The following is a 57,671-nucleotide window of genomic DNA, read 5'->3' on the forward strand; positions in this document are numbered from 1 at the left end:
TTCATTTATCCTATTGTTGATCATTCATAGCTTTCAAGAGAATTGTTCTATTGGCGACAGCATAGATTGATTCTACTCTTCATATAAGCGGTTTGCCTCGACTCCGTGAAGGGCTAGTTCTGATTCGATTTCCGTAGGGTTGAGTCGGATACCTTCTATGGTTAATAGATTATAAATAGAATCCAAGTCGATTTTCCATTCGTGGATGCCATTCAATTTTTCAATAGCGTCTTTGATTTTGTCTACAAGACTGGGATGTTGAGCATTAGTTTCGAAAATGAGCTTTTCCATAGTGTTCCATATTAGGCCCGATAAAAAATCAGGCGTGTTTAACCAAAATAGTATAGACAATCATTTGATCGGCTAATTACGATAGTATCAATATACGCATAATAATGTTAAATTAATGGTTTAAAATGATTAAATTGTAATGAAGCTGTTAATTTTTGTAATAAATATGAGAATAAAAGGGCTGTGTTTCGATACTTGAATACATGACTTTTTTAATACACTATTTTTATGGGTACTGAAATTTTGGTAAGTTTGGATTAATAATGACTATTGAAATCTCTTATATCATCATCTTATCACTGCTCGCTATTGTTGTAGTACTATGGCTCTTATATTTTGTTTTGAGAAAGAAATATAGGAAGTTGCTGCTAGAGAACACGCGCCAAAAGGAGCTTTTTAATCGCATGGATAACCAAAAAATCGAGCATTTTCACCGCGCACAGTTAAATCCTCATTTGCTAAAAAATTCGTTGAACGGAATGCTCTCTCATGCTTATCAGACCTATTATACCATGGACAAATTGGCCATGGTATTGGATTATGTATTGTATGAGAGCGAAGATGAACTCGTTTCTCCTAAAGCCGAGATTGAATTTGCGCGCAATCTCATTGAGATTAACAAAGTGAAACTGAGCCCGTTATTTGATATACGTGTTAGGTTTGACATTGATGAGGTAAATAGTTCGATGTTGAATACACCGTCGTTGATTCCTTTGGTGTCTGTTGATTTAATTGAAAATGCGTTTAAGCATGCTGATTTTCACGGTTCTGATTCATTTATTTCCATCGTATTAATATTTAGGAATGGTTGGCTGGACCTTATGGTGAGCAATAGAATATCAAAACGCTCCCCTTTGCAAAAGTCAAAAAGTGGAATTGGTAGCAAAACTTTGGAGGAGCGCCTGATGTTGTATTATCCAAGTAGGCATCAGCTGCGCAGATTTGTAGAAAATGATGTGTATAATGCCCACCTTCAAATCAAATTATATGCGGAGTGAAAGAAACCTAAAATGTATTCTTTTGGATGATGAAATACCAAGTTTGAGATTCTTAAAAATGCTCTGTGAGCAAATTCCTGGTTTGGAGGTAGTCAAAACTTTTAATGATCCGGCTATACTATTGAGAGAATATGGTACGTTAAGTTTTGATTTTTGTATTCTGGATATTGAAATGCCAGGGTTCAATGGATTTGATGTCGCTAGGGAGCTGAAAGACTTTCCAATTGTTTTTTCTACCGCATATAAACAATATGCGAGTGATGCATACGATATCAACGCAGTAGATTACATGCGTAAACCAATATCATTGCAACGTCTTCAGCAAGCTATTATGAAGGTAGCGCAAATAATCGACAATCAGCCCGAAATAGTATCTTTTGGACAGTTCAATACCAATAAAGGAAAAACGATCTTGTATTTCGACCAGATCAACTATGTTCAGATCGCTGAGGTGGACAGCCGCGATAAAAAAGTCTATTTGGCAGATGGTTCGATCATTTTATTGAAAAATATAAGTTTTGATAAGTTGCTGGAGATTTTGCCTGTTCAGGACTTTATACGCATTAATAAAAAAGAGCTGATTGCGGCCAAGATCGTTAAATTTTTCTCTGCGGATGAAATTACAAGCAACCTGCTGGATCCACAAGCTATGCCCATTCTTTTCAATTTAGGCGAATCGTACAAGAGAATGTTTTTCGAGAAATTCAGCTGATTACAAAATTCCGTTGTTTCATTACATATTTTCTTAAACTGCGTTAGCGAAAAGCATTAAAACTCTCCGAGAATTATATTTTTGTTGTGACCGCATCTAAAAAGTACCGTGTTTGGTGCCTATCAGCCGGGATTTGGTATGCTGTTATAAGGATGTTTATTTAATTGCTATGGAAGATGAGAAAATATAGAAACACGATTTTCTATGTGGTTTTGATCGGTACATTACTCGCTGTAATGTATTGGGTTATTCGTATGGGAACACAGCTAGAATCTCCCGAACTTCTTCGGGGAGAAAAAACAAATAATGGCGCTTGGAAGGATTTTATAACCACGTTATGCGATAGTCTGCAGCATCCATTGGCGATATTGTTGGCTCAAATTGTAACGATTATTATCGCGGCGCGTATCATGGGCTGGATTTGTATTAAGATTAAACAGCCCGTCGTTATAGGCGAGATGCTCGCAGGGATTATATTGGGACCTTCGTTATTAGGTATTTATTTCCCAGCATTCTCACATATGCTATTTCCAATAGAATCGCTGAGTAATTTACAGTTTTTAAGTCAAATCGGACTGATCTTATTTATGTTTATCATTGGTATGGAGTTAGATTTGAATGTGCTACGGAATAAAGCGCACGACGCTGTGGTCATTTCTCATGCTAGTATTGTGATTCCATTTACCTTGGGCATCTCATTGGCTTATTTTTTATATCTGTTCCATCCGCCGAAAAATGTAGAGTTTTTATCCTATAGCTTGTTTATTGGTATTTCAATGAGTATCACCGCATTTCCTGTTCTTGCTCGAATTATACAAGAGCGGGGTTTGCAGAAAAGTAAGTTAGGTGCAATGGCGATTACCTGCGCTGCGGCAGATGATATTACAGCTTGGTGTATTCTGGCTGTGGTAATTGCCATTGTAAAGGCAGGTGATTTTGCCAGTGCCTTGTATACAATCGGCTTGGCTATTGGTTATTTGTTCGTTATGATCAAAATCATTAGACCATTTTTAAAGCGCGTAGGAGAGGTGAAGGGAAGTAAAGAGGCTTTAAGTAAACCTGTTGTAGCGATTTTCTTTATCGTGTTGTTGTTATCTTCTTATGCGACCGAAGTGATCGGTATCCACGCACTTTTTGGCGCATTTATGGCGGGCGCCATTATGCCTGAAGGAAGTCGATTTCGAACAGCATTTATTGAAAAAATCGAAGATGTAGCGACCTTGTTGCTATTACCATTATTCTTCGTCTATACAGGGCTGCGCACACAGATCGGTTTGCTTAATGACCCTAATTTGTGGATGATCACCGTTGGTATTATTTTGGTAGCGGTGATTGGTAAATTTATGGGGAGTACATTAGCCGCACGTTTTGTCGGTCAAAGTTGGAAAGATAGCTTAAGTATTGGTGCATTAATGAACACGCGGGGTCTGATGGAGCTTATTGTACTCAATATTGGATATGATCTTGGTGTGTTAAGTGCAGAATTATTTTCGATGATGGTCGTTATGGCCTTAGTAACCACGTTTATGACAGGACCATCCTTAGATCTGATCAATTTTCTTTATAGACCCCGAAAAACGCTCATGCGGGAAGATCTGCAGGATAAATCAAAATTTAAGATTCTATTGTCTTTTGCAAAAAGTAATACTGGGATTTCACTTTTATATCTTGCTAATGCTATAACATTGAAATCAAAAAAAAATGCTGAAATTACGGCGCTGCATATTGAACCTTCCAATGAGTTACATCACTATGAAGTTGAAACCCAAGAGTTAGATAGTTTTCGTGAAATAAAGCAGGTTGCTCAGCAACTTGATCAACCGATTAAGACCGTATTTAAGATTTCGAGTGATATTGATAGTGGAATTGTTCAGACGTCCAATGAAGGCGATCATGATCTGCTCCTCTTGGGTGTAAGCGAATCTATTTATGAGGGTAGTTTATTGGGAAGGTTTTTAGACTTTACGACGCGAATTATAAACCCCGAGAAGTTATTCCATACAGTTACAAATGCCGAATCACCCTTTACAACATTTGACAGAAATCAACAGATCAATGCTAAAGTGAGTGCCATGGTGGGCGTTTTGATTGACAAAAACTTTGTGAAAGCAAGGCGAGTGACCGTTCCTATTGTCTTGGAGAATGATGAATTTCTCTACGAAATGATACAGCGCTTTATCCATCATTCAGATGCTCAAGTTATTGTTTGGGACGCAAATCAAGTCTTGAGAACCAATGCGGGTTTTAAAGAGAAACTTCGGCAATTGGAACAACTTGTACCAAATCATCTGACAATAACTGAAAAAGGGTTAGACAGTGATACCTGGCAGGAGCAAGACCTCATGTTGATCAGCTTGCCCAGCTGGAACAAGATGATCAATAAGAAAGTACATTGGCTTTCCGCTACGCCATCCACGTTGTTGATGGCTGACCGTAAACCCTAAAAAAGTAGCCTTAAACAAAAAGCCCTTAATCCATTTGATTTAAGGGCTTTTTGTTTAAGGTTATGAATGCTTATTTACTTGTTTTTTCTATTTTGATCTTTAATCCGATCAGTTTTTCAATATCAGCCAGATAAGGTCTTTCTTCCACATCACAGAATGAGATTGCTTTTCCTTCGAGTCCGGCCCTTCCTGTTCTTCCGATGCGATGAACATAGGTTTCAGGTACATTCGGGAGGTCATAATTGATAACGAGGGGAAGTTGTTCGATATCAATTCCTCTTGCAGCAATATCGGTGGCAATCAATATTTTTAGATGATTGTCTTTAAATTCACCCAGCGCTTTTTGCCTGGCGTTTTGAGATTTATTTCCGTGAATGGCAGCTGCTCTCAAACCATTTTTTGCAAGTAGCTTAACAATTTTATCAGCTCCGTGTTTTGTTCTGGAGAATACGATCGTACGTTCCTGCTTAAGTTTTTTTAATAGGACCGTAAGCAATTTAATTTTCTCCTTCTTATCAACGAAAAATACCGATTGATTTACTTTTTCTGCTGTTGAGCTTACCGGAGTAACGTCAACTTCCATAGGTTTATTCAATATTCCATGGGCAAACTTACGGATGTTGGGAGGCATTGTTGCCGAGAAAAATAGTGTTTGTCTCTTTGACGGAATCTTAGCTAGGATCTTTTTTATGTCGTGTATGAAGCCCATGTCCAGCATGTTGTCGGCTTCATCCAGTATAAGCATTTCGATCTTATCTAGAAACACGATCTTCTGATTTATTAGATCCAGTAAGCGCCCTGGGGTAGCTACCAAGATGTCAACACCCTTTTTTATTTCTTTGACCTGTTTTTCTTGGCTTACTCCGCCGAAAATAGTGCAATAGTTTACTTTTAGATATTTTCGGTACAAATTTATATTATCTCCGATTTGAATAGCCAACTCACGCGTTGGGGTAAGAATCAGCGCCCTAATCGGAACAAATTTACCGGATGTCTTGGTTTCTTCAAGACGTTGTAAAAGGGGAAGTGCAAAAGCGGCAGTTTTCCCTGTGCCTGTTTGTGCACACCCAATCAGATCGTTACCTTTGAGTACAACTGGAATAGCCTTTTGTTGAATTGCTGTGGGATGTGTATAGCCTGTTTCTGTTATTGCTTTTAAAAGCGGATCGATTAAACTGAGTTGTTTAAATTCCATGCGTAGTATGTTCGAATTTGTCTTAAATAAAACCTTTTCAAATCATTTTATGCTTTTTATTTGAATGCCAAAAGTCTACAAATAAAAAGGATAGGATTAATGAAAGTTTAAAGGAAGAATAGGAAAAAGAAATGGGATAAGTCATTGTGAATTACCCCATTTAACAAGAAAGTGTATTTTTTGGATTACGCCAATTTTACATTTGTAGCGCTGATCCCCTTTGGAGTTCTTTCTACATCATAAGTAACAACGTCGCCTTCAGATACTTGATTTTTAAGCGCAGAAACGTGTACGAAAACATCTGCACTACCATCCTCTGGTGTAATAAAACCAAAACCTTTAGTTTCATTGAAAAATTTAATTTTACCTGTATTCATTATTTTTAATTAAGTGCGGCAAGTTAGGTATAAAAAACCATTAATCTTTCATTTTTTTTAATGAATTATAAAATGTGTTGTTCAGTTGGCTAATTTTCATCGTAAATGGAGACTTTCGCTGGGTTTGTCTATATATATTTTACAATGCGTATTGCAGGCACCTAAATTCATTTTTGTAATTTCATCGAAGCAATTTGCTTTTGATAAAAAAGGGAGCATTTCTCAATAAGGTATTCATCGAGGCGTATGTATTCATATCGATAACTTCGGCGATGCTTAAATAACAATTTTTAAACCAATATCTAATGAATAGAAAAGATTTTATCAAATCGTCCACTGTTTTGGCTGCATCATCATTTTTCTTAAATGTCCAGGGTTCCAGTTTATTAGATCAGTCTATTCGAGTTGGGCTGATTGGTGTAAATGGCATGGGCTGGTCAGATTTGAATTCATTATTAAAGAATGACGGTATTGTGTGTACAGCTCTTTGTGACGTAGATGATAATATTCTTAAAAAAAGAGCGGAAGAGCTGCGAAAAAGGAGCATACACGTCGAAACTTTTTTGGATTATAAAAAGATGCTCGATAGCTCACTCGTAGATGCCGTGATCATTGCAACGCCAGACCATTGGCATTGCCTTCAAATGGTAGACGCTGTCAATGCAGGAAAGCATGTATATGTAGAGAAGCCCATTGGAAACTCTATTCTTGAATGTCAATTAATGGTTCAGGCTGCGAAAAAGAATAAGGCTATTGTTCAGGTTGGCCAATGGCAAAGGAGTCAGCAACATTTTCAAGATGCTATTGATTTTGTTCATTCTGGTAAATTGGGCAAAATAAGATTAGTAAAGGCCTGGTCCTATCAAGGGTGGAAAAGTGCCATTCCCGTTGTACCTGACGAACCCGTTCCGGCAGGTGTTCATTATACGGAATGGCTTGGACCCGCGCAAAAAAGGCCATTTAATCTGAATCGATTTCATTTTAATTTTCGATGGTTTTGGGACTATGCGGGTGGCTTGATGACTGATTGGGGGGTCCATATGTTGGACTATGCTTTACTTGGCATGAACGTTTCCGATCCAAAGTCTATTATGGCCTCAGGAGGCAAATTTGCTTTTCCGGATGACGCTGGACAAACGCCGGATACGATGACGGCCGTGTACGAGTTTGAGGGTTTTAATATTCAATGGGAGCATGCCAAAGGAATTGATCTTGGTCCATATAAACGTAACCACGGTGTCGCATTTATTGGTAACAATGGTACGCTGGTTTTAAACCGGTCTGGATGGGAGGTGATTCCAGAAAAGGGGCGGATGGAAGCGGTCGCTATGCAACCTTCTTTAGACGATGGACTAGATAAGCACATGGAAAATTTTGTGGCCGCCATTCGTCAACGTAATCCGCTATTACTTCATGCACCAATCGAAGTTGGCGCCCATATCGCCATCTTTTCTCAGCTAGGAAATATAGCATTCAGGACAGGTCAAAAGCTCTATTGGAATAAAGAACAACAGAATTTTACGGATCAGAAGGCGAATGCGTACTTAGCATCGGTTTATCATAACGGATATAAATATCCAAAGGTATAATGCATTGCGACGGGTTGTTGATTAAAATAAATAATCAACAACCAATGGGTTATTGCTGTACATCTTTGAGCACAAATTCATTTGCAAGATCGATCTCCTCGCGATTGATGGTATGACCTCCGTTTGAATATATAGCGAGCTGTACGTTTGCATTCATTTTTTGTAAAATGGATGCTGTTGTTTTGACCCGTTCTAATGGAACGTGGAAATCGGGATCGCTAGTGCCGAGGAGAATTGGAGTCTGTGCAAAATCTCCGCTGTAATTTTGGTGGTTAATTTCTTCACCTATTACGCCGCCGATAATTGCGACTGCCCCTCCGTAATGCTGCGCATGCCGCGCAAGGTATTCGAGCGTTAAGCAGGCTCCTTGAGAGAACCCGAAAAAATAAATGTCTTTGGCAGGGATTCCCTGCGCTAAAGCGAGTTGAACCGTATGGTCGATTAAGTCCAGTGCTGAACTCAACCACGGTTCGTTCTGTTGAACAGGAGCTATAAAGGAAAAAGGATACCAACTGTGGTTTTCGGCTTGTGGTGCCAGCAGTGCAAAATTATCGACCTGAAGGTACGATGACAGGCTAAGTATATCTTCGGCACTTCCGCCCCGGCCATGGATCATGATGATGGCTTTTTTCGCTTGTTCCAAATTGTGACCGGCTCTCTTGATGTTTAGTGGATGACTCATGTTGCTTTTTCTTTTTTGATAATTATGTTGTTCTTCTAAACCAAATATCTTGATAGCGCTCGGGATGGCGATGAAATTGTGCATTTACATAAGGACATAATGGAACAATTTTCATGTTATTTTCGCGGGCATAAGATACGAGCTTTTCGAGAAGTATTTTTGCAAATCCTCTGCCTTCATATACATCATCTACCTCGGTGTGGTAAACAACAAGGTTGCGGTCGATGATCGCAATGCTCATTAAGCCGGCTTTATGATTATCGGAGAATAACTGCAGTTCGCCGCGTTGACTTTTGTCGAGGATAATTTCAGTTCTTTCCATAGCTCTTTTTTTTTGCAGGTGAAATTAATGTGATTTATTGATCTAATCTATTTTCGGTAATGCTTTTTCAATTTGTAATCGGTGGCTTTCATACTGCTTTGGTAATTTGAGGGCAGAACCTAAACTCGATAGCTGTTCATCCACTGTAAAACCGGGGTTATCGGTCGCGATTTCAAAAAGTACGCCTCCTGGTTCACGAAAGTATAACGAGAAAAAATAGTCTCTATTTATTTTAGGCGTGATATCTAATCCTGCTGAAAGTATTTTTTCGCGGTACTCCATCAAGACGTTATCGTTTTTCACGCGAAATGCAATATGATGGTTTGTACCGGCTGCATTTTTGCCGTAGTTCAGATTTTCATCTGCGATGATGTCGACCATGTTGGCTGTGGCTATACTGTCCGTCGTCAATCGATAACGATTGTCAATCTGTTGGCTAAGCGTATAGCCTAAAATATCGGTCAGTATTTTTAAGGTTGGTTCTGCCTTTCTTAACGAGAGTGTTACATTATGGAAGCCTTTTAAGGCATTTTCTGCTTGGATATCGGTGGTTGTCCAAGGAAGTCTTGGATCAGTTGTTTCAATAAACTGAAGCTGTAAGCCGTCGGGATCACGAAATGATATTAATTTCTCTCCAAAAATCTCATCTTCTATCCACTGGATGCGATATTGTGTTAAGCGATTTTTCCAAAAATCTAGACTACCTTTCGGTACCGAGTACCCTATGTGGGTAGCCATTCCTGCACCTGGGGCTCCTTTTCCGATACCTTCCCAAGGGAAAAAAGTAAGGATAGTCCCAGGTTCTCCCATTTCATTGCCGAAGTAGAAGTGGTAAGTGCCGGGATCGTCAAAGTTTACCGTTTTCTTTACAAGACGGACACCCAGTACTTGCGTATAAAAATCGAGATTTCGTTTTGCATTATCGGCTATCGCAGTAATGTGATGCAATCCTAATATTTTATTTTCCATATTAACGTATTATGTTTTCTTGACTAATGTAAAGTTACGCCAACCCAAAGGAAGTTTTATTGAACTAGATTAATAAAATCAATTGTGTATCAGTAACGGTATCTCTGTAAATTAGAATTGGAAAATAACTTATTTATTAGGAATATAGGCGATGAATTTTTGCCATACGACAACTATTCATCGCATTGTTTGTTCTTAATAAAACATTATTTGATCAATTTCCTTATTAATTAGGCGGTGTTCAGTAATGTTTTTGTTAACTTCACGGTGATAATAAACCTGATCTAAATACTGGAAATAAATGGTAAATAATGTTTTTCCTGAAAATGAGTTAAGAAGGATAGAAAAACTAAAGTCTTATGAGTTAATGGGACTTGGGAAAGACCCTGAATTAGATGTTTTTGCGCAGGCGGCCTGTTTGATTACAGATTGTCCTGCTGCTCTAATTGCCATGATGGAACAAGAAACGCAACGTATTCAGAGTTGCGTTGGGATAGCGTTGGACACTGTGGACAGGAAGAATACCGTCTGTCAGTATACGATCATGAGTAAAGAAGTGCTCATCATTGAAGACACTTTTAACGATGTTCGCTCTTCTTCCAATCCCCTGATTCGCGAGGGAAATATCCGTTTCTACGCGGGGGTCCCGCTTTTGGACGATGATGGAGATGCGCTTGGAACAATCTGCGTGATTGATTTTCAGCCAAAAAAACTTTCTGAAAAACAAGTAAATTCTTTAGCTGAACTCGGTAAGGCGGTGACCAAGATCTTATTGGGCAAGCATCGAAAAATACAGGCCGGTTATTTCGCTGAGATTTTTCATCTCACCAACAATATTATTTGTGTTTTGGATGATATGCGCCATGTCAAAGAAGTTAATCCTGCATTTAGTAAAGTTTTGGGATTGTCCCGCTCGAACAGCTTAGGCAAATCTATTTTCACTTTACTGGGTGACACTAAAGAAAAATTAGTATCCGACTTGAACCGGGTAGAGGATGCAAAATACGGTATCCAAAGCAGTAGTACGATTCGAATGGAGAACGGCCAAATGGTGGAGATTGAATGGCATTTTAAATTTGATGCAGTCAACCGTGATATTTTGGCTTTTGGCAGAAATGTGACAGCAGAACGGGAAGAAAAGCTGAAACTGGAAAATTCGGAGCGTAGATTCCGTAGTTTTTTTGAAAATGCCATTGGCCTGATGAGCATGCATGATATGGAAGGTAATATTTTATCAGTTAATGAAAAAGGAAGAGAGTTATTAGGTTATTCCAAAGAGGAGGTCAAAGGGCTTAATCTAAGAAACTTGGTCCCGGCTCATCATGTTGGTCTAGTTGCGGAATATCTTCAACGTATTGCGAGCAACAGAGAGGATTCAGGAATGATGGTTTTGCAAACAAAAGATGGTGAAGATATCTCATGGCTTTATCATAACATGCTAGAAACTGATGAAAATGGAAAGTTTTACGTTGTCAGCACCGCGTTGAATATGACGGACCGGCTACGGCTTGAAAATGATCTTTTGCATACCAAGCAGATCTTAGAACAGACAAATGCTGTAGCTCAAGTTGGTGGATGGGAGGTAGACCTGGTTAACAATAAGGTCTATTGGTCGGATTCTACAAAGCTTATCCATGGTGTACCTCTTGATTTTACGCCGGATTTTGAGCATGCTATCGGATTTTATGAACAGGAGAGTCAGGGCACATTGCGACGAGTATTTGAAGAGGCAATTGCTTCCAGGACACCTTATGATACGGAATTACGTCTACTAAAGCAAAGCGGCGAGTCGATTTGGGTACGCGTAAAGGGTATTCCCGAATTTGAAAATGATGTATGCAGACGTGTATATGGAATTATACAGGATATCGATCATAGTAAATCGCTATTTCTGGAATTGGAACGCAAAGAATCGATGTTACGCGCCTTTGTAGATTACGTTCCGGCTTCTGTTGCCATGTTTGACCGTGATTTTAACTATATTTCGGTTAGTAATCAATGGTTGGAAGACTTTCATGATGGGGCGAGTTTACCTTCTAATAGTAATTTTTTCGATCTTTTTCCTCATATTCCGGAAAATAGAAAAAAAATATACCGCGATGCTTTGGGTGGTATACCTTATAAGAATAGGGATGAGATTATTCAGGCTGGTGGATTTGCCGAAGCGCAGCATTTCAATTGGGAAGTTAGACCATGGCATCTTGCTGATGGAAGTATCGGCGGGATCATTATTTTTACGCAGAACATTACGGAGTCAGTAAAAATAAATGATGAATTGAAATTAGCAAAAGAGCTAGCCGTGCTAGCCAGTAAAGCAAAGTCCGAATTCCTGGCCAATATGAGCCACGAAATTCGAACACCTTTAAACGGGGTGATCGGATTTTCGGACCTATTGTTGAAAACGCCATTAAATGATACGCAGTTGCAGTATCTTGGCTATATCAATGAATCGGGGAATAGCTTGCTCAATATTATTAATGACATTTTGGATTTTTCAAAAATTGAATCCGGAAAACTTGAATTATTTGTTGATAAATATAATCTATATGATGTAGCTAATCAGGTTATTAATGTTGTTCTCTATCAAGCCCAGCGAAAGGATGTCGAACTGCTTCTGAATATTGAGCAGGGGCTACCCGCTTTTGTTTGGATTGATGAATCACGTATCAAGCAAGTATTGGTGAATCTGTTGGGCAATGCTGTGAAGTTCACAGAAAAAGGCGAGATCGAATTTAAGATCAGTAAGCGCTATAATAGCGAGGATAAATTAGCGCTACGTTTTGAAGTCAGAGATACTGGTATTGGAATTCCGCCCGACAAGCAACAACGAATATTTGATGCTTTCACCCAAGAAGATAGTTCCGTAAGTAAACGTTATGGTGGTACCGGACTTGGTTTGACGATCTCTAACAACCTGTTGAAATATATGGGAAGCAAACTGAATTTGGTTAGCAAAATGGGCGTCGGGTCCACATTCTTCTTTGATATTGAGGTCCGATTTGAAGAACAGGAGGATATAGATACAGAACTGCCTTTAAATCGTGTCCTTGTTGTTGATGATAACGCTAATAATCGGATCATTCTTCAACATATGCTATCGTATAAGAACGTCGACTCTGTACTCGCGGCTAATGGTATGGAAGCTTTACAGTTATTGATGAAAGGTGAAAGGTTCGATGTTATTTTAATGGACTATCATATGCCGATATTATCGGGCCTGGAAACGATCGGTAAAATTAAAGAACTCTTTCTAAAGCAAGAGGAAGGTATTCCATTGATTGTGTTGCATACCTCATCGGAAGAGCATGAGGTGATTTCGGCATTCCGACAGGAAGAGCATTCTTTCTGCTTGCTTAAACCTATTAAATCAGAAGAGTTGTATTCAACACTTCGCCGAGCGATCCAGCAAAATAGGCAGGAAGCCGTCCAAGCAAAAGCTAATGAAAATTTACCTGTGTCGTCAGATTTTTATGATAAGGAAATTCAGGTGCTATTGGCAGACGATAATGCAGTCAATATGGCGCTCAATTTGCGCATTATGGCCAGTATCATGCCGAGTGCACGACTGACTGAAGTGTCTGACGGGGCTCAAGCCATTGAGGCCTGTATGAAAAAAACATTTGATTTTATTTTAATGGATGTTCAGATGCCTGAGATCGATGGTATCGAAGCCACCAAACAGATTCGCCAGATTGAAGGTTATGCCGACACACCTATAATTGGTGTTACAGCCGGTAATATTTCGGGTGAAAAAGAACGTTGTCTAGCTGCGGGAATGTCCGATTTTTTAGCTAAGCCTATTCGACAACAAGATTTGTACACAGCGTTAGATAAAGCTATATCTGGTAATCCGATTGTTGACGAAGGGTCCGAATTAGCGCACGACGATCAACATTTAGACATGCGTCGCTTGGATGAACAGGCCGGTGATGATCCTGCATTTCTAGCGTTTTTTCTGGATTTGGTCGTACGGGAGATAACAGGGGCTAGGAAGCAGCTTCAGGTGGCAATCCATGCCAGTGATATTGTCCATGTCAAGGAGCTGCTGCATAAATTGCGGGGCACTGCTTCAACAGCAGGGCTAGTCAAATTGGCCGAGATGACAAAAGAATTGGAAACAAGTTTCACTATTGAAACTGATCTTGCGACTGCTTTCAGAGCAATTGAACAAGAAATGGATATAGGTTTGGAACTCATTACAAAAATTTTAAATAAATAACGCTATGTTGATTTTAATAGCTGAAGACGACGAATTGATATTACGTACTGTTGAACACAAATTAGTGAAAGAAGGACACGAAGTGGTGCTGACCAGAAATGGCCGTGAAGCCATCGAGAAAATTAATGAACTGAATTTGGATTTAGTTGTGACGGACATTATGATGCCTTTTGCTTCTGGTATTGAAATTCTTTCGGCAATAAAGAGTATCGGAAAGAAAATCCCGGTTATTGTATTATCGAGTATGGGCCAAGAGGAGGTTGTGGTCGATGCGTTCGATTTAGGAGCATCAGATTTTATGGTTAAGCCGTTTAGTCCAAACGAGCTCATTCTCAGAATAAAACGCCTAAAAAATAAATAAACAATATGTATCACCATATCGCACTACATGAACTTATTCTTGCGATAGTTATCGTGTTGATCTTAGTACTGTTGTTGATTATTACAGTATTGGGTTACAGCTTCTATAGTTATCGAATACTTCATAATAAGCAATCTTGGAGAGAAATTATCGAGTATAAGATTATGGAGACAATCGTAGGGAATGATGACCGTAGTGATAGCGATAAGGAATTTGCGGAACATTTAAAGGAGCCTTCATTTCGGGCACTTTTTTTAGATGTACTGGTTGATTCGGATAGAAAATTTTCTGGTGGTGCTAAACAATCGATTAATAGGCTGTTTCGTGATTTTGAACTCGAGGATGAAGCCTGGCGGAAACTCAGGCATCGCAGCGGCTATTTGGTAGCCGGCGGTGTTCAGGAGCTTGCAGCGATGAATGTTGAAGCTGCAATACCTGAAATCATGGCGAAGTTGAACGATCCCCGAACTGCCGTTTATCAGGAGGCCCAATATGCAATTGTCAGTTTTAAGGGATACGAAGGCCTTGGCTTTTTGGATCATTTCAACAAGCCGTTATCGGACTGGCAACAGCTCCGCTTATTGTATTCAATTCATGATATACCAGAACAGGCTGATTTACAGGTAAAGGATTGGATCCATAGTAAAAATGATTCGGTTGTTGTATTCACTTTACGTCTAATCCGAAAATTCAGATTAATGACATTCTATACGGCGGTTCATAACCTGTTGGCTCACCCATCGACGATGGTTCGTGTACAAGCTGTAAGAACTTTACAGGCCATCGAGCATCGTGGGACCATTCAGCAATTTATACAAAGTTTCGATCTGCAGCCACTCGCAGTGCAGAATGAGATGCTGAAAGCGATGAAGATAGCCAAGAGTAAAGAAAGCGAGCATTTTCTTAAAGAACTACTGTGGAATCATCCCCAAGTATCAATTAAAATTTCTGCCGCCGAAGTACTTGTCGTTCTTGGAGAAGAACACTATTTGCAGGAGGTCTCACAAGCTGGAGATACTTACGACGAACTTAGACGAATTATTAAACACGCTTTGCAAGAGAAAAAATGTTAGAGTTTTCCCATATCGTATATGAAATTATAGTTTGGTTATTTTTGCTTTATTCCGGGGCGGTATTTCTTATTTATACTTGGATAGGATTATATGCTTATGGAGCTGTGTTTCGTTACAAACATGATAATACGTTTACGGACTATAGCATTATTGCCACCAATCCCAATGCACCTACATTCAGTCTGATTGCACCAGCCTATAACGAGGGCATGACCATCGTTGAGAATGTGCGGTCCTTATTGTCGTTGTATTACCATAATCTAGAAATTATTATCGTAAATGATGGGAGTAAGGATGATTCTATATCAAAATTGATCACGTCTTATGAACTTGAACCGACGTCTTTCTTTGTTCAAGGAAATATTGAGACGAAGGAGATACGGGGAATCTATAAAAGTAAAAACCCGGCTTTTAAGAAGCTGATTGTTGTAGACAAAGAGAATGGCGGCAAGGCGGACGCGCTTAACGTTGGGGTGAATATCTCTTCTGGAGATTATATCGTTTGTATTGATGTGGATTGTATTTTAGAACAGGATGCGATTTTAAAATTAGCGAAGCCATTTCTAGAACAAACTGACAAACGCGTTATCGCTTGCGGTGGCGTTATCCGTTTAGCCAACAACTGTAACGTCGTGAATGGGTCTGTTGTGGATGTTAATTTGCCAAAGTCTTGGTTGGGGCGCACGCAAGCTTTAGAATATATCCGTGCTTTCATTTTAGGGCGAATGGCTTGGTCTAGAGCTTCGGGATTAATTCTGATTTCAGGTGCATTTGGCGCTTTTGACCGGGAGATTGTGTTGGCTTGTGGAGGCTACGACCGAAATACGGTTGGGGAGGACATGGAACTTGTTGTTCGTATGCGTCGCTATATGGAAGATCAAAAGCAGGCTTATGAGGTCGTTAATATTCCTGATCCCTTATGCTGGACGGAGGTGCCAGAATCTAAGGAGGTGCTGCGCAAGCAGCGTAATCGTTGGATGCGCGGCACGATGGAAACCTTATGGAAGCATCGCAAACTCATGTTCAATCCGAAGTATGGCCGTTTCGGTATGGTTAGCATGCCTTATTGGTTTTTCTTTGAATTTTTGGGCCCTATTGTCGAATTTACAGGTTACATTGTCTTTCTGATCTTTTTTATACTCGGAATCATCAACTGGCCATTTTTCTTTGCACTTTTTGGACTGGTTATTGCTTCGGGAATTTTGTATTCAATCTATGCCATCCTGGTTGACCTTGTTAGCCACCAGGTCTATTCAAAGAAGCGCGACCTTTCGACGTTAATAACTACCGCTATCCTAGAACCACTTTACTTTCACCCCATTGTTGTTAAAGCTGGCGTACAAGGGGTGGTTGACTATTTTCGAAAGCAGCATGGCTGGGGAGAAATGACTCGACAAGGCTTTCAACAAAAAGATGCCAATGAGTCGGTTTGGAAATACCTCGGTCACCGATTAAATCTGTCGTTAAAAAGCTTAGGACCTGTGATGTTGGTTGTCTTTGCCTTGTATATGTTATCCGTTGGTGTAGAATGGTGGTGGTACGGTCGTCGATTTTTCTCAGCTTTCGGAGGTCCACGCAGGCAAATACCTATTTTTGGATAACATCCTGTTTATCTTTCAAGCCTTAGCGTGTTTGGGAATAGGCTATTTATTGCTACAATTCTTAAGCAGATTTTGGGCGAGGCTTCTTTTGATCATTTCGTTCTCGCTTATTGTTGTTATGCAGTTCATCTTGTTTCTGTATTTTGGCGAATCGAGAAATTTGCTTGGGGCTGATATGTTCTATTACAGTTCGGAAGAGATGAAGCAAATTTTGGAGGCTAGCGGTATGTTGAGTTTTACCAATATTGCTTTACTTTTATTATTGATCGCAATTTCTTGGGTTCCGCTTTGGATTGCGAATAAAAAGACATTCAAAAAAAACTATGTTAGTATTGCACTCTTATCTTTGGGGATCATATCGTTTTTCATTAGTTCGGCTTCGCTTTTAGGGGGTCGCTCCGATAACGATGAATTCGTAGCCAATGCAAGCCGGAGTAAATGGCGTTATTTCTTCAATTCCAATTTATCAAATTATGTGGATGAACACCCGGGTATGCTCGCAATGTTCCATAAAGAGGAGGATACAAAGGTGTTGGATACTAAATTTCCTTTTTTGAAAAAAGAAGATACCAAAGATTTTCTAGGAACACACCTTCAGAAAACGACGAAAGTGCCCAATTTAGTTATTCTCGTCATTGAGGGGCTAGGGCATGCCTATAGCGCTGAAAATGGCTATATCGGTAACTTCACGCCATTTATCGGTAAACTGAAGCAGCAATCGCTGTATTGGGGCAATAACATGAGTTCTTCAGGACGGACATTTTCTGTTCTGCCTACGATAACAGGCTCACTACCTTTTGCTATGCACGGTTTTTTAGAGCAAGATACCTTACCAGACAATTTCAATCTATTTAATATTCTAAAGAGCAACGGATTTAATACTGGTTTTTTCTATGGCGGTCATTCAAATTTTGACTTCATGAAGAAGTTCATGGATTATAATAAAATTGATATGCTCATCGATCAGGAAGCATTTGGTCCTCCATATAAGAAATTGCCTGAAAAAGGAGGGGAGAGTTGGGGATATGAAGACCAAGCTGTATTTAGTAAGCTTCTTGAGGTACAGAAAGTGCAGCAACAGCCCTATTTCCATGTGCTTTTGACCTTATCTACACATAATCCATTTTTGATTAATAACGCGGCACATTATGAGCAATTATTTGATCAACGTATGGCGACGTTGAACCTTTCGGCAGAACAAAAAAAGTGGGCTTTAGAAAACCGTACGCAGCTGGTCTCGGTGTTGAATTTGGATGATGCGATGGAACAATTTTTTGAATCTTACAAAAAGAGAGCAGATTTTGCAAATACGATTTTTGTCATAACTGGAGACCACGCAATGCCTGAGATACCGTTACAAAGCAAAATCGATCGTTATCATGTTCCTTTGTTGATTTATTCACCACTTTTAAAAGGGCCAAAGACTTTTCATCATTTTGTTAGCCATTTTGATGTCGCGCCATCTATATTGGCCTACTATCGAGAAAATTTTGGAGTTAAAACTCCCGGTCAAGTTACTTGGATAGGTGCGGGCCTTGACAAAGGGGCATCTGCACAAGGTGATGGCATCGGTATGATGCAGAGTAAAAATCAGTTGATTGATTTTGTAAGGGGTAATTACCATCTTTCTGATGGACAACTGTATCAGTTGGATGGTGTGTTCAATGAAGACGTGGCCTCGGATAATGCGAAACAGGAGGTTACAAAGCGCTTTGAATTATTTAAGCGCAAAAATAAGCTATTCTATACAGAGAAGCGGCTCATTCCGGATAGCGTCTATACCAACTATTTCAAACGGACAGGAAACCGCTAGAATTTTCGAATATAACCAAGGATGATGTCCAATTGATTTCCTTTCTCTTTTGGCCTGAATTCTTGGTTATAATAGGTGCCCGAAATTGAAAATAGGTTACTTTGTTTCACCGAGAAGTTATACTCGGCACCTACTTTGAATGTCTTTAATTTATAGGAAGCGTTGTCCAATAGATTATTTCGGTTTTCCTCAGGGCTCAGACCCGTTCCGGCGCTAAATCCGAAGTAATCGTTTGCTCCTTTTGTATAATAGCGGACTGTTCCGGTATACGATTGGGAAATATTCTTTTCGCCTGGAGTAAGGTAAGTCCTTAGATTGAACCACAAGTTTTGGTAATATTTTCCGACTGAAGCTGTGTACATCCAGATGTTGTCACTAAAATAGAGCTGACGATATCCGATTTCCCCCTCAAAGCTGTTCGGAAGATTGGCATAGAGAGACACACCAGTTCTATATTTCGCAAAAATCCCCACATTATTGGAATAGCCTGCTCCGACATAGAGGTAAAATATCTTTGAAAGCCGTGGGTAAGCCTCCATCTCAAATTGGACGCCATTTTCTGCAAATTTATTCGCATAGTTAGTTCTGAAAATTACGGATCCTATTGCTGTTGCCCGTTTATAACTTAATCCAACAATGTGCCAATTGTGATCAAACTGTTTGTCAAAATAGACAAAATTGTACGTCAGACCGATTGCATTTTTAGCGGTATACTCTTCAATATTTTTTGCCAATGCTCTGGCCTCCGTATTTTTTGGATTAATTTCCAACAAACTATGAATTGCCTTTTCGGCAGTTTCGTATTGATCGTTGCCATAGCTTATTTTGCCTTTTAGCAATAGTAAATCCTGAGACTGCGGATGTATGCGTAGCCCTTTATCAGTAATTGCAATTGCTCTTTCAGCCTGATCGTTCCAATACTCAAGCGAAGCGTAGGCCAAAAAGAAATCTTCATCAGTGGTATTTTTTCTATCCAGTTCCGTAAAGATGGCCCTTGCCGAATCTATCTTATCCGACCAGGTATAAATGCGCGCTAAAAAAATGTTGATATCCGTGTAGTCCGGTGCTTGAAGTAGCGCCTGCTTGGACAATTGAATCGCTTGTGGATAATCTTTTGAATCAAAAGCAACCTTTCGCGCTTTAGCAAAGAGATCATCGGCAGTGAGTTTTGTCTCTTGCGCCATGGAGAATAAAGGTATTAGTGATAGTAATGGATAAATTACTTTTTTCATTCCGGATTGTATAGTTGACATTTAAGCTTGCTAATATATAAACTAAAATTAGCAAAATTTGTTTGTGCACTGTGGTTTTAAATAAATTTTGCGCGCTCATGAATCCTTCTGAACCATTTATGGGATACCATTTGAGACGACATTTAGAATGAGAGTTTAGAAAACTGCCAATTTAAGGTATCGATAATGGTTAACTGGTTGCTGTCTACAGGTAAACCGGTTATGATCTTAAGTACCTGCATAGCCATCATGCTACCTATGATCCCTGGCAGGGGGCCTAGTACTCCATTTTTATCGCAATTTGGAACCTGATCGGGGTTTGGGGGAGTGGGAAAGATGTCCAGAAGGTGTTTACTGCCTTCAAAGTTAAAAACTGCCAGCTGTCCTTCAAAGCCGTGGATGCTCCACATATACCAAGGGTTTATCGAGTTGCAAGCAAATTTGATTCAGTAAGTAACGTGTCGAGAAGTTATCCGAGCAATCTACTACTATTTGATAGGGAGCAAGAATTGCAGCCGCGTTGTTCGGTTCTATCTTCACCTGAACCGTATGAAAATCAATTGTACTATTATGCTGTCGAATATAGTCTTGGGCACTTTCGGTTTTAGTTTTGTGAATGTTGTTTTCGGAGTGTATGATCTGTCTATTTAGATTGTGGATTTCAACGTGGTCAAAATCAGCCAGGCCAAGTTTACCTATACCTGCAGCGGCTAAATATTGAAGGACGGGACTTCCGAGTCCCCCTGCGCCAACAATCAATACCTTGGCATCCATGATTTTTCTTTGTCCTGAGACGCCAATTTCATCGATAAAAATCTGCCGGCTATAGCGCTCAAAAATATTGTCTTTTTTCATTTATTTAACGTACTATGCCAGCGAAATTGGTTTCCCAGTCCTTCATCACCGGCGAGTATCCCATTTTTCGGATTTGACTTTTTATGGTTTCCATATCCCTTTCATCGCTTACTTCAAATTGTTCTAACGCTTGTGGATCGACCACATAGCCCCCCGGATTGGTTTTTGAGGCAGCGCTCATTGTTGTTACACCGATCGGTATAATATGATCTCTAAACGTTTCGTTTTCCCTAGTGGAGATAGAGATTTCCAAATTTTCATTCCACAGACGATAAGCACAGATTAGCTGCAGTAGATCGCGGTCGGCCAAATGAAAATTTGGTTCCACAGAGCCAGCAGCTGGGCGTAGGCGTGGAAAGGAAATGGAATAACGAGTCTGCCAATAGTGTTTTTGTAGATAGGCAATGTGTGCTGCGGTAAAGAAACTGTCCACCCGCCAGTCTTCGAGCCCCAATAACACACCTAGTCCGATTTTATGGATACCAGCCCGGCCGATACGATCAGGTGTATCCAAGCGATAATCAAAATTTGACTTCTTTCCTTTGGGATGATTATTGCCTATAAACTTCCCGGTGATAAGTCTCCTGATAAACCAAAATGGCATATACGCCAGCGGCCTGCAATAATTCGTACTCGGATTGTTCCAACGGTTGTACCTCAATGGATATCTGCGAAAAATGGGACTTTAGAAGTTGGATAGCATGGAGGAAATAATTGATTTCAACAGTTTTGTTGGCTTCTCCGCTAACGAGGAGGATATGGTTAACTCCCATAGCTTTAAGTGCCATCGCTTCCAGCAACAACTCGGTATCGCTAAGTGTTTTTCGTCTGATTTTGTTGTCCATGCTGAAACCGCAATAGGTGCAAATATTTTGGCACTCATTGCTCAGGTAAAGGGGGGCATAGAGCTGTATGGTTTTACCGAAGCGGCGTTGCGTGATTTGTTGTGTCTTTTGTGCCATTTGTTCCAGATACGGTGCTGCAGCCGGTGATATGAGCGCCCTAAAATCGGAGAGCGATAATTGGTCTTTTTCTAACGCATGCAGTACATCCTGATTGGTAGCGTCATAAATCTGCGTGTGGACGTCATTCCAAGCATATGTATCGAGTATCGTTTTGAAATCTGTCATAAGTGAATTATCAATCAAATAAAAATGAAGTTAAGGGGCTCGAAGCGATGGCTTGTGCGCCGACCTTTCCTAAACCGGCCTCATAAGCCTTTCGTCCGGCGATAACAGCCTCTTTGAATGCTTCGGCCATACGTATCGGATTATTTGAGACTGCAATTGCCGTATTGACCAAGACTGCATCCGCTCCGATTTCCATGGCTTTGGCAGCATCGGAAGGCGCTCCGATGCCAGCGTCTACAACAACGGGTACATTACTTTGTTCGATGATAATTTCAAGAAAATCCATGGTACGAAGTCCCTTATTACTCCCAATTGGGGCACCTAAAGGCATAACGACAGCTGTGCCTGCATTTTCCAATCTTTTGCAAAGCACTGGATCTGCATGGATATAGGGCATGACGACGAATCCCAATTTGGCCAACGATTCAGTTGCGCGTAAGGTTTCAATGGGGTCAGGAAGTAGATAGCGGGGATCGGGATGAATTTCCAATTTCACCCAGTTTGTTTCCAGTGCTTCGCGAGCAAGTTGAGCTGCGAGCACAGCTTCTTCAGCAGTTCGTGCTCCCGAAGTATTGGGAAGCAAATGGATTGCCGCCAGATCGAGCGCACTGATGAGACTGTCGTCTGAGCTGGTCTGGTCGATTCGTTTGAGGGCAACGGTGACCAATTGGGAGGCCGAAGCCACAATGGCATCGCTCATTTCCGTGAGATTACCGAATTTGCCCGTACCGAGAAATAATCTGGATTCAAATACGCGATCGGCTATATGTAGGTTGCTCATAGTAAAATTTTATTGATGGATGAAACAATGTTTGGAGTCTTGGTTACGATTCGCGAGAGTGCTACACCGTAGACGCCAATTTCTAATAGACGTTGGATATCTTCAAGTTGACTTATACCGCCAATTGCAAATATTGGAATAGGGGTTAGGCCTTCTCGGCGGACTTGTTGGATGATGTTTTCATATCCTGTAATCCCCAGTAGGGGACTTAGTTTTTGTTTTGTTGTGGTATAGTTGAATGGCCCGAGCCCGATATAGTCACAATGTTCACTTATTCTTTGCTTTACATTGGCAAAGCTATTTGCAGTACCGCCGATTATTTTTCCGGGCCCCAATAGCTTCCTTGCAGCCGCTATACTGCCATCCTCCAGTCCGAGATGTACGCCGTCAGCATCGATAGCCGCTGCAAACGCAGGATGATCATTAATGATACAGGTGGCACCATATCGCAAACACACGTTTTTGACCTGTTCTGCCAATCTGTAAACATACGCTTGGTGAGCTCCCTTCCATCTCACTTGTATCCATTTGACACCAGCATCAAGGGCCTTTAAAATATTATCTTTTTGTGCTGCTAATGTTTGTCCTTGTGATATGTATTGAAGTTTTTCCATAGTTTTTGTTGACATGCAATGAAATTTTGAATTGGGTCGGGATGCTGCCATAAAGCGCCGTACAAGGCTATTCCGTCTGCCCCTTCCTGCAACGGGAGGAGACAGTTAGCTTGGTTTATTCCGCCAAGTGCTATCAGACGAACAGTAAAATTAACGCGTTTTGGAAGCTGATTCAGTTGGGCATTATACCTTCCGTATTCTTTTTTCGAAATACTTGGAAATATCGGACTGAGAAAAGCATAAGCCCAGCATTCATCCAGTTTGTTGAATGCCGCAATATCATGTACAGATGTTGAGCAAATAATTGTAGCGTTCATCTGATTGGAGGGGCTATGCTGTCTGCTCCATTCATTTCTATGAATGCGTGTGATCCCGAGTTCCGCCGATAGGTGGGGATGAGAATGAAGAACCAACTTTTCAAGATATGCAGGATCTATTGATTCTACATATCTTGCCATTTGTAAGTCTGTAAAATGATATTTGCGTAAGTGCAGGATATCGAGCCCCTTCTCAAGAAGGGTATGGATAGCCGCTTTTTCAGCATGTATGGTCTCTTCTGGTGTTAGTGCAATGATCATAAATAGAGTTCTTTACCCTGTGCGATAAATTCTTGCGATTTTTCAAGCATACCCTGCGCTGCACTATCCCGTATTTCCTGGGTAATCTTCATGGAGCAAAATTTGGGGCCACACATGGAACAGAAATGAGCTACTTTAGCTGCATCTGCAGGCAAGGTTTCGTCATGATACTCACGAGCGGTATCCGGATCTAGGGAAAGATTGAATTGATCTTCCCATCTAAATTCAAATCTCGCTTTACTTAAAGCATTGTCACGATACTGCGCTCCAGGGTGTCCTTTGGCCAAATCAGCAGCATGTGCGGCTAGTTTGTACGTGATGACACCATCTTTAACATCTTTTTTATTTGGTAATCCGAGATGTTCTTTTGGGGTAACATAACAAAGCATGGCACAACCGTACCAACCGATCATTGCAGCTCCAATCGCCGAAGTAATATGGTCATACCCCGGAGCGATATCGGTAGTAAGCGGGCCTAAGGTATAAAATGGGGCTTCATTACAACATTCCAGTTGTTTGTCCATATTTTCTTTGATCAGTTGCATGGGCACGTGGCCGGGGCCCTCTATCATTACCTGAACATCGTGTTTCCAGGCGATCTTGGTGAGTTCGCCCAGTGTTTCGAGCTCAGCAAATTGAGCCGCATCGTTGGCGTCCGCAATAGCTCCTGGACGGAGACCATCGCCAAGTGAAAAAGCAACATCATATCGTTTCATGATCTCACAAATCTCCTCAAAATGGGTATAGAGAAAGTTTTCTTTGTGGTGAAAAAGACACCATTTGGCCATGATAGAACCACCCCTTGAGACGATACCAGTTACTCGTGTTGCTGTAAGATGAATGTAGCGAAGCAATACACCGGCGTGTATAGTAAAGTATGAAACACCTTGTTCCGCCTGTTCGATCAAAGTGTCTTTAAAAATCTCCCAAGTAAGGTCTTCGGCCACACCTTTTACTTTTTCTAATGCCTGATAGATTGGAACGGTACCGATTGGAACTGGTGAATTGCGGATGATCCACTCGCGGGTTTCATGGATATTTTTACCGGTGGATAGATCCATGATCGTGTCGGCTCCCCAACGACAGGCCCATACCGCTTTCTCAACTTCTTCCTCTATACTTGAACTTACAGCGCTATTGCCAATATTGGCATTAATTTTAACAAGAAAGTTGCGCCCGATAATCATGGGTTCACTTTCAGGGTGATTGATGTTATTGGGAATGATCGCTCTCCCGGCAGCGATCTCTTCGCGGACAAACTCGGGAGTAATCGTTTTTCTAGGGGTTCTGGCACCAAAGTTTTGGCCTGTATGCTGATGATCCATTCCGGGTGTGGTGGCTACTAGCTGCTCGATACGTTGATTTTCACGGATAGCTACGTACTCCATTTCAGGCGTAATGATACCTTGCTTTGCATAATGTAACTGGGTGACATTACTCCCGGCAGAGGCTACTTTTGGTTTATGACTATAGGCAAATCGGAGTTCATCCAACGTTGGATCAGAAAGGCGTTTTTGTCCATATTCAGAGCTGATGCCCGCCAGCTGTATGACATCCTGGCGATTCAATATCCATTGTTCGCGAAGCCGGGGGAGACCTTTTCGGATATCGATCTGAAAATTCTCATCGGTATATGGACCAGAGGTGTCGTAGATTGTAATAGGGGGATTAATTTCTACTTGTCCATTGCTTAATTTGGTTGGACTTAAAGAAATTTGGCGCATAGCCACTTGAATAGGAAATAGTGTTCCAGGTACAAAAATTTTTTTTGAATTGGGAAAAGGGGATTGCGTAATTGTTTCAGCTGTCATTTTTTCTGAATTGAAGTGAATGATTAGGGTGATTTTTTTTAATCATTATCCGCCTTGCGATGCGGTTATTAAGATGATTTGATCGTGAGGTTTGAGTGTTGTTTTAGCCCAATCGTCCTTAGGTATAACATGGTTGTTGATGGCAGCAGCAACACCTTGGGTTTTGCCAGATAATTCCAAAACCAATAGTTCCTCAAGTGAAGAAGGAGCGGGGTCGAAAGATCGAATTTGATGATTTATTGTAAGTTCCATTCCTTAATTTTTTTGGTTAAACTTTAGGAATGGCTACACGAAGGTACAGCAATGCACCTGTTAGACAGCTCACTTTTCCCTACGCCAGTATGATCCGGATCAGGTTCTAAGGGTAAAATCTCAGCCTGCACAAGCAGACACCCCTAAAGTTAAAACGAAGATAGTATTATTTTTGTGAAAGTTGCAAGAATTTTAATTTAAATGCCTCATATATACAGCAGGAAAGTACAGGTCGCGATTTGCGAAATATTTGATATATTAGTTTTTTAATCAGCTAAAACAATTTAACAGTAACCAAGAATTATATCCTTTAATGCGTAGAATTTTATTGATAATACTATTGTGTATGGCAAGTACTGCCTATGCACAATCCGAGAATAACTGCAAGGCTGTACAGTTGACATGCGAACATCTGGTCAATCCGTTAGGCATTGACGCATCCCACCCGAGATTAAGCTGGCGCCTTGAAGACCGGCGAAAGGGCGCCCTACAGCAAGCTTATCAGATTCTTTTAGCGCAAGATTCCCTTGAATTGTTACACGGGGCAAAAGCGCATTGGGACAGTGGAAAGCAGCTAAGTTCGGCGATGTTGGTGCACTATAATGGTACCGAGTTAATGCCGCGGACAAAATACTTTTGGAGAGTAAAAGTATGGGACCGAGACGGTATTTCCAGCGTTTCAGCAATAGCATCTTTCGAGACTGGAATGATGGGGAAGGATCTTTGGACAGGAAAATGGATCAGTGACAATAAAGATATCAATGCGCGCAACGCTCCGTATTTTAGGACTGAATTCACTATCAAAAAGCGGATAAAATCGGCTCGTGCTTATGTTGCCGCTGCCGGATTATATGAGCTTTCTATTAATGGCGTGCGCATTGGAGACCACCGTCTTGATCCTATGTATACGCGATTTGATCGAAGAACACTGTATGTGGTAGAGGATGTTACCGGACAACTACAACAAGGTGCGAATGCGATTGGCGTAGTTTTGGGGAATGGCTGGTATAATCACCAGCCACTGGCGGTTTGGAATTTTCATCAAGCCCCGTGGCGGGCCCGGCCAACATTCTGTTTGGAGCTTAAAATCGAGTATACAGACGGTACGTGGGAGACGGTCGTTTCGGATAAGCAGTGGAAAACAGCTACCGGTCCAATTATCTATAACAATATTTATACGGGTGAGCATTACGATGCTCGACTTGACATGCCCGGCTGGGACAAACCTAAATATGATGATTCAACTTGGCAGGCTGTTCAGTACAGAAATGGGCCATCTGCACATGTCGTTTCCCAACAGATGGTACCGATTCGGCTCGTGAAGTCCTATAAGCCCAAATCAGTGACAAAGATAGACCAACGTACTTATGTTTTCGATATGGGTCAGAATATGGCTGGAATTACAAAAATTAAAGTCAAAGGAGCTGCAGGGACTATGCTACATATCAAGCATGGTGAACGATTGTCGGCAGATGGGCGTCTTGATCTGTCCAATATCGATGTTTATTATCTTGGCGATAAGGAAACTGAACCATTTCAGACGGATATACTAACTTTAAGTGGTCGCGATGATGAGTTTATGGCTAAATTTGGTTATAAAGGCTTTCGTTATGTCGAGGTTAGCAGCAGCACAGAGATAGCTTTGGATAGTTCTGCTGTAACTGCCTATTTTATGCACAGCGATGTTCAACCTATCGGACAGCTTAAAACATCCTCTGAATTGATTAACAAACTATGGAAAGCGACCAACAATGCCTATTTATCGAATTTGATGGGCTATCCTACAGACTGCCCGCAACGCGAAAAAAATGGTTGGACAGGGGATGGTCACCTCGCGATTGAAACTGCCCTGTATAATTTTGACGGTATTACAGTTTATGAAAAATGGCTGGCCGATCATCGTGACGAGCAACAAAAGAATGGCGTATTACCAGATATTATTCCAACGGGTGGATGGGGGTATGGTACTGCAAATGGTCTTGACTGGACAAGCACCATCGCTATTATCCCCTGGCAGATCTATCAGTTTTATGGTGATCCGCGCGCATTGGAAGAATGCTACGATAATATTAAACGCTATGTGGATTATGTAGACGGCATCAGCCCTTCTGGACTTACCACTTTTGGACGCGGAGATTGGGTGCCTGTTAAGGCTCAGTCCAATCTGGAACTGACGTCATCTGTTTATTACTATGCTGATGCGACCATTTTGGCTGCAGCGGCAAAGTTGTTTGGAAAAACGGCAGACCATCAAAAGTATGATCAACTTAGTAAAAGAATTAAGAAGGCGATTAATGCGAGATTTTTGAATGTTTCTAATGGAATTTATAACAATGGAACACAGACGGAATTGAGTGTACCGCTCTATTGGGGAGTTGTACCGGAAGAAATGAAAGCGAGGGTGGCGGCCAATCTAAATAGGAAAGTTGAAGAGGCTAACTTTCACTTAGACGTGGGCGTATTGGGGGCAAAAGCTTTATTAAATGCATTGAAAGATAATGGGTATGGGGTGACCGCGTATAAAGTTGCGGTACAAGATACCTATCCGTCCTGGGGATGGTGGATTGTCAATGGGGCGACTACATTGCTAGAGAACTGGGATTTAAAAGCAACTCGGGATATTTCGGACAACCACATGATGTTTGGTGAAATTGGTGGCTGGTTCTTTAAATCTATCGGCGGGATTCTTCCTGATCCCGAACAACCTGGATTCAAAAACATCCTGTTGAAGCCTATTTTTCCTCAGGAATTGAAAGAATCATCGATTTCTTACGAATCACCCTATGGTAAAATTTTATCTCATTGGAAATTAAGTGGTAATAAGATTGTATATGATGTTCAGATACCTCCAAATGCGACTGCGACATTTTATCCTCCAACGAATGTAAGCAATGGTAATATCATTGCATTAAAGGCTGGTAAACATCGGTTTGAATTGGAGCTCAAGTAACATTTTAGTGGTATCAATCCTATTGTATTTGTTTGATGCCAATAAAAATATTTTATATTTGGAAGATATACGTGTAACGATTTCACCTTTTTAAAATCATCTTCCACTATAGGGAATGGAGTCAATCGTATCAAAATGAAATTTTCATCTTTTGGAAACTTGTCGTCATTAGGTGCAACTAAAAATAGAATAGATTTAAAGGTATCGTTTGTTGGGTAAATTGACTGTATAAGTTATTAACATGACGAGGACAGGGATACTAGCTAGATAATTTATAAAATGGATACAAAATATCAAATAATTGATACAGCAAAATGGAAGCGAAGAGAGCATTTCGAGATTTACCGTGGGGATGTAAAATGTGGATTTAGCCTCACAGTTAAGCTCGATATATCGGCGGTGGTCCAATTTGTAAAAATGCGCGATTATAAGTTCTATCCTGTCATAATTTATCTCCTTTCGAGAGCAGTGAACCAACATGATGAATTTAAAATGGCAATGAGAGGTAGCGAATTAATTTGTTGGGACAGGGTTGACCCTATTTACACCATACTGCATAAAGAAGCAGAAACTTTTTCGGCGTTGTCAGTAGGATATCAGGAACACTTAGCCTCTTTCCTGCAGGATTACAAGCATGTTCTTGAAAAATGCAGTGATAGCAAGCTATTTTTTCCTGAAAAACCGCCAGAAAATCATTTTAATATTTCTGCTCTTCCGTGGATTCATTTTGATAGTTTCAATCTTAATGTTGCAGATTTTAGCAATTATTTTTCACCAACATTTACGATTGGAAAATAAAAGATTGAAGGAGATAAGGCACTAATGCCATTGGCTATACAGGTACATCATGCCGTATGTGATGGTCTGCATGTTGCTAAGTTTATTGATACGCTTGAGGCACTTTTTCAGGACGTCGCGTCTTTTTAGTTGAACGAAACTCGACATCCCATAGGGTTATTTCAGTCGCATATAGTTTAATAGTATTCTTCGTTTACTAGTTGTAAATTTTTTTTTTATTTTTTTTGTATATTTAGTATATTTTTAAACCAAATAATCTTCCCATTGTTATTTTAATAGTATGCTGGCAATGGGCATCAAATTGGATTTTGAAATTTAGATTCAAATGAAATATACATTATATAGGGAACAACAATTAGCTTGCGATATAGCACGCGCTTGGACTTTTTTTTCATCTCCACAGAATCTTGCTCAGATAACACCTAAAGACATGGGTTTTGTGGTTGTTTCGGAATTTAATGGCGAAGAAATTGTAGAGGGTATGGTCATCGATTATTTAGTATCTCCAATTTTTCGAATTCCGTTAAAGTGGAAGACCAAAATAACGCAAGTGGAAAAGTATAAGAGTTTTACTGATTTTCAATTAAAGGGGCCTTATCGATTTTGGAATCATTTTCATGAATTTATTCCAAATGAAAAAGGCGTGTTGATGAAAGATACTGTTGAGTATGAATTGCCCTTCGGAATATTGGGTACAGTTGCGCACGGTATGTTTGTCAAAAAGAAATTAAATCAAATTTTTGATTATCGTTATGAGATTCTAGAAGAGCTATTTAATCGTCATAAAAAGGTATGATAGCTACTCTTTAATCGCTTATCGATCGGTTATAAACTACTAAATTAGCCCTTATTAACATTATTTTACAGCTTATATAATGAAAAAAATCTACCAAATAGTCAATGCAGTTGTTTTCGTCATTACTGTAGTTATCAATTACTTATCCAATACCGGTATTTTTAACGGAGAAACGATGGCAACGATATCAGCTAAGTATCAAAACCTTTTTACACCGGCTGGGTATGCTTTCTCCATTTGGGGCTTGATATATCTGGGCTTGTTAGGGTTTGTGGTCTATTTTGGCCCATTATTAAAACTGACAAGAGAAAAGGAAGAGGTGATCTTAAAAGTAGGGTGGTGGTTTTTGGTCTCTTGTTTGGCAAATTGTTTATGGGTGATTACCTGGTTGTATGACTATACGTCTGTGACCATTTTTTTGATGCTCCTGCTGTTTGTATCGTTGTTGCGAATAGTTGAAAATACTCGGACTATTGCTTTTCAATCAAACCTCAAAAAACTTGTCTTTTTAAAGCTGCCTTTCCATCTGTATGCCGGGTGGATTTCTGTCGCTTTAATTGCCGACGCTGCGGCCTATCTTACAAAGATCGGTTGGGACGGGTTTGGGTTATCTGCAACGCTATGGACAATTATCATGTTTGTAGTCGCGCTAATTATTCATTTACTAATGATTTGGCAACGTCGTATGCCCGTATTTGGACTTGTATCTGCCTGGGCTTTGATTGCAATTGCAGTGGCAAATAAGGGAACGAATAGCATCGTATATGCAGCGGCGATCGTCGTAGCCATTATTGTTCTGCTAAATGTGTTTGTCTATAGTATTCGATATCGTAAACAGCTATTATTCTAGTAGTTAAATGGTAACTAAGGCATGTTAGCATGACCTCGACCGATGTTTTGTCGGTCGAGGCTTGAGATTGTTTTATTAATTTTCAATTTTCTGCCTTATATTTTTCATCAGCAAGCAATTCTTCCACACAGATTTTGCCGAATTTGTCCGCGGCCAGCGGACTGTCTGCGGTAATCAGCTTCCGGTCAACATGACAATCGCCGCTAATTTTTTTATTTAAGATTTCAACCCCCAGCTGTTTAAGTTTCTCCCCATACAACCAAGGCATTTCTCCCGGCTGGTATCCACTTTGTGGAAGAATGAGATCCATTTCGTCAGGAAATGAATTGATTTTATATCCTTTATATGGAAAATCATTCTCACCAATACCTTGTGCAGCAGATAAGAGAGCTGCGGGCCCATGGCATATTGTCAGCATAAATTTATCTTCGGCTATTACCCATTTAATCAGCTCTTTTACATCGTTATTCTCGGGAAGGCCGAGCATTGCGCCATGTCCTCCGGGGATGAACACAGCGACATAGTCCACATAAGATTTGGTTGTGTCTGCTACAAAATCCTGGAGACTGTGTGGGTTTGAAAATTGTGTATTGTATTTTTCCAGAATTTTACCAATATGTTCGTCTTCATAAGGCATTGCCCACATCTCAAATTTTACAGTGCCGCCGGTTGGCGTATAGAAATCCACGTCAAATCCGGCTTGATCAAAATGAAGAATAGGTACGAGTGTTTCAACGGGATGATTGCCGGTAGAAAATTTCTTGCCATTTTTCATGGTCATATAACGTTCCTCCGTACAAAGCACAAGGATTTTTTTTCTTGTATCTTTGTTGCCTTCATCATATTTTTTCTTACTATAGTCGGTTTTTGTAGTGACCATTGCTTTTCTGGAAAAAAAAGAAGGCTCATAGCCCAGGCCGTCAAATACTGGCTCTTTGCTCAAATCTTTTGAAAATAATGACATAATGTATGTATTGTTTATGGTGTATAAATTAATCTTATTCATGCTACTATATGTTTCTGCCAGCTTATCGTTCTATTACTATCCAAAACGGCCTACACAGCGCTGTGGAGAAAATGACACATCTGCATGATCTTATAAGATAACAAATCTTGAGGCCATGCTGTTTTGTTTAAAAATTGATATGAATTTTAAATACATCAACACCAATCTATAACACATACAAAAGCTCTTTTTTAGTTTAATTTAATACTAATACTTTGTCCTAAATGTCTTTAAATTGATTTTTTCTGAAAATCATCAACTAATTTGGTTTATTATTAAACTATTTTGTTCGCTTGCTTGTTTGTAAATCAAAAGATTAAAAAATTATAATTATGAAATTCAACAAGAACATCAAACGACTCTCGAGTATGGCATCAGCCTTAATGGTATTCTCGATGATTACAGTGTCATGTAGTAAAGACGATGACAAGCAGATGGAAACAACAGGAACAATCTCTGCGATGGTATCCATGAACAAGGATTATTCCATATTAGCCTCTGCCGTGACAAAGGCTGGTCTGGGCGAAACACTTTCCTCAACAGGACCATTTACAGTATTTGCTCCAAATAATGCTGCTTTCGAAAGCTCAGGGATGACTTCGGCAGATATTAGTAGCATGTCTGCAGAAAGCTTGAAATCCGTTTTGTTGTATCATACATTATCCGCTAAAGTAGTTGCTTCTAGCGTACCCGCCGGTCCAAATGCGGAAGTAAAGACAGCAAACGGAAGCAATGTTTACGTTACTAAAAATAGTAAGGGTGTATTTGTCAATGGCTGGGCAGTAACAGCGCCAGATATGATGGCTACGAATGGTGTCATACATGGTATTTCTCATGTACTTATGCCCGCAACAAAAAACATTGTAGAACTTGCGACCGCTAATAGTGATCTATCTTTCTTAGTTGCTGCGGTGTTGAGAGCAAGTCAAGGAACTACAAATGTTGCTCAAGTGTTGAGTGGATCAGGGCCCTATACTGTTTTCGCGCCTACAAATCAGGCTTTTATAAACGCGGGTTTTACCACAATAGCTTCAATTAATCAAGCTGATCCCGCAGCGCTTACGAAGATTCTAACCTATCACGTTCTTTCAGCTAGGGCTTTCTCTTCTGATCTTTCAGATGGACAGATGCTAAGTACCTTAAACGGTGAAAAAATCACTGTGAAATTGTCTGGAAAGGCAATGCTTAAAGGTAAAAGTAATACCAGTGAGTCCACAATAACTGGCGTAAACATGCTGGCAACAAACGGTGTTGTCCATGTCATTGATCAAGTTCTTCTTCCTTAATTTAGCGTTATGCTAGATGCTAGTTTGGCCGCAGAGAATTTCATTCTTTGCGGCCAAACCATTTTATATGCAAGCTGTCCTTCTTGATTCGATTGTGTTGGGAATTCTCTGGAATGAAATCAGAACCCGATCTTTTTTAGATCGGCTATTGCTAAAAAATAGAATTCGATACATTTATAGAGTTGTGATTCTTAAGGAATAATTTATTGGAAAACCGAATACATATACAATCCGACTGGAGGCTATTTATAAGAAATTTGGTGAATAGCAATGCTCAACGGATCAGAATTTAGCGGTCACTGTGTATACTTTATAAGTAGTCTATTCATAATTGAAAGGATTTACACTAATTTCAATCATTAGATTCTCAAAATAGCAATAAAATCCGAATGTTTTTCTGATTTTTTTGGGCGCTGACTCAATTTTTAGTTCTTCGTTGTCTTTTAAAAGTTCAAAAATGTTCTGGACTGCAATTTCGTCGTCTTGATAAAACCCGATATGGAAATTCTTAGGATATTGTGGTAGATCTTTCTCATTGTTCAACTCTTGTCCCCAAATCACAACTACAAAATTATTATTATCCCTTAGTACCGCCATTTTACTATTGCGGTTGACCACTAAATTGAACTTGAAATTATCAGTCAATAAATTAACGGCTTTATCGACATCTTTTACGACAAGATTGATATGATTAATACTCATTGATTTGTTTGATTTTCAGACAAAGTTAGCGATCGGCTAATACACTCAATTGGATAAATCGGTCGTTTTCATTTTTATTGAGTATCGTTGGTTTTACACCTGAGAATTTCTTTACCTGTCGAATGAAATGGGATTGGTCCACATAATTGAGCTCCGGATAAAATATTCCCAATTTCAATTGTTTTAGAGAATTGGAAAAACGAATAATATTGATGTAAGATTTTAATGGAATCCCAAACCAGTGGTGGAAATAACGGTTCATCTGCCTGCTGCTCCAAATAACCTTATTAGACAATTCTTCTACTGTCGTTTCCCCTTTTGATCGGTAAATATGTTCGAATAGTTTTTTTTTCCTTACATCTATCTCGTTTTCAAATTGCTTTTCGAATATTTTACAGGCTTTCGTGTAAAAGTTTCCGAAATCTGAAAGATCATTTTTGCTAAATCCCAAATAATCATTAGGTAATACTAGCGTTTGGTTTCTTAATTTGTCGAAAGGCTGCTTAAAAATATACTCAGCGGCCAACGGATAAAAACTGATGGCAAACATCGTCGAATTCGGATAGGGAGGTTTCAAAATGGGTTTATCACATACTCCGGATATGAAGATCTGAAAACTATTGTTTTCTTCCATCAGGAGAAATAAATCTATTTTTCCATCAGGTATAATAATTCCCTCATCTATCTTATCCGAATGATTTTTCAACATCCAAATACTCTCTACCATTGCAGTGAGTCGTGGAGACGGGGCTAAAGTTGCATATTCCAGTGCATTTTTTGATAAATTCATACTGATAATCCATACAAAACAACATGTTGCAAAGGTCATATCGGCATACACGTTTTTTATTAGCAAACGTAGTGTTGATAACAACCTAGTATCTTTTCAACAGCAATTTACAAATTAAATGCTTTTTCTGTTGAAATCGAATGTAACATTCCAAGTTAGCTTTAGTCATGCAAAAAAAAACAATTAGGTCAGCAATAGCGAGTCATATTTGATGTCTGGTTTCCTTAAACGCAATTCTTTAAAAACCTTTTCACTTTGACGTTTGTGTTATATCAAAATTAAATGCATCGCGAATTGAAATCTAGGATTTTTCAATCGCTAAAAGAAAAACGCTAAACAAAATACCATGGCAGATAACAAGTCTAAAAAAGGGAAATCCGACAGAAGCAAAGTAAGCGGATCAGAACAATACGAAATACAATATTTCAAGGATAAAATGGGGGTGAGCAGTCAAGCTGTTGTTGGCGCTATACGGGCGACCGGATCGAATGAAAGAAAAGTTCTTGAAGATTATTTGAAGAAACGGCACGGAAAATAAACGTTATTTTCAATATACTTAAATACAGTAGCTATGGGACTGTCTAAATATCGCGAAAAGCGTTCCGAGGAGAACACCCCAGAACCATTTGGAGGAAAGCCCAACGGAAAGGAACTTAGGTTTGTAATCCAGAAACATGATGCCTCACATCTACATTACGACTTTCGTCTTGAAATGGGCGGTGTTCTGAAAAGTTGGGCAGTTCCTAAAGGTCCATCATTGGATCCAAGTACCAAACGCCTCGCTGTGATGGTGGAAGATCATCCCTATGATTATCGAAATTTTGAAGGTTCGATCCCTAAAGGACAATATGGCGGAGGCACGGTTATCGTTTGGGATGAGGGACACTATGAACCGGCTGATGGGAGTGCTAAGGATATCTCCAAACAAGAAAAAGATCTCTTACATCAACTTCATGCTGGCAAGCTTAAATTTAAGCTTCACGGTAAAAAGCTTAAAGGCGAGTTTGCTCTTATTAAGGCTCATGGAAGAGGAGATAATGGTTGGCTTTTAATGAAGTTGGAGGATCAATATGCTAGCGATAAGGATATTACTGCAAGCGATAAATCAGTGATATCGGGTAAAACTATTCAGCAGATGGAAAGGTCTCCCAATAAAGTATATGGTGAAAATATCATTGAGAAAAACAGCACAGTAAAGGATAAACGTTCGACAAAAAACAAGGCATCCAAACTAATCAACGATCAGTTGGAAGCTGTTCCGAAGGATCGCGCTGAAAACAAGAAGAATCTTCAAACCTTATTAAAAAATGCGTCCACAAAGAGGTTCTATTCTCATATAGAGCCTATGCTCGCTACACTTGTGGATAAGCCGTTCGATGATGATGAATGGGTATATGAAGTCAAATGGGATGGCTACAGGGCTGTTGCTTTTATGAATAAGGGTGAAGTTGAACTAAAATCCCGTAATGATAAAAGCTATAATGAAAAATTCTATCCGCTCTACGAGCAATTGAAGACCCTTAAATTAGACGCCATTTTGGATGGAGAAGTGGTCGTTTTAGATAGAAATGGGACAGCTAGCTTTGGTGCGCTACAAAACTGGCGCAGTGAAGCGGATGGTGATCTCGTTTATTACGTTTTTGATATCTTATGGTATCAGGGCCAGGATTTGAAGGATATGACATTGCTTGAGCGTAAATCAATTTTAAAAGCAGTTCTTCCCAAGAACAACAGTATTCTGGTCAGCGAACACTTTGAAACTTCCGGAATTCATTTTCTGGAAGAGGCCAAGAAATTGGGGCTTGAAGGGATTATGGCAAAGCGGAAGGATAGTATATATCATGTTCACAACCGTTCCAAAGACTGGTTAAAAATTAAAGCGAACAAAAGGCAGGAAGTCGTCATAGCAGGTTTCACCCTGAATGATGATTCCAGTAAATTGTTCAGTAGTTTATTGGTCGGTGTTTATGAGGGGAAAAAATTGATTTATACCGGCAAAGTGGGTACTGGCTTCAATGTAAAACTTCAAAAGGAGATGATGGAACTATTTAAGCCGCTGATTGTTTCTAAGGCAGCTTTCTCTGAAGAACCCGACGTTAATAAGCCCTCGAGGTTTAGACCAAATCCGCCACATGCTACTGTGACATGGCTTAAACCAGAACTTGTATGCGAGGTGAGTTTTACGGAGTTAACCAGTGACGGTGTTATGCGTCATCCCTCGTTTAATGGCATGCGAGAAGACAAACGTGCCAAAAATATTGTTCTCGAAGATGAAGCTCCCACAGAAAAAATGGTCGATCATATGGAAGATAAAATCGTTTCGCCAAGAGTGAAGGGGCAGCGGAAGAGCCTCTTAAACCCCTCGGATAAGACTCAGGTCAGAAAGGTAAACAAACATGATTTGAAGTTTACCAATCTGGATAAGGTTTTTTGGCCGAAAGAGGGAATAACAAAAAGAGACTTGATCAACTACTATTATCAGGCAGCACCGTTTATATTGCCTTATTTGAAGGATAGGCCCCAAAGTATGAATCGATTTCCCAACGGAATTGAAGAAGACGGCTTCTACTTTAAGAACGTGACCGATACGGCACCAGACTGGGCCGAAACTTATCTTTACCACAGTGAAGCTGATGAAAAAGACCGCCATTATCTTGTTGGAAAGGATGACGCTACACTTCTTTATATGGCAAATCTCGGCTGTATAGAAATGAATCCGTGGAGTAGTACCGTGAAGAAGCCTGACAACCCATCGTTCTGTATTATAGACCTCGATCCGGATAAAAATTCTTTTGATCAGGTGATTGAGGCTGCACAGGTCACAAAGCACATATTGGATGATATGGGGGTATCGAGCTATTGTAAAACCAGTGGTTCCACGGGGCTTCACATCTATATCCCGCTAGGAGGGAAATATTCTTACGATCAATCCAAAGAGTTCGCGCGCGTTATCGTTACCCTAGTCCATCATGAGCTTCCTAAATTTACAAGCCTGGAGCGATCCATAAAAGATCGCGGGGGCAAAATGTATCTTGATTTTCTGCAGAATAGGCCTCACGCAACAATTGCGGCAGCCTATTCCGTTCGTCCTAAACCCGGAGCCACCGTATCGATGCCATTACACTGGGAGGAAGTGAAAAAAGGTTTAAAAATAAGTGATTTTCATATTCTAAACGCCATTGACAGGATGCGAAGTGAAGGCGATATCTTTAAACCAGTATTGGGGAAAGGTATCGATCTAAAAAGCATAGTGGATAAATTTGCTAAATAACAATTTCATTTTCAGTAATCTATAATTTAAAATTAATCATCATGAACGTAAAACGTTTTTTTGGAACAGTATTAACTGTTCTGGGTATTGTCGGTTTAATATATACCGGATATGAACTTATCAATAAAAGTGCTGCCTATACTACTTTAGGCGTAATTGGTGTATTGGGATTAATTTTCTTTTTCGCTGGTATAGGCCTTGTAAAGAATACCAAAGATGAGGCCTAATTATAAATCATTTTTATGAAACCGTTCCCAATTATTGGGAACGGTTTCATAAAATTTAATCCTAGCCTGTACGTAAAATCCTGCACGCCTTTATCTAATTTAGGATAACTGACGTCTCTATGTTCTTTTTCTCAGACATTTTAAACTTGAATGTTCTTGACTGAAATCACTAAAAAGTATGAAACTGAGGTATCAGCTTTAATGTTGGTAAATTATATAGCATGTTGCCGTTGGTCAATCTTAAAAAAATACAATTTCATGAAAATAAGGCGTTTTATTGCGTTGGCTATCTTAGGGCTTTATCCTGGGCTGTCAGCATCTCAGGTTCCCATACGCGCTATGGATGTGCGAATAGCAGAAAAAGTGTTTGATGTTACCTGGTACTTGGATCGGGTTGCTTCGTGGCAGTTGGACAGTATCGAACATAAGGGGCTACGTCATGCTGGCCGTGAATGGACTTCAGCAACCTTATTCACTGGCCTGATAGAGATGACAAAACATTCAGGTGGTGCACGTTATACCCGATATCTTGAATCTGTAGGCGAACAGTTTGATTGGAAAATGTATGCGGACAACTATCGGTATTATGCGGACAATTATTGTGTTGGGCAGCTGTATACCTGGAAGTATAATCGTGATAAAAATATTGATTACATCGCAGATTTCATCAGGTTGGCCGATACATTGGTAAGTCGTCCCCATAGCGAATCATTGGACTGGAAAAATAATATTGCACTTCGAGAGTGGGCTTGGTGCGATGCCTTATTTATGGGGCCACCGGCACTTTCGTCAATTTATAAAGTGACGGGCAATCTACAGTACCTTGATTTGGTAGACACTTTGTGGTGGAAGACGACAGATTATCTTTACAATACCAAAGAGCGTCTGTTCTATAGAGATCAAAGTTATTTTGATAAAAAGGAAAGCAATGGTGAAGATGTCTTCTGGTCTAGAGGAAATGGCTGGGTTTTGGCTGGGCTGGTTCGTGTATTGAATGATATGCCAAAAGATTACAAAAGTCGCCCGAGATGGGAAGACCTCTATCGTAACATGGTACAGCGGATTGCTTCCTTGCAACAGCATGACGGTTATTGGCGGACGAGCCTTTTGGATCCTGAGCGCTATCCAGCTAAGGAAACTAGCGGTACAGCACTATTTACCTATGCAATAGCATGGGGAATAAACAATAAATTAATTCCTTCAAAAGATTATGAGACTGTCGTATGGAACGGATGGAATGCACTCGTTGATGCGGTTCATCCCAATGGAAAGCTGGGCTATGTACAGCAAGTAGGCGAGGCTCCAGGCGAAGTAAACTACGATGATACCGAAATTTACGGCGTGGGCGCATTTCTTTTGGCTGGTAATGAGGTTTTGAAACTCGCAGAAAAAAGTAGCGCTACGGAAAAATAAATAATTGTAGGCAATAGGTAGGTAGGAAAATTGGTCGTGGCGAGGTCTACGGCCAATCATCCGAGCGAAAAGATGCTACAGGAATACCTTCAGTAGAATAAAGTTCTCCAAAACACCAGTCATGAAAAGCATAGCGCACCGCTACGGGCGTTTTTACCGCAGTTGACGTGACGGCAATACGGTCATTTTGCAGTACGGCTGTTGCTGGATGAAAGATTTGATCCGTGCCAGCGAGTTCAAATTGGGTTAATGATTTGCCATAGCTTGTGATGCCTAAGGGACAATGCTTCAATGAAACAAGTACTGTATCATGGAGGATGACGATTTTATCCAACGTTGGCGTTTGGTAAGCGATTCCTTTTTTTTGATAATGGCTACCCAATGCCCAGCTTGCCAATCGTTGTGCAACAACTGTTTTGTTGGCTGGATGAATGTTATGCATTTCACCTCCATCTATTGTAGTAACCATACCCGCATTGGACAAGCTGTCTTGCGTTTTGAGTTGCATTTCACGAAGGCGTGGTAATAAAGCTCCTTGTCCTTTGGCATATTGCATTGGGGCGATCTCTACATAGTAGAAAGGCCATTCTCCGATATCCCAACTTTTTCTCCAATCACGGATCATATTGGTTTGTAAAATGTTATAATCGTAATAATTATATCGATTTTGTTCGCCTTGGTACCAAATTACACCTGCAATTCGAAATCCGATTAGTGGACAGATCATCGCATGATAAAGATTGCCCGGCTGTTGATGGACTTGTTTTCCGATCGCTCTGTTGGGTAATTTTTGTTGTCTTAGTGATCTTTCTACAAGCGATGGCTTCATCCACGCTTCAATTGGTGAGCCACCCCAAGTGGTTTGAATAATGCCTATAGGCACATGAAGGTGCTGCTGGAGGTACTTTGCAAATTGGTAGCCCACCGCACTAAAATTAGCTACCGACGCCGCATTTGCTACAGACCAATTTCCGTTTACATCAAACGCTGCATTTTCGGCATGCGCTCTTTCTATTCGAAAGAGGCGAATCTGGTCATTGGGTGAAGCTAACAGCAATTCTGCTGCATGGCGAATAGGTTGGCCGTAATAGCCCTTCATGGGCATGTCCATATTGGACTGACCGGAGCATATCCAAACCTCACCGATCAAAACATCGTGCAATGTAATTTTCTCTTCCTGCTGTATTTGTATGTTATAAGGCCCACCGGCTTGTGGAGTTTCTATCCATAGCGACCAATTTCCATCTTGATCTTTAGCTGTTTTATAGCTCTTACCATCCCACGATGTTTTCACCTGTATTTCCTTTTTTGATGTGCTCTTCCCCCAGATCTTGACCTGACTTGATTGCTGCAGTACCATATTATCTGCAAAAAAATGTGGTATGGTTAACGCTGCGAAGCTGAGTTGATAGACGAATAAGCTGAATGTGAATGCGAGGATATATTTCATGTGTTGAACTTTTTATTCCGTGTAAGTGTTGCTATGCATCCGGCAATGATTAATACTACCAATCCTACAGCCATGACCATGTACGAGAACTGTGTAGTTAATGCTCCAAGAATCACGATTCCGATCCCGACTACTGCCATTGAAGCGGCAATAACCCTAATTCCAAATCGATTCTGCTGTTCGGTGTCGGCATTTCGTATATCGAAGTTTTGGGGAATGCACTTGTTATCATTCACTGACATAGGGACCAGGACATGTTGCGCCACTTGACCCGTTGAAAGATAGTACCATTCAAAAGCAGTTAATATAAGGATTGGGATGCCCATGCCGAATGTAGTTTCCATCGTTAAATTTAGTTTCAATCCCAAGGCGCCTGGCGCAATTGTTTTTAAAAATAGATTGACAAGCAATGAAACGATCGTGGCACATACGACGGAAAATCCGGTTTGTCTTTTTGAGAATAAGCTCCATATTATGGGAGCGAAGAGGGCACCGCCCGCGATGGATGCCGTGCTCAGTACTACATTGACGATCCCTCCGGCAGATGGTATCCACATAGCAATTAGGATAGTACCTATGCCAAAGATTAATGTAAATAATCTTGCTACGGTAATAACTGATTTTTCAGAAGCTTCGGGCCTGATTAAGTTTTTATATATATCTTGGGCAAACACTGTTGCAGCCATATTTATTGTGGTGTTCGCTTTACTCGATGTCGCCGATACCATCCCTGCCAAAACCAAACCGATAAGTCCTGCAGGCATCACCTTTTGGATAAGCATCATATAGGCGTCTTCCACCTCGAGTCCGGCCAGATTAGGATTGATAATGCGATAGATCATCGGCGGAAGCATCCAAATCAGTGGACAGATAAAGTATAAGATGCTAAAAATACCCGACACTTTTTTTGACTCTTTTGCCGACCCCACACTGGTATAGCGTTGTACATAGGACCAATTTCCGCCAAGATAAAATGTCTGGTATACAATAAAAGCCAGCATGAAGCCTATAGTATATTCTTCGTTAAAAGGTTTGAAAAAATCTTTGGGAGCCTCGCGGACCAAAGTTTGAAAGCCACCAATTTCACTGAAAGCAATTGGAATCACGATGACTACTGCAGCTGATAATATAACGAATTGTACCACATCCGTTACCAAGACGGCCCATAACCCACCCGCAGCGGTATACAAGATGATAATAAGTCCAATGATCACAATACACAGATTTACAGGTAAATCGGCCGCGACGTGAACCATCTTTCCTACGGGATAAAGAACTGCGGCGGTAGTGAATAAGCTTAAAAGCAAAGTCATATAGGTATAAAACTGCTTTTCCTTCTGACCAAAGCGTTTTCCAATATATTCTGCGGCAGTTGCCACACCTGTTTTTTTCCATCTTGAAGCGATAAAAAGGGTAACAAGCAGACCGCTAATAGCCATCGTCAGTTGAATGGCATTTGCGATTAGTCCATTTCGGTAAGCGATCGATCCCCAGACTACAAATGTACCTGCGGAAAAATAACTTATGAAAAGAGACAGTCCATTGATCCACCAGGGGGTTTCGCCTCCTGCTTCAAAAAAAGCTTGTCCAGTCTTACTTCCTACCCGTGTAAAAGTGAGCCCAATAGCAAAAATCAATAGGCTAAAAATGCCCATCACGATATAGTCTAACTGTATCATTCTATAGTTCTTTTAAAAGATCATTTATTTTTTTCGAAGCAACGAATATCAAATAGCGATGCCGGCACATGATCTGAGGGGTGCATCATTTGTATACTAAGACGTTCAGTGCGTATCGGTTCGGTGAAGGTAATCCGGTTTAATGTCCTAAAGTTATCAGATGTTGAATATATAATCTTACCTGAGGAATCTTTAATGGTATATGCGCGCACACAGAAAGGCATTATGTTTTCTGGGTGACTCATTAATACTGATTCCATGGCATGGTCAAAGTCGGTGTCAAACCACAGGTCAATGCGAGCGATTTCCTGCGGAGTGTCCCAATCGAGCACAACGGTAGGTGTTTTATCTTTAGGATTTGCAACCCAAGCATTTGTAGTCGTTACAGGTCTATTAACCCCATTTTTCAGTTGCTTACTTGCAAAAGTATCTAGTTGCTGTTTAAAGGTTACAGCTATATTTTGTCCATCGGGTCTGCGCTGTGGGCACCAGAATTCAAATTCGTCTACACCAACACTGGTAATTGGTATTTGCTTTCCATTGTTGGACACAGCTTTGTTAAAAGAGTTAAATACGGACATGACGCCTGTTACGCGTTGATCTGTATAACCCAATTGTATGTTAGGGTTAGATTGGAAAGTCAGAAAGACATATCCATCAGATGCTAATGGCGTATCAAAATTAAGGTCGATGGAAGTCGTTCCCTTGGTCAGGGGAATTGTGCGCGTTGCGAGGGTAATGTCTGGAGTGAAATTTCCAGCTTTCTCCGATATCCGTATCGATGCCTCCAAGACGGTATCTTGAAGTACTTGCAGGGCTAGTTGAAAAACCGGAAGTTTTCCTTTTTTCATGGGGAGCAGCTGCGCTGATGGTATCGTCAGCGGCTTCCATAAACAGACGTCACCAAAACCGGTAAACGGTAATTCACTGGAAGTACTGATTTGCGCCTGCAGTGCCAGATCATGCTCTTCGTGTAAGACCAAAGATGGAATATGCTGACCCTCTGCCATTAAACGTTGTTGAAGCTGTTTCATATGGTTGTCTAAGGTCAGTTGCCGTGGTAAAACCTGGAGTTCTTTGCAGAGAGCTGCTGCCATCCCTACAGCTTGACCGACATAAGCACAGGTTGCCATCACTCGCGTAGCTCCAAACGCCACATGGCTTACACTGATTAGACGTCCTGTCAGAAGTAGATTGCGAATATTTTTACTATATAGGCTTCTATAGGGGATATCGAATATTCCCTTGCTATGCCATTGGTTACAGCCTGGTAGTTCACTATATACGCCGTCGGCGGGATGTAAGTCGATGGACCAGCCGCCATATGCAACTGCATCTGGATGCTGACGCTGTTCGACGAGGTCCTGTTGTATCATCATATAGTCTCCTTCAAAACGCCTACTCTCACGTTTTCCAGGTATCATTCCTACCCATTCCAAGGTGAGTGTTTCGGATTCCGGAAAATTTCCGGAGTTTTTGATATAATTCCATACTCCATAGATGATTTTCCATAGTTCCCATTTAATGGTTTCCGTATCATGTACAGTATCCAAACGCCCGCCATACTCCACCCACCATAGTTTACAGCCATGTTCGTTCGCTTTAAACTGTTTAAATCGGGGGATTTGACTGATTTCTTTAAGAGCGAAGGCAGGAGGGATAAAAGAAACAGGGATCCCCGTATCCTTGGTATAGAAATATAAAGAATGGCCCAATAACTCGCCATATTCCTTACTTGGCGCCATACCTTCACCAAATTCCTCTCTACCTTCAGCGCCCATACGGAATGCAGCTCCTGCGAGAAAACCGACTATACCATCTCCAGATGCATCGCAGAATAAGGGTGAATGGAAGGTGTATAGGGTCGAATTCTGGCTACAGAAAGCACGTACACTTTCTATGTGGTCTGCAGCAGATTTTTCTACATGGTATACAGCTGTATTCAAAAAGAGACGAATGTTTTTTTCCTGATTTACTTTATCCATCAGGATCATATCCAAGATGATTGGGTTTCCTTGTGGATTGCGATAGGTGTTTTCGACCAGAATTTCGTCGATTACGCCACCTTCTCTGGACCATCGATTATTGTTTCCCATATGTGAGGTGGCTCCTAACATCCAAAGGCGAACTTCGCTGGAGGCATTGCCACCCAAAACGGGTCTATCTTGTATCAAGATTACGTTTAAACCTTGACGCGCAGCAGTAATGGCGGTGCAGATGCCCGACATCCCTCCACCTGTCACGATCAGATCGCTATCGTATTGGATATGTTTTAGATTTCTCTTTTCTTGCGTGTTACTAGTAATCATGGATATAACTGGAATTAAGTGCTATCATTCGTTAAGACCAAATTTATCCATTCTGAGTGTAGGAGCTGGTGCACTTTGCTGTTAAATTTCCATGGGAACGCTCCCTAAATTTGGGAACGCTCCCGTGTTCGTTGCTGTTTTTGGGAATTACGCTCCTGATCGTACAGTAGAATCACGTACCATAAGTTTAGCTTCCATCGTGCGGATGATTGGCTTCCATTCTTCCATATCTTTTCCAATTAACCCCAATAGGAGTTCCATCGCTGTCTTGCCTATCTCCCGTACTGGCTGTGCGACTGTAGTGAGACTAGGTTCGGCGAAGCTTGAACCATAGTTGTCACTGAATCCGACCACAGCAATATCTTCAGGGATACGTTTATTCATTTTTTTAATTATCTGCATAGCCTCTATTGCAGTGGGATCATTTACAGCGAAAATACCATCTATGGGATTTTCGAGTTCCACAAGAAATTTAACAAACATCTTGATTTTATTTAAGCTGAGGTCTGAGTCAATAATTAAATCCTGATCGATCGGAATGCCGTGTTTGGTTAAAGCATCACAATATCCATTAAGTCTTTTTTGACTAATACTGAGTTGCCTCGGACCTGCTAAGTGTGCTATTCTGCGCCTTCCCAAGCTGATGAGGTGCTCTACTGCATGGAACGCGGCATCGTAATCATTGACCACGACCTTGGGCACCATAATTTCATTACAGACTCTATTGAAGAATACAATGGGAATTTTCTTTCGAATAAATACTTTCCAGTGATCATAATTCAGTGTTTCCTTTGTCAGTGAGACCATTACTCCATCTACACGATTGGCCAACATGACTTTAGCATTGGCGACTTCGGTGGCATAGCTTTCATTGCATTGCGATATCAGTACTGAATAGCCATGTTTGCTGGCTTCTTCTTGTGCACCAACGACAACTTGCGGAAAAAAAGAGGTAGAGAATTCAGGTAAGACAATACCGATCGTGTTGGTCTTGTTAGTGATGAGGCTTAGCGATTGCATATTGCGTTGATAATCTAATTTCTCAGCCAGTTCCAGGATTTTTTGACGCGTTTCTGCCTTTACATTGGCATGGCCGGTAAGGGCACGGGATACGGTGGATTTAGAAATATTTAGTTCGTTGGCAATATCAACAATGGTTATCTGATCACTTTTCATAGCAATAAGCGTTGGTCTCGATTTATAATGAGCGTTTAAAAATAAGATATGTTTATGATAAAGTGAACACTTTTTAATTTTTAGCGTTGGCGTCCTGTCTGTTTTCCGGCGATTTTATTGCAGTAAAGGTGCATATAGCGACATTTGCACCTTTACTGCAGTAGATTGGTTAACTCGTTCTTAATAACCGGGATTTTGTCTCATCAGTGGCATTTTTTGAATTTCACTTAATGGAATTGGCAGGAGGTACATTGCTTTCCTAAAGTTTAGCGGTCGTAAAGCTGACCCCACTAAGTAGCTAAAGGTATTACCATTGCGTGTGATAATTATTGTTTTGTTAAAGCCCTTGAGCACATTTTCTGCGATCATCCAGCGCCGGATATCATTAAAGCGATGATCTTCAAAAGCCAGTTCGATGCGTCTTTCATTTTGAATGACTATGCGCATCTGCTCGACATTCATCCCTACCTTCAAACCATACATGCGGTCAGAACCCGGGAAAATTCCTGCTCTTTGACGTAATTCTTTCAGCTTGTCATAAGCTCTTTCCGGGAATCCAGCTTCGTTGATCGCTTCAGCATAATTGAGTAAAATTTCTGCATAGCGAATCAGGGGCCATCCGCGTTCGGTAGAACCTGCCGTATTGGTGGCTAGATTTTCGTCCAGCATTTTTCTGCTGTAATAGCCGGTGGAGTAATTGTTGGGTGTATAGGCATCGTTTGTGGGGTTGGCAGGATTCGAGCCGTTGCTCATATACGTATAGATTGTAGTCTTTGGACCGGTGTTGGATACATAGGATAATCCATTATAAATAATGGAATAGTCGAATCGCGGATCCCGATTTGTATAAGGGTTGTTGGGATCATAAAGCGGGCTTTCGTCCGTTGGTTTACCATCTCTCATGGGAAATGCAGCGACTAGATTGTGCGTTGGTTTCATCACTGAGCTGCCTGAACGGGTGGGAGGTAAGTAATAGGCCTCCAGCTCTTTCTGTGTTGTGCGATTGTAGGCGAGGATATATTCACTGTTTATTCGTTTGAGGAATACTTGATAAAAACCGTTGCCGGGGCGAGTCTCGTTATCTACATTGAGCGCATATTTGTGACTACTAATTACCGCTTCAGCAGCAGTTGCGGCATTTTGCCAGCGGTTTTTGTCATAGTTTGGGTATCCCACTAGGGCACTAAGTTCGGCCGTTGCCTCGCTACTTAGTCCACCGTTGAAGAGTGGGCTTGCTGCGTAGAGCAGTACGCGTGATTTTAAAGCCAGGCAGGCTCCATTGGTAATCCGGCCAAAGTCGATATCTCTGTAGACCACGGACGCGAGAGTCGCTGCGGCGGCATCTAATTCTTGTACAATATAATTGATGGATTCATCAAACGTATTACGTGGAAGGTCAATCAGATCATTGATTTCAAACACACGATCACCAACAAGAGGTATACCGCCAAATGCGGCAACCATATTGTAATAATAGAAGGCGCGTAGGAATCGTGCTTCTGCAACCATCCTTGTCCGGGTAGCAGGCGTAAATGGCGCATTTGGAAGCTTTGCCAGCAGTAAATTTACACGTCGAATATTAGTGTAGGGTGTGTTCCACAGATCTTTGTTCGCAGCAAAGCCCGTGAGTACATTGCTGGGGGCTATTACACCTTGTGCATAAGCATTTCCCCAGACCGAGACATTATTATTACCTTCTGCATTATCCGTAGCCAATTCCATGTTGCCGGAGCCACCAGCGGCCGAGAAACGATAGGAATCAAAGCTATAGCCCATATCCTGATAGATCCTATTCAAAAAACCAAGTGTCCGAACGCTGTCGGTAAAGACATCCTCAGCAGAAATGCCTACAGTTTTATCATCCAAAAATTTGGAGTTTTGACAAGAGTATATGGTGCTTGTCAATGCAATTAGAAATATAAATATTTTCATGATTGTGCTTTAAAAAGTTACATTTAAACCGAAGTTGAAAATACGCGTTGGTGGGTATGGTAGGTCTGCAGATGATTCCAGCACTTCGGGGTCTAAATTGTATAGTTTGTCTAGCTTTGTCCATGTGAATAGGTTATAGCCGCTGCTATAGATGCGCAATTGTTTTATTTTAAGCTTTTGAAGTGTAGTTGCAGTTAGTGTATAGCTAATTTCAGCGGTTTTAAGACGGATATAGTCACCTGGTATAGCCCAGAAGTCCGAATACCAATCCCTTGGGCTTTGGCTTAATGAGCTTGTATATACTTGCGGATATTTGGCTGCGTTTCCTAATTCTGGAGTCCAATGTTGCAGGTGTATGGGGAGTGCTTTGCTGGCGTTGTGATGGATAACAGCTCCTTCGGCACTAGCGACGAAATTGGCGGCTCCCTGGAAGAGGACGGTAACATTAAAATTTTTGTAACCGGCACCCAATGTAATTCCATAGGTTGTATTAGGCAGGTTTGTATAGCCAAAAAAAGATTGGTCACTCGCGTTTATAATTCCGTCCCCGTTTAAATCTTTGTATTTTAAATCCCCTGGGCGACCGCCTGCGGGTTTGGCTACATTCGGATCCGCAATTTCTTCGGTTGTGTAAAACTCTCCTGTCCAACTGTATTTTAGCTTTGCTCCAATCGCTTGGCCGGTTTGTTTTTGATAAGGGTATAACGGTACTGGTTCGTCTCTAAACAACACCTTATTTTTTGCCAACGAATAGGTTCCTTTTACCGTGTATCGCCAATTGTCCTGAATTTGGCCTGTATAGCCGAATTCGACTTCCCAACCTTTATTATTGGTTTTTCCTAAGTTGACGTTAGGCAGCGTTTGGCCGAATACGGCTGAAACAGCGCCTCTGCTGGTGAGGATATCAAAACGATTGTTGTCAAAATAGTCAATGGTTGCTGTCACCTTGCGATTTAAGAAAGCTAAATCAAGACCAATATCCATTTTCTTTTCTTTCTCCCAGGTTACCTGGTTATTTCCTAAGGCACCCTCTGCCGCGGTGACATAGCTGTTATTGTTTGCTTCGCCAAATAATCCCGAACCGCTGCCGATACTGTAGTTTTGAAGATACGCATATACTCCACCGGTATTGTCAACGCCGGTTAGACCATAGGAGCCACGCAACTTGAAAATATCAATAAAGGGAAGTTTTTGCTTAACAAATTTTTCTTCCGCGATGTTCCATCCGATAGAGGCTGCAGGAAAGAAGCCAAATCGACGCTCTTTTGCAAATCGATCGGATCCATTGTAGGCGCCGCTCAATTCCAGCAGGTATCGGTTCTTGAAGTCATAACCTATACGAGCTGTGTATCCCCGGAAATTTTCGGGTATAAAATTATAATCTTTTGCGCCCGTTGCGCTTTTACTGTTTTGGTTGTATAATACCAATGCAGAGACATGGTGCGCCTGTGCAAAGCTGCGGCTATAGTTAAGCATGGCTTGCAAGGTGATTGCATAATTGGTACTTCCAGCACCATAGTTTAAGCTTGGCGTTGCGATGCGATAAACGTTGTCCTGACGGCCGAACGAATAGGAGTCGGTGGTCGGATCATAAATATACGACGGGAAACCACCGCCAGCGGTAGGACGTTGTAAAGAGCGGTTGTAAGCGTAGTCGTTGCGATAGGCTAATGTCCCTTTAAAAGACAGCCCCTGTGTAATGAAGTTCAATTTCTGATTTGCGGAGGCTGCCAGATTCATATTATTGTTGTGGGTACGATAGTAACCGTTGTACATCAAACGACCAATGAGGTTGTTATTATTTCTGCCGGCAGAATTTCTCTGCCATACGCTATAGCCTAGGCTACCATCGGGATTGAACAGGGGATAGTTGTAAGGCGCGGTTTCGGCCGTACGGCTGAGATCGCTGAAAATATTGTCGTTAGCACTGGCATTGTTGCGATTAGTTTCACCTAGGCTACCGAAGAAATCAAAACGCACATCGAGGTCATTATTCACTTTTAAATCTATGTTTGAGCGATAATTATATCGCTTATAATAAAATTTACTGTTTAGGTCTTCGCTGAAATCCTTTAATTGTCCACCTTGGTTCAAATACCCGACAGATACGTAGTATCTTGCGCGGTCGGTACCACCCGTTACATTCAGTGTATTTGTTGATTGCGGTGCAAATTTGCGCAATAGAATGTCTGTCCAGTCATTATTGGGGTGCGTATAGGGAGAAGTTCCTTCTTTGAACAATTGTAGGTCTTCTTCTGAGAACTGCGGTTTAAAATTTGCGTTTGGATTCAAGTTATTTGTATTGACCTGGGACTCGACCAGGAGTTTGGCTGATTCGTAGGCATCTAAATACCGGGGCGTTCGGGTTAATTGACTCAGTGCATATTCAGTCTGAAAGTTGATTTGAGGCTTGCCAGACTTTCCTCGTGTTGTTGTCACTAAGACTACTCCATTAGCACCTTTGATACCGTAAATGGAGGTTGTTGCAGCATCTTTGAGGATGCTTATCGATTCGACTTCATTTGCATTTAAGGTTTGGAATTGTGCATAGGTGAACTCGATGTCATCAACAATAATAAGCGGTTGGTTGTTGCCGGTATAAGAACTTGTTCCACGAACATAAAACGTGGCACCGTCGTTACCCGGTTGTCCTGAACGCTGCTGACTGGTAAATCCTGTTAAACGGCCCGCCAACGTATTTTGTAAGCTAGGTGATGGGCTTTGCCGAATTTCGTCACCACTAATGGAGCTTACAGCGCCTGTAAGCGTCTTTTTCGTGGTTTTACCATAACCCACCACGATGACTTCATCGATTTCCTGTTCACGTGGTACTAATTGGATGGTAATGGTATTTTTTCCCTGCACGTCTACCTCCTGGCGTAAATAGCCAAGATGGTTGACTACAATCGTCCCACTGCTGATATTTAATTTAAAGTGGCCGTTATCATCCGTGCGTGTTTGGTGACTTGTCACATTTTTCTCTGTAATCGTCACATCTTTGAGCGGACCACTGCTTCCTCGAACGGTGCCTGCCAACTGTCTTTCCTGACCGAAAGCAGTTGAGCAGGTGATCGTGGTCAGGCCAATGAGCGAATATATTAAGTTTTTCATTTTAGAGTGTCTATCTTTTTGATTAATAATAGCCTTCATTTTGGATCAATGCAGGATTTTTAGACGTTTCGCTATAAGGTATAGGCATATGGTAATACTTGGTTTCAAAATGAAAGGGGGTAAGCATTTGTTCGGTTGCCGTCACAGATGTCCCTGATTTATGGAGTACAAGACCTTTGAGCGGATTTTTGATGTCTCCAGCATCCTTCCAACGTCTGATATCCCAGAAACGATGTTCTTCGAAAGCCAGTTCGATACGTCTTTCATTTTTAATAAGATCGCGCATTGCGGTTTGTGCAATCCCTTCTGAAATACCATAGCGACTATTGTTGCCCGGTTTAATACCGGCCCGTGCCCGTATCGTAGTGATCTGTTTGACTGCATCTTCGGTACGACCGACTTCGTTAAGGGCTTCGGCGTAGCTTAGTAGGACTTCAGCATAACGGAAATAGGGGAAATTATGACTTTGATTTGCATAGGTCGTAGCGTTTGTGAAATCACCCAAGAATTTACGTAAGTAGTAAGCGGTCTTGGTCTGATTTAAGAATGGCTTATTGGGTTTATCCAAACCACCTTCGAATGTTTCAATCGGCCTGCTCAACCACCTGACCCCATTGTAAAAAAGGATAGCTTTTAATCGGGGATCGCGATTTTCATATTGGTTGAGATCGGTAGTTAAACCCACATAGGGTAATCCGGTATCCATTGGAAAGGCGTTAACAAAGTTTTGAGTAGGGCTTGTCCGACCGTTGCTGGCCGCAGGTGCAACATAACCCACTGGTGCATTATTTGCCTCTAATGAAGTTGAATTGGCCGATTGTTTGGCGAAGATTATATCTGTGTTTACCTTGGTCGTAAAAATGTTTGCATACGCTGCGGTACCTGTGCCGGCCGGTAATTTATGGTAACCTTTAGCGATCAACTCTTCGGCAGTTGCAAGAGTACGTGCCCATCTTCCGTTGTCTTTGTTGGGATAGCCGTTTAGGAGCTTGATTTGCGGGTTGATACTCACACCGCCACCATTGAAAAGTGGGCTAGCTGCGTAGAGATATAATCTCAGCTTTAATGCTAACGCTGCCTCACTTGTGGCACGGCCATATTCAGTGGTAGAAAGCAGTGGGGAAGACGCTGCGGGGAGCTCTGCTTTAATTTCATCACACTCCATGGCGATATAATCCACACATTCAGCGTAGGAGGCCCGGGGTAAATTAAGGTCATCGCTGAGGTCAAATACCTGTTCGCCCAATAATGGAATTCCACCGTAGCGCTTCAACAACTCAAAATACGCAAATGCCCGAAGAAACCGTGCTTCAGCTTTAAAGCGACGGATCAGGTTTTCGGGAATGGGTACTACCGATATATTTTGTAAGAATACATTTGCTCGGCGAATAATTGTATAGCTATTCTGCCAGTTATTGTCAGGATAATTTACAGCGGTTAACTGACCGTTTGTAAATAACCGTATATCCGATGTTTCGGAAGATGGTACGGCATCATCCGTTGCAGCATCAAGCATATCGCCTGTTATGCGGTTGAATCCGTTAGGCAGGAAGGAGTAGATTCCGAATAGATAGGCTTTTGCCTGTACGCCCTCCTTGTCTGTGGGATCAAACACATCCCCGAGCAGAATCCGCTCTTCCGGTTGGTGTTCAAATTTGTTGCATGATGCTATCCCGAGCATGGCGAAGACTAGCATACAAATTACTGATTTTCTCATATCTCCCTGAATTATAATTGGATATTTAGACCGAAACTGATGACTTTTTGTATTGGGTAGAGGCCACGGAAATTTTCAGGATCGGCGCCGTTAAAGGTTTTGGAACTGAATGTAAACATGTTGAATCCATTCGCGAAAATCCGTGCGGATTTGATTTTTGCCCGTTGTGTTAATGCCGTTGGTAGCGTATATCCCAATTCAATATTCCGTATACGTAAGTAGTTGCCATTGCGTAACCAAAAGGTTGAATACACATCGTTGTTAAAGGCGCCGCTTTGTGGCCCCGATCCTGTGCTTAATCTTGGATAGCCAGCATCCGAGTTGTCCATGGTCCAACGATCGAGCTGTGTGCTGTAAGCCTGACCCGTGCCGCTGTTAAATTCCCGGTAACTATTGCCAGAAAGATAGACTTCGCGATTTATCATGCCCTGAAATAGGATTGAAAAGTCGATGTTGGCTAAGCTAAAGCCTAAATTTGCGCCGAGCAATACCTGTGGTTTCTCAGAACCTATTCGACCCTGGTCATATTGATTGATTAGACCATCGCCATTCAGATCCCGGTAACGAATATCTCCCAACTGAGGTGAATAGCCCTCCATTGTTGGTGACGATTCTAATTCAGTCACGTTTGTGTATAATCCTTCGGCAATATAACCTATGGTTTGTCCAACAGGATGTCCTGTAGCGGTCATCCAAAAATAGGGCAATGCAGGTTCGGCTTGGTAGACCATTTTCGATTGTTGGAAGCTGGCATTAAGCATTGCATGATAGGAGAATTTGGATTTATGGTTCCGCCATCCCAATTCGGTTTCAAACCCGGTGTAATCTTGTTTTCCAATATTTTCATTGGGATAGCTGATGCCTAGCAGGGCATTATTATTCTTGCGTGTTATATTCAAGTCACGATACTTGTTCTTATAATAGGTTAATTCAAAAATAAGTCGGTCTTTAAGAAGTGCACCATCGATACCTACGTTTAACATCTTCACTTTAGCCCAGGTAGGATTGGGATTTGCCAAATAAGATTCACCGATTGTGGCTGCCGAGCCCGCCGACGAACCGAAGAAAGTTTCTGGAGTACCATTATAACTTTGCATATAGGTGTAATAGCTCGCATTGTCACGGCCTAATAAACCATATGATCCAAAAAGCTTGAGTTTGCTTATCCATTTGTACTTCTTAAGGAAGTTTTCGCGATGTATATTCCACCCAAGGCCAATAGCGGGGAATGTACCGTATTTGAATCCGCCGTCGTTCGGGTAACGATTAGCACCATTAACAGCAAAAGACAGTTCAGCTAGGTAGCGGTTGTCGTAGTGGTAAGCAGCATGCCCGGAGATTCCCTGTACAGTATAGGGTAGGTCTGAACCATTGACCAGATTGTCCCGATTGGCTAACAGCATAAGGTCGATCCCATGCTTTTCGGTTTCATTGGAGTAGCCTATTGAGAGCTCCTGGAAATTTGATCTATTCTGAAAGGCAATGTTATTGCTGTTATTTTGCTCCGTATTATTACCATACTGTTTGTATATTGGTGCTTCGAGATCATCGTTCATTAACTGAAATACAGCGAACGATTTGTTTCGTACGTAATTTTCACGAAGGTTGGAAAAAAATGAAGCTCTGGCTTTTAGCCACAAGCCTTTTAGTACATCATCCAATGAACGTTTTAAGTAGAAGTCCGTTAGTATCGTACGCGTATTAGCAACAGCATATCCCGAAGCGTTTGTCTGCGCTACTATATTATTTTGAAATTTGGAAGAGCCGCCAAATGTTCCATCTAAGTTATGTATTGGATATGCACTGTTAGGGGTGTTTAAAATTGATTGAAAGATATTATCTGTACCATCATTACCGGGGCTGTTGGCATTCAATATACGGCCTTGGATATACACTCCGGCCTCCAGTAAATTGGAAAGCTTGACATCCACATTCGAACGGACGAAATAACCCCTCGCGTTGGTGTTCGTACTATAATTGTTGTTGGCATTGGATTTTAGTAGGCCATTTTGACTGAGATGTTCGAGATTGACGAAATACTTGACATATTTGTTCCCTCCGCGGGTATTCAGATTGTATCGTGCAACAGTAGCGCTGTTTTTAATGACCTGTTGAGCCCAATCTACATTTGGATAGGCCTGTGGATTATTACCTTCTTTAAAGCTCGTCAGGGCAGTTTCACTAAAACCATTGTTTGTGACGGAAAGCCCATCATTTTGTAATGCTTCATTGTACAATAGGGCATACTGATAGGCGTCCAATGGTTTTCCGATCAAGTTTTGCAATGGTTTTTGGACGCCATACTGAGCCGAGAAATTAATCTGTGTCCTATCGGTGTACCCTTTTTTTGTGACAATTGCTATTGCACCGTCAGCGCCACGGATGCCCAGCATTGCTAGGGAGACAGCATCTTTCAATACCGAAATTGATTCGATCTCCTGCATGCCAATTTCTGTGACAGAACGGGGAATGCCATCGATTAGTATGATCGGCGGGCGGCCCCTGAGTTGATAGCTCATGTCTTCATTTAATGGCTGTCCATTGTTTTGGCTAACCTTTAGACCGGACAATTGTCCCGCCGCTGCAGTAAGGTAGCCAAATACCGGAGTTGAGGCGAGTGCATTGCCCGGTAATTTGGACACCGAAGCTGTAGAGTACTGCTTAGGTGTATTGAAATAGATTAATTGATTGATGTTACTGATAGAATCTTGCTCTAGAGTTTTCTCTAAAGAGACATCTTGCTGCGCATAGCTCCACAAGGGAAAACAAAAGAGCATAGCATAAGCTGTCTTAGATTTAAGCAAACTTTGTAATTCTAACATACCTTAGTTGGTTTAAAATTGGTCTTTTAACATTTGATCATAACGAATTTCGCAGCCTACATGGAAAAGTTGTTACCGTTATCTTATGCTTATCGTATTATAAAATAAGGCTCGTAGGGCTATTATATTCGGTTAGTCAATACCCAAAGATATTATAGTTGTATTCGGAAAGGTTTGCTAGAATGCTTTTTTTTTAATGAAACCGTTCCCAAATTTTGGGAACGGTTTCACGGTTAGAATGATCCGTTTTGATGTTTACGAATCTCAATTACGTTTTGGGAAAATCTCTTTGGACGAATCCGGTATCTACAATTTCTTCGTCGTAGGAAGAAATACTGCTACCAAACCTACAAGTGGTAAGTATGAACATATGCGATATATGTAATCAATGCCGTGACTATCTGCTATTGCCCCAATAACGGCTGATCCAATACCCCCCATACCGAATGAAAGACCAAAAAATAATCCAGAAATCATTCCTATATTTTGAGGCAAAAGTTCTTGCGCATATAACAATATGGCGGAGAATGCCGAGGCAATGATCATGCCTATAATGAAAGTGAGAACAACGGTGCAGGGAAGATTTGCATAGGGGAGTGCAAGCGCAAATGGTGATGCACCGAGTATGGAAATCCAGATGACATATTTTCGTCCTATCTTATCGCCTAGCGGGCCACCAATCATTGTTCCAAGCGCTACTGCTAAGAGATAGATAAATAAGTACCACTGGGATTGCTGGATAGAAACACCAAATTTATTGATCAAATAGAATGTATAATAGCTTGAAATGCTTGAAGAGTAGAAATATTTGGAGAAAATAAGTATTAACAATATAGTAATCGAAAGAACTATAGTTTTTCGCTGTATACATTGGTTGGAAGCATTTCCAGTACTTTTCTTTGAGTTTCTCCTATTCTCAATTGATTTTGTATTAAACCATTTTGAGATGTAAAACATAATGACAACAGCGATTAGCGCTACCGGTGACATCCAAAAAACATTCAACCTGCCATAAGATGCTACTAGTAGAGCTGCTAATATAGGGCCTAGAGCAGATCCAAAGTTTCCGCCCAATTGAAAGATTGATTGCGTCAATCCCCGTTTATTCTTGGAGCATATATAGGCTATACGTGAAGCCTCCGGATGAAATATCGCCGATCCCGCACCTACTGTAGCTACAGCTACCAGCAGCAATACATAACTGGAGCAAATGGCGAGAAGGATGATGCCGGTGAGACTAATTAACATGCCTATGGGAAACAAGTAGGGATAATGTTTTCTGTCAATAATAAAACCTACTACAGGCTGTAATAGTGATGATGAGAACTGAAACACCAGCGTTATGATCCCAATTTGTGTAAAATTTAAAGAAAATTCTTCTTTGACAATTGGATGAATCGCAGGAATAAGAGACTGTATGCTGTCATTGATCAGGTGACAGAGACTTAACATAAGTACGAATTTATAGGTAATGCGCGAAGAGAATT

General features: G+C 40.9%; 45 protein-coding genes, 1 pseudogene and 1 riboswitch (1 of these 47 cut by a window edge). Of the genes and pseudogenes, 18 read left to right on the forward strand and 28 right to left on the reverse strand.

The features are described 5' to 3' along the window. Nucleotides 1–72: 72 nt before the first annotated feature. Entirely contained in the window at nt 73–291 is a 219-nt protein-coding gene (locus QE382_RS10810) for a hypothetical protein (protein ID WP_209574336.1), read from the reverse strand. 263 nt (nt 292–554) lie between these two features. Here QE382_RS10810 and QE382_RS10815 point away from each other — a divergent pair, with 263 nt between their 5' ends. The 3 genes from QE382_RS10815 (at nt 555) to QE382_RS10825 (ending at nt 4,445) form a co-directional block, all read left to right on the forward strand. Next, nucleotides 555–1,289, forward strand: a complete 735-nt coding sequence (locus QE382_RS10815; RefSeq protein WP_307185894.1) for a histidine kinase — start codon at nt 555–557, stop codon at nt 1,287–1,289. Further along, entirely contained in the window at nt 1,279–2,001 is a 723-nt protein-coding gene (locus QE382_RS10820; protein ID WP_294185069.1) for a LytR/AlgR family response regulator transcription factor, read from the forward strand. Before QE382_RS10815 ends, QE382_RS10820 begins: the two co-directional genes overlap by 11 nt. A gap of 176 nt (nt 2,002–2,177) precedes the next feature. Then, entirely contained in the window at nt 2,178–4,445 is a 2,268-nt protein-coding gene (locus QE382_RS10825; RefSeq protein ID WP_307185895.1) for a cation:proton antiporter domain-containing protein, read from the forward strand. Nucleotides 4,446–4,515: 70 nt separating this feature from the next. Here QE382_RS10825 and QE382_RS10830 read toward each other — a convergent pair whose 3' ends face one another. Together QE382_RS10830 and QE382_RS10835 are read right to left on the reverse strand one after the other, a co-directional pair. Next, the gene (locus QE382_RS10830; protein WP_307185896.1) at nt 4,516–5,640 is read right to left on the reverse strand and encodes a DEAD/DEAH box helicase; all 1,125 of its coding nucleotides are present in this window, start codon (nt 5,638–5,640) and stop codon (nt 4,516–4,518) included. Nucleotides 5,641–5,825: 185 nt separating this feature from the next. Continuing rightward, nucleotides 5,826–6,017, reverse strand: coding sequence for a cold-shock protein (locus QE382_RS10835; RefSeq protein WP_046672944.1), 192 nt, complete (start codon nt 6,015–6,017; stop codon nt 5,826–5,828). A 305-nt stretch (nt 6,018–6,322) separates the two neighbouring features. On the opposite strand from QE382_RS10835, the gene QE382_RS10840 reads away from it, so the two are divergent. Then, nucleotides 6,323–7,606 (forward strand): Gfo/Idh/MocA family protein, encoded by a 1,284-nt coding sequence (locus QE382_RS10840; protein ID WP_307185897.1) that lies wholly within the window; start codon nt 6,323–6,325, stop codon nt 7,604–7,606. Between the two features lie 49 nt (nt 7,607–7,655). Here the strand turns inward: QE382_RS10840 and QE382_RS10845 are convergent, their stop codons facing one another. From QE382_RS10845 to QE382_RS10855, 3 genes are read right to left on the reverse strand one after another with little or no spacing between them, the layout of a single operon-like run. After that, nucleotides 7,656–8,288, reverse strand: a complete 633-nt coding sequence (locus QE382_RS10845; RefSeq protein WP_293889091.1) for an alpha/beta hydrolase — start codon at nt 8,286–8,288, stop codon at nt 7,656–7,658. A gap of 22 nt (nt 8,289–8,310) precedes the next feature. Beyond that, nucleotides 8,311–8,610 (reverse strand): GNAT family N-acetyltransferase, encoded by a 300-nt coding sequence (locus QE382_RS10850; RefSeq protein WP_307185898.1) that lies wholly within the window; start codon nt 8,608–8,610, stop codon nt 8,311–8,313. 42 nt (nt 8,611–8,652) lie between these two features. After that, nucleotides 8,653–9,579 carry a ring-cleaving dioxygenase gene (locus QE382_RS10855; RefSeq protein WP_307185899.1) on the reverse strand — a complete coding sequence of 309 codons (927 nt, stop codon included), beginning with the start codon at nt 9,577–9,579 and terminating at the stop codon, nt 8,653–8,655. 301 nt (nt 9,580–9,880) lie between these two features. On the opposite strand from QE382_RS10855, the gene QE382_RS10860 reads away from it, so the two are divergent. The 5 genes from QE382_RS10860 to QE382_RS10880 all read left to right on the forward strand — a co-directional run bounded on the left by QE382_RS10860 (nt 9,881) and on the right by QE382_RS10880 (nt 18,646). After that, entirely contained in the window at nt 9,881–13,798 is a 3,918-nt protein-coding gene (locus tag QE382_RS10860) for a response regulator (RefSeq protein WP_307185900.1), read from the forward strand. 4 nt (nt 13,799–13,802) lie between these two features. Beyond that, nucleotides 13,803–14,159 carry a response regulator transcription factor gene (locus tag QE382_RS10865; RefSeq protein WP_307185901.1) on the forward strand — a complete coding sequence of 119 codons (357 nt, stop codon included), beginning with the start codon at nt 13,803–13,805 and terminating at the stop codon, nt 14,157–14,159. 5 nt (nt 14,160–14,164) lie between these two features. After that, entirely contained in the window at nt 14,165–15,232 is a 1,068-nt protein-coding gene (locus tag QE382_RS10870; RefSeq protein WP_307185902.1) for a HEAT repeat domain-containing protein, read from the forward strand. Beyond that, nucleotides 15,226–16,833, forward strand: coding sequence for a glycosyltransferase family 2 protein (locus QE382_RS10875; RefSeq protein ID WP_307185903.1), 1,608 nt, complete (start codon nt 15,226–15,228; stop codon nt 16,831–16,833). The genes QE382_RS10870 and QE382_RS10875 overlap by 7 nt, the downstream gene beginning before the upstream one ends. A 118-nt stretch (nt 16,834–16,951) precedes the next feature. Next, on the forward strand, nt 16,952–18,646 hold the full coding sequence (locus tag QE382_RS10880; RefSeq protein WP_307185904.1) for an LTA synthase family protein: 1,695 nt from the start codon (nt 16,952–16,954) through the stop codon (nt 18,644–18,646). Here QE382_RS10880 and QE382_RS10885 read toward each other — a convergent pair. The 10 genes from QE382_RS10885 to thiS all read right to left on the reverse strand — a co-directional run bounded on the left by QE382_RS10885 (nt 18,643) and on the right by thiS (nt 25,899). Beyond that, a complete protein-coding gene (locus QE382_RS10885) occupies nt 18,643–19,878 on the reverse strand; it encodes a YaiO family outer membrane beta-barrel protein (RefSeq protein WP_307185905.1) in 1,236 nt (411 codons plus the stop codon). The genes QE382_RS10880 and QE382_RS10885 overlap by 4 nt on opposite strands. Before the next feature lie 143 nt (nt 19,879–20,021). Beyond that, a complete protein-coding gene (locus tag QE382_RS10890) occupies nt 20,022–20,288 on the reverse strand; it encodes a HesA/MoeB/ThiF family protein (RefSeq protein WP_307185906.1) in 267 nt (88 codons plus the stop codon). Beyond that, complete coding sequence (locus QE382_RS10895) at nt 20,266–20,733, reverse strand: HesA/MoeB/ThiF family protein (RefSeq protein ID WP_307185907.1); 468 nt, start codon at nt 20,731–20,733, stop codon at nt 20,266–20,268. Before QE382_RS10895 ends, QE382_RS10890 begins: the two co-directional genes overlap by 23 nt. 4 nt (nt 20,734–20,737) lie before the next feature. Further along, nucleotides 20,738–21,337, reverse strand: coding sequence for a ThiH family protein (locus QE382_RS10900; protein WP_307185908.1), 600 nt, complete (start codon nt 21,335–21,337; stop codon nt 20,738–20,740). Next, complete coding sequence (locus QE382_RS10905) at nt 21,285–21,863, reverse strand: radical SAM protein (RefSeq protein WP_307185909.1); 579 nt, start codon at nt 21,861–21,863, stop codon at nt 21,285–21,287. The genes QE382_RS10900 and QE382_RS10905 overlap by 53 nt, the downstream gene beginning before the upstream one ends. A 10-nt stretch (nt 21,864–21,873) precedes the next feature. Further along, nucleotides 21,874–22,644: a thiazole synthase gene (locus QE382_RS10910; RefSeq protein WP_294185060.1), complete on the reverse strand. Its 771-nt coding sequence runs from the start codon at nt 22,642–22,644 to the stop codon at nt 21,874–21,876. Further along, nucleotides 22,641–23,273: a thiamine phosphate synthase gene (gene thiE / locus QE382_RS10915; RefSeq protein WP_307185910.1), complete on the reverse strand. Its 633-nt coding sequence runs from the start codon at nt 23,271–23,273 to the stop codon at nt 22,641–22,643. Before thiE ends, QE382_RS10910 begins: the two co-directional genes overlap by 4 nt. Then, on the reverse strand, nt 23,219–23,836 hold the full coding sequence (locus QE382_RS10920; protein WP_307185911.1) for a thiamine phosphate synthase: 618 nt from the start codon (nt 23,834–23,836) through the stop codon (nt 23,219–23,221). Before QE382_RS10920 ends, thiE begins: the two co-directional genes overlap by 55 nt. Beyond that, a complete protein-coding gene (thiC, locus tag QE382_RS10925) occupies nt 23,833–25,647 on the reverse strand; it encodes a phosphomethylpyrimidine synthase ThiC (RefSeq protein ID WP_307185912.1) in 1,815 nt (604 codons plus the stop codon). The genes QE382_RS10920 and thiC overlap by 4 nt, the downstream gene beginning before the upstream one ends. Before the next feature lie 45 nt (nt 25,648–25,692). After that, nucleotides 25,693–25,899: a sulfur carrier protein ThiS gene (gene thiS / locus QE382_RS10930; protein WP_307185913.1), complete on the reverse strand. Its 207-nt coding sequence runs from the start codon at nt 25,897–25,899 to the stop codon at nt 25,693–25,695. A gap of 59 nt (nt 25,900–25,958) precedes the next feature. Further along, nucleotides 25,959–26,054: riboswitch (TPP riboswitch) on the reverse strand. 191 nt (nt 26,055–26,245) lie between these two features. Between thiS and QE382_RS10935 the strand changes: the two genes are divergently transcribed. The 4 genes and pseudogenes from QE382_RS10935 (at nt 26,246) to QE382_RS10950 (ending at nt 31,293) form a co-directional block, all read left to right on the forward strand. Further along, on the forward strand, nt 26,246–28,849 hold the full coding sequence (locus QE382_RS10935) for an alpha-L-rhamnosidase (RefSeq protein ID WP_307185914.1): 2,604 nt from the start codon (nt 26,246–26,248) through the stop codon (nt 28,847–28,849). 279 nt (nt 28,850–29,128) lie between these two features. Next, nucleotides 29,129–29,776: pseudogene (locus tag QE382_RS10940) on the forward strand (CatA-like O-acetyltransferase). Nucleotides 29,777–29,972: 196 nt separating this feature from the next. Then, entirely contained in the window at nt 29,973–30,443 is a 471-nt protein-coding gene (locus tag QE382_RS10945) for an SRPBCC family protein (RefSeq protein WP_307185915.1), read from the forward strand. Nucleotides 30,444–30,522: 79 nt separating this feature from the next. Beyond that, the gene (locus QE382_RS10950) at nt 30,523–31,293 is read left to right on the forward strand and encodes a TspO-related membrane protein (protein ID WP_307185916.1); all 771 of its coding nucleotides are present in this window, start codon (nt 30,523–30,525) and stop codon (nt 31,291–31,293) included. Between the two features lie 82 nt (nt 31,294–31,375). Here the strand turns inward: QE382_RS10950 and QE382_RS10955 are convergent, their stop codons facing one another. Beyond that, nucleotides 31,376–32,257, reverse strand: a complete 882-nt coding sequence (locus QE382_RS10955) for a DJ-1/PfpI family protein (RefSeq protein ID WP_307185917.1) — start codon at nt 32,255–32,257, stop codon at nt 31,376–31,378. A 374-nt stretch (nt 32,258–32,631) separates the two neighbouring features. On the opposite strand from QE382_RS10955, the gene QE382_RS10960 reads away from it, so the two are divergent. Then, entirely contained in the window at nt 32,632–33,585 is a 954-nt protein-coding gene (locus QE382_RS10960; protein WP_307185918.1) for a fasciclin domain-containing protein, read from the forward strand. 321 nt (nt 33,586–33,906) lie between these two features. On the opposite strand, the gene QE382_RS10965 is transcribed toward QE382_RS10960, so the two are convergent. Further along, nucleotides 33,907–34,287 carry a VOC family protein gene (locus QE382_RS10965; protein ID WP_307185919.1) on the reverse strand — a complete coding sequence of 127 codons (381 nt, stop codon included), beginning with the start codon at nt 34,285–34,287 and terminating at the stop codon, nt 33,907–33,909. Nucleotides 34,288–34,312: 25 nt separating this feature from the next. Then, nucleotides 34,313–35,077 carry a helix-turn-helix domain-containing protein gene (locus tag QE382_RS10970; protein ID WP_307185920.1) on the reverse strand — a complete coding sequence of 255 codons (765 nt, stop codon included), beginning with the start codon at nt 35,075–35,077 and terminating at the stop codon, nt 34,313–34,315. Nucleotides 35,078–35,423: 346 nt separating this feature from the next. Between QE382_RS10970 and QE382_RS10975 the strand changes: the two genes are divergently transcribed. The 4 genes from QE382_RS10975 (at nt 35,424) to QE382_RS10990 (ending at nt 39,988) form a co-directional block, all read left to right on the forward strand. Continuing rightward, the gene (locus tag QE382_RS10975; protein ID WP_293953719.1) at nt 35,424–35,615 is read left to right on the forward strand and encodes a DUF3606 domain-containing protein; all 192 of its coding nucleotides are present in this window, start codon (nt 35,424–35,426) and stop codon (nt 35,613–35,615) included. A gap of 33 nt (nt 35,616–35,648) precedes the next feature. Beyond that, on the forward strand, nt 35,649–38,348 hold the full coding sequence (gene ligD, locus QE382_RS10980) for a DNA ligase D (RefSeq protein WP_307185921.1): 2,700 nt from the start codon (nt 35,649–35,651) through the stop codon (nt 38,346–38,348). Nucleotides 38,349–38,389: 41 nt separating this feature from the next. Continuing rightward, a complete protein-coding gene (locus QE382_RS10985) occupies nt 38,390–38,575 on the forward strand; it encodes a hypothetical protein (protein WP_209574231.1) in 186 nt (61 codons plus the stop codon). A 258-nt stretch (nt 38,576–38,833) separates the two neighbouring features. After that, on the forward strand, nt 38,834–39,988 hold the full coding sequence (locus QE382_RS10990; RefSeq protein WP_307185922.1) for a glycoside hydrolase family 88/105 protein: 1,155 nt from the start codon (nt 38,834–38,836) through the stop codon (nt 39,986–39,988). Nucleotides 39,989–40,034: 46 nt separating this feature from the next. Here the strand turns inward: QE382_RS10990 and QE382_RS10995 are convergent, their stop codons facing one another. The 9 genes from QE382_RS10995 to QE382_RS11035 form a co-directional block, all read right to left on the reverse strand. Then, nucleotides 40,035–41,438: a sialate O-acetylesterase gene (locus QE382_RS10995; RefSeq protein ID WP_307185923.1), complete on the reverse strand. Its 1,404-nt coding sequence runs from the start codon at nt 41,436–41,438 to the stop codon at nt 40,035–40,037. Beyond that, nucleotides 41,435–43,117 (reverse strand): sodium:solute symporter family protein, encoded by a 1,683-nt coding sequence (locus tag QE382_RS11000; RefSeq protein WP_307185924.1) that lies wholly within the window; start codon nt 43,115–43,117, stop codon nt 41,435–41,437. Before QE382_RS11000 ends, QE382_RS10995 begins: the two co-directional genes overlap by 4 nt. A gap of 20 nt (nt 43,118–43,137) precedes the next feature. After that, complete coding sequence (locus tag QE382_RS11005; RefSeq protein WP_307185925.1) at nt 43,138–45,426, reverse strand: FAD-dependent oxidoreductase; 2,289 nt, start codon at nt 45,424–45,426, stop codon at nt 43,138–43,140. 147 nt (nt 45,427–45,573) lie between these two features. After that, nucleotides 45,574–46,602 (reverse strand): LacI family DNA-binding transcriptional regulator, encoded by a 1,029-nt coding sequence (locus tag QE382_RS11010; protein WP_307185926.1) that lies wholly within the window; start codon nt 46,600–46,602, stop codon nt 45,574–45,576. A 180-nt stretch (nt 46,603–46,782) separates the two neighbouring features. Beyond that, nucleotides 46,783–48,534: a RagB/SusD family nutrient uptake outer membrane protein gene (locus QE382_RS11015; RefSeq protein ID WP_307185927.1), complete on the reverse strand. Its 1,752-nt coding sequence runs from the start codon at nt 48,532–48,534 to the stop codon at nt 46,783–46,785. Between the two features lie 9 nt (nt 48,535–48,543). Next, entirely contained in the window at nt 48,544–51,645 is a 3,102-nt protein-coding gene (locus QE382_RS11020; RefSeq protein WP_307185928.1) for a SusC/RagA family TonB-linked outer membrane protein, read from the reverse strand. A gap of 22 nt (nt 51,646–51,667) precedes the next feature. Further along, nucleotides 51,668–53,362: a RagB/SusD family nutrient uptake outer membrane protein gene (locus QE382_RS11025; RefSeq protein ID WP_307185929.1), complete on the reverse strand. Its 1,695-nt coding sequence runs from the start codon at nt 53,360–53,362 to the stop codon at nt 51,668–51,670. Between the two features lie 11 nt (nt 53,363–53,373). Then, the gene (locus QE382_RS11030) at nt 53,374–56,184 is read right to left on the reverse strand and encodes a SusC/RagA family TonB-linked outer membrane protein (protein WP_307185930.1); all 2,811 of its coding nucleotides are present in this window, start codon (nt 56,182–56,184) and stop codon (nt 53,374–53,376) included. Nucleotides 56,185–56,490: 306 nt separating this feature from the next. Continuing rightward, on the reverse strand, nt 56,491–57,671 hold the 3' portion of the coding sequence (locus tag QE382_RS11035; protein WP_307185931.1) for an MFS transporter. 22 nt of this gene lie beyond the right edge of the window; the window shows 1,181 of its 1,203 coding nt (coding positions 23–1,203); the start codon falls outside the window, past its right edge — the gene reads right to left on this strand; the stop codon is at nt 56,491–56,493.

Origin of the sequence: Sphingobacterium zeae (assembly GCF_030818895.1) — a bacterium.
Taxonomy (GTDB): domain Bacteria; phylum Bacteroidota; class Bacteroidia; order Sphingobacteriales; family Sphingobacteriaceae; genus Sphingobacterium; species Sphingobacterium zeae.

Coding starts and splice junctions, on each gene's coding strand:
- QE382_RS10895 (WP_307185907.1), bottom strand. CDS start 20,733: ATGAAAAAAGACAATATTTTTGAGCGCTATAGCCGGCAGATTTTTATC.
- thiS (WP_307185913.1), bottom strand. CDS start 25,899: ATGGAACTTACAATAAATCATCAAATTCGATCTTTCGACCCCGCTCCT.
- QE382_RS11000 (WP_307185924.1), bottom strand. CDS start 43,117: ATGATACAGTTAGACTATATCGTGATGGGCATTTTTAGCCTATTGATT.
- QE382_RS10975 (WP_293953719.1), top strand. CDS start 35,424: ATGGCAGATAACAAGTCTAAAAAAGGGAAATCCGACAGAAGCAAAGTA.
- QE382_RS10990 (WP_307185922.1), top strand. CDS start 38,834: ATGAAAATAAGGCGTTTTATTGCGTTGGCTATCTTAGGGCTTTATCCT.
- QE382_RS10865 (WP_307185901.1), top strand. CDS start 13,803: ATGTTGATTTTAATAGCTGAAGACGACGAATTGATATTACGTACTGTT.
- QE382_RS10815 (WP_307185894.1), top strand. CDS start 555: ATGACTATTGAAATCTCTTATATCATCATCTTATCACTGCTCGCTATT.
- QE382_RS11020 (WP_307185928.1), bottom strand. CDS start 51,645: ATGAAAAACTTAATATATTCGCTCATTGGCCTGACCACGATCACCTGC.
- QE382_RS10950 (WP_307185916.1), top strand. CDS start 30,523: ATGAAAAAAATCTACCAAATAGTCAATGCAGTTGTTTTCGTCATTACT.
- QE382_RS10885 (WP_307185905.1), bottom strand. CDS start 19,878: ATGAAAAAAGTAATTTATCCATTACTATCACTAATACCTTTATTCTCC.
- QE382_RS10880 (WP_307185904.1), top strand. CDS start 16,952: ATGCAGTTCATCTTGTTTCTGTATTTTGGCGAATCGAGAAATTTGCTT.
- QE382_RS10935 (WP_307185914.1), top strand. CDS start 26,246: ATGGCAAGTACTGCCTATGCACAATCCGAGAATAACTGCAAGGCTGTA.
- QE382_RS11030 (WP_307185930.1), bottom strand. CDS start 56,184: ATGTTAGAATTACAAAGTTTGCTTAAATCTAAGACAGCTTATGCTATG.
- QE382_RS10810 (WP_209574336.1), bottom strand. CDS start 291: ATGGAAAAGCTCATTTTCGAAACTAATGCTCAACATCCCAGTCTTGTA.
- QE382_RS10835 (WP_046672944.1), bottom strand. CDS start 6,017: ATGAATACAGGTAAAATTAAATTTTTCAATGAAACTAAAGGTTTTGGT.
- QE382_RS10830 (WP_307185896.1), bottom strand. CDS start 5,640: ATGGAATTTAAACAACTCAGTTTAATCGATCCGCTTTTAAAAGCAATA.
- QE382_RS10870 (WP_307185902.1), top strand. CDS start 14,165: ATGTATCACCATATCGCACTACATGAACTTATTCTTGCGATAGTTATC.
- QE382_RS10970 (WP_307185920.1), bottom strand. CDS start 35,077: ATGAATTTATCAAAAAATGCACTGGAATATGCAACTTTAGCCCCGTCT.
- thiC (WP_307185912.1), bottom strand. CDS start 25,647: ATGACAGCTGAAACAATTACGCAATCCCCTTTTCCCAATTCAAAAAAA.
- QE382_RS10860 (WP_307185900.1), top strand. CDS start 9,881: ATGGTAAATAATGTTTTTCCTGAAAATGAGTTAAGAAGGATAGAAAAA.
- QE382_RS10960 (WP_307185918.1), top strand. CDS start 32,632: ATGAAATTCAACAAGAACATCAAACGACTCTCGAGTATGGCATCAGCC.
- QE382_RS10995 (WP_307185923.1), bottom strand. CDS start 41,438: ATGAAATATATCCTCGCATTCACATTCAGCTTATTCGTCTATCAACTC.
- QE382_RS11005 (WP_307185925.1), bottom strand. CDS start 45,426: ATGATTACTAGTAACACGCAAGAAAAGAGAAATCTAAAACATATCCAA.
- QE382_RS10985 (WP_209574231.1), top strand. CDS start 38,390: ATGAACGTAAAACGTTTTTTTGGAACAGTATTAACTGTTCTGGGTATT.
- QE382_RS11025 (WP_307185929.1), bottom strand. CDS start 53,362: ATGAGAAAATCAGTAATTTGTATGCTAGTCTTCGCCATGCTCGGGATA.
- QE382_RS11015 (WP_307185927.1), bottom strand. CDS start 48,534: ATGAAAATATTTATATTTCTAATTGCATTGACAAGCACCATATACTCT.
- QE382_RS10825 (WP_307185895.1), top strand. CDS start 2,178: ATGAGAAAATATAGAAACACGATTTTCTATGTGGTTTTGATCGGTACA.
- QE382_RS10875 (WP_307185903.1), top strand. CDS start 15,226: ATGTTAGAGTTTTCCCATATCGTATATGAAATTATAGTTTGGTTATTT.
- thiE (WP_307185910.1), bottom strand. CDS start 23,273: ATGTCAACAAAAACTATGGAAAAACTTCAATACATATCACAAGGACAA.
- QE382_RS10890 (WP_307185906.1), bottom strand. CDS start 20,288: ATGTGGAGCATCCACGGCTTTGAAGGACAGCTGGCAGTTTTTAACTTT.
- QE382_RS10955 (WP_307185917.1), bottom strand. CDS start 32,257: ATGTCATTATTTTCAAAAGATTTGAGCAAAGAGCCAGTATTTGACGGC.
- QE382_RS10920 (WP_307185911.1), bottom strand. CDS start 23,836: ATGATCATTGCACTAACACCAGAAGAGACCATACATGCTGAAAAAGCG.
- QE382_RS10850 (WP_307185898.1), bottom strand. CDS start 8,610: ATGGAAAGAACTGAAATTATCCTCGACAAAAGTCAACGCGGCGAACTG.
- QE382_RS10910 (WP_294185060.1), bottom strand. CDS start 22,644: ATGAGCAACCTACATATAGCCGATCGCGTATTTGAATCCAGATTATTT.
- QE382_RS11010 (WP_307185926.1), bottom strand. CDS start 46,602: ATGAAAAGTGATCAGATAACCATTGTTGATATTGCCAACGAACTAAAT.
- QE382_RS10855 (WP_307185899.1), bottom strand. CDS start 9,579: ATGGAAAATAAAATATTAGGATTGCATCACATTACTGCGATAGCCGAT.
- QE382_RS10900 (WP_307185908.1), bottom strand. CDS start 21,337: ATGCCATTTTGGTTTATCAGGAGACTTATCACCGGGAAGTTTATAGGC.
- QE382_RS10820 (WP_294185069.1), top strand. CDS start 1,279: ATGCGGAGTGAAAGAAACCTAAAATGTATTCTTTTGGATGATGAAATA.
- QE382_RS10905 (WP_307185909.1), bottom strand. CDS start 21,863: ATGACAGATTTCAAAACGATACTCGATACATATGCTTGGAATGACGTC.
- QE382_RS10965 (WP_307185919.1), bottom strand. CDS start 34,287: ATGAGTATTAATCATATCAATCTTGTCGTAAAAGATGTCGATAAAGCC.
- QE382_RS10945 (WP_307185915.1), top strand. CDS start 29,973: ATGAAATATACATTATATAGGGAACAACAATTAGCTTGCGATATAGCA.
- ligD (WP_307185921.1), top strand. CDS start 35,649: ATGGGACTGTCTAAATATCGCGAAAAGCGTTCCGAGGAGAACACCCCA.
- QE382_RS10845 (WP_293889091.1), bottom strand. CDS start 8,288: ATGAGTCATCCACTAAACATCAAGAGAGCCGGTCACAATTTGGAACAA.
- QE382_RS10840 (WP_307185897.1), top strand. CDS start 6,323: ATGAATAGAAAAGATTTTATCAAATCGTCCACTGTTTTGGCTGCATCA.